Origin of the sequence: Christiangramia crocea (genome assembly GCF_022410465.1) — a bacterium.
Taxonomy (GTDB): Bacteria; Bacteroidota; Bacteroidia; order Flavobacteriales; family Flavobacteriaceae; genus Christiangramia; species Christiangramia crocea.
Genome location: NZ_JAJSON010000027.1, coordinates 57,672 through 115,342 on the forward strand (window position 1 = coordinate 57,672; position 57,671 = coordinate 115,342).

General features: G+C 40.6%; 54 protein-coding genes, 1 tRNA gene and 1 pseudogene (2 of these 56 cut by a window edge). 21 read left to right on the forward strand and 35 right to left on the reverse strand.

What is annotated here, in order from left to right; all coding sequences use genetic code 11:
• Together LU635_RS15755 and LU635_RS17305 are read right to left on the reverse strand one after the other, a co-directional pair.
• Positions 1-742, reverse strand: partial view of an adenosylcobalamin-dependent ribonucleoside-diphosphate reductase gene (locus LU635_RS15755; protein WP_240100469.1) — the 5' portion only. It extends 1,814 nt beyond the left edge of the window; only the first 742 of its 2,556 coding nucleotides appear in the window; its start codon is at positions 740-742; its stop codon lies off the left edge, out of view.
• Positions 743-1,105: 363 nt separating this feature from the next.
• A complete protein-coding gene (locus tag LU635_RS17305) occupies positions 1,106-1,213 on the reverse strand; it encodes an alpha-amylase domain-containing protein (protein WP_423738503.1) in 108 nt (35 codons plus the stop codon).
• Positions 1,214-1,634: 421 nt separating this feature from the next.
• On the opposite strand from LU635_RS17305, the gene LU635_RS15760 reads away from it, so the two are divergent.
• The 4 genes from LU635_RS15760 (at position 1,635) to LU635_RS15775 (ending at position 6,442) form a co-directional block, all read left to right on the forward strand.
• Complete coding sequence (locus tag LU635_RS15760; protein ID WP_240100470.1) at positions 1,635-2,984, forward strand: MFS transporter; 1,350 nt, start codon at positions 1,635-1,637, stop codon at positions 2,982-2,984.
• Entirely contained in the window at positions 2,984-3,652 is a 669-nt protein-coding gene (pgmB, locus tag LU635_RS15765; RefSeq protein WP_423738504.1) for a beta-phosphoglucomutase, read from the forward strand. Before LU635_RS15760 ends, pgmB begins: the two co-directional genes overlap by 1 nt.
• Positions 3,649-5,955 (forward strand): glycoside hydrolase family 65 protein, encoded by a 2,307-nt coding sequence (locus LU635_RS15770; RefSeq protein ID WP_240100472.1) that lies wholly within the window; start codon positions 3,649-3,651, stop codon positions 5,953-5,955. Before pgmB ends, LU635_RS15770 begins: the two co-directional genes overlap by 4 nt.
• Positions 5,956-6,217: 262 nt before the next feature.
• Positions 6,218-6,442, forward strand: a complete 225-nt coding sequence (locus LU635_RS15775) for a hypothetical protein (protein ID WP_240100473.1) — start codon at positions 6,218-6,220, stop codon at positions 6,440-6,442.
• Between the two features lie 247 nt (positions 6,443-6,689).
• Here LU635_RS15775 and LU635_RS15780 read toward each other — a convergent pair whose 3' ends face one another.
• Both LU635_RS15780 and LU635_RS15785 read right to left on the reverse strand, forming a co-directional pair.
• A complete protein-coding gene (locus tag LU635_RS15780) occupies positions 6,690-7,496 on the reverse strand; it encodes an MBL fold metallo-hydrolase (protein WP_240100474.1) in 807 nt (268 codons plus the stop codon).
• Positions 7,497-7,557: 61 nt separating this feature from the next.
• Complete coding sequence (locus LU635_RS15785; protein WP_240100475.1) at positions 7,558-8,016, reverse strand: GNAT family N-acetyltransferase; 459 nt, start codon at positions 8,014-8,016, stop codon at positions 7,558-7,560.
• A 102-nt stretch (positions 8,017-8,118) separates the two neighbouring features.
• Between LU635_RS15785 and treF the strand changes: the two genes are divergently transcribed.
• Complete coding sequence (gene treF / locus LU635_RS15790; protein ID WP_240100476.1) at positions 8,119-9,741, forward strand: alpha,alpha-trehalase TreF; 1,623 nt, start codon at positions 8,119-8,121, stop codon at positions 9,739-9,741.
• A gap of 4 nt (positions 9,742-9,745) precedes the next feature.
• Positions 9,746-10,114 (forward strand): DUF1622 domain-containing protein, encoded by a 369-nt coding sequence (locus LU635_RS15795; RefSeq protein ID WP_240100477.1) that lies wholly within the window; start codon positions 9,746-9,748, stop codon positions 10,112-10,114.
• A 2-nt stretch (positions 10,115-10,116) separates the two neighbouring features.
• Here LU635_RS15795 and LU635_RS15800 read toward each other — a convergent pair whose 3' ends face one another.
• The 4 genes and pseudogenes from LU635_RS15800 to LU635_RS17310 form a co-directional block, all read right to left on the reverse strand.
• On the reverse strand, positions 10,117-11,112 hold the full coding sequence (locus LU635_RS15800; protein ID WP_240100478.1) for a formimidoylglutamase: 996 nt from the start codon (positions 11,110-11,112) through the stop codon (positions 10,117-10,119).
• Position 11,113: 1 nt separating this feature from the next.
• Positions 11,114-12,349, reverse strand: coding sequence for an imidazolonepropionase (gene hutI / locus LU635_RS15805; protein WP_240100479.1), 1,236 nt, complete (start codon positions 12,347-12,349; stop codon positions 11,114-11,116).
• Positions 12,350-12,429: 80 nt separating this feature from the next.
• Positions 12,430-12,807 carry a PH domain-containing protein gene (locus LU635_RS15810; protein ID WP_240100480.1) on the reverse strand — a complete coding sequence of 126 codons (378 nt, stop codon included), beginning with the start codon at positions 12,805-12,807 and terminating at the stop codon, positions 12,430-12,432.
• Between the two features lies 1 nt (position 12,808).
• A pseudogene (locus LU635_RS17310) lies at positions 12,809-12,923 on the reverse strand (NAD(P)-dependent alcohol dehydrogenase); the annotation flags it as partial.
• Positions 12,924-13,109: 186 nt separating this feature from the next.
• On the opposite strand from LU635_RS17310, the gene LU635_RS15815 reads away from it, so the two are divergent.
• The 4 genes from LU635_RS15815 to mazG all read left to right on the forward strand — a co-directional run bounded on the left by LU635_RS15815 (position 13,110) and on the right by mazG (position 16,000).
• The gene (locus LU635_RS15815) at positions 13,110-14,258 is read left to right on the forward strand and encodes a trans-sulfuration enzyme family protein (RefSeq protein WP_240100481.1); all 1,149 of its coding nucleotides are present in this window, start codon (positions 13,110-13,112) and stop codon (positions 14,256-14,258) included.
• Between the two features lie 18 nt (positions 14,259-14,276).
• Positions 14,277-14,993 (forward strand): bacillithiol biosynthesis deacetylase BshB1, encoded by a 717-nt coding sequence (bshB1, locus tag LU635_RS15820; RefSeq protein WP_240100482.1) that lies wholly within the window; start codon positions 14,277-14,279, stop codon positions 14,991-14,993.
• 61 nt (positions 14,994-15,054) lie between these two features.
• A tRNA-His gene (locus tag LU635_RS15825) sits at positions 15,055-15,128 on the forward strand.
• 98 nt (positions 15,129-15,226) lie between these two features.
• A complete protein-coding gene (gene mazG, locus LU635_RS15830) occupies positions 15,227-16,000 on the forward strand; it encodes a nucleoside triphosphate pyrophosphohydrolase (RefSeq protein ID WP_240100483.1) in 774 nt (257 codons plus the stop codon).
• Here the strand turns inward: mazG and LU635_RS15835 are convergent, their stop codons facing one another.
• The 8 genes from LU635_RS15835 to LU635_RS15870 form a co-directional block, all read right to left on the reverse strand.
• Positions 16,001-16,627, reverse strand: a complete 627-nt coding sequence (locus LU635_RS15835; RefSeq protein ID WP_240100484.1) for a class I SAM-dependent methyltransferase — start codon at positions 16,625-16,627, stop codon at positions 16,001-16,003.
• 9 nt (positions 16,628-16,636) lie between these two features.
• Entirely contained in the window at positions 16,637-18,991 is a 2,355-nt protein-coding gene (locus tag LU635_RS15840; RefSeq protein WP_240100486.1) for a DUF349 domain-containing protein, read from the reverse strand.
• Positions 18,992-19,109: 118 nt separating this feature from the next.
• On the reverse strand, positions 19,110-19,838 hold the full coding sequence (locus LU635_RS15845; protein ID WP_240100488.1) for a shikimate dehydrogenase family protein: 729 nt from the start codon (positions 19,836-19,838) through the stop codon (positions 19,110-19,112).
• A complete protein-coding gene (locus LU635_RS15850) occupies positions 19,835-20,851 on the reverse strand; it encodes a DUF368 domain-containing protein (protein WP_240100490.1) in 1,017 nt (338 codons plus the stop codon). The genes LU635_RS15845 and LU635_RS15850 overlap by 4 nt, the downstream gene beginning before the upstream one ends.
• Positions 20,838-21,776, reverse strand: coding sequence for a DUF368 domain-containing protein (locus LU635_RS15855; RefSeq protein WP_240100492.1), 939 nt, complete (start codon positions 21,774-21,776; stop codon positions 20,838-20,840). The genes LU635_RS15850 and LU635_RS15855 overlap by 14 nt, the downstream gene beginning before the upstream one ends.
• A gap of 39 nt (positions 21,777-21,815) precedes the next feature.
• A complete protein-coding gene (locus tag LU635_RS15860) occupies positions 21,816-23,213 on the reverse strand; it encodes a tetratricopeptide repeat protein (RefSeq protein ID WP_240100494.1) in 1,398 nt (465 codons plus the stop codon).
• A gap of 91 nt (positions 23,214-23,304) precedes the next feature.
• On the reverse strand, positions 23,305-24,501 hold the full coding sequence (locus LU635_RS15865) for an aspartate aminotransferase family protein (RefSeq protein ID WP_240100496.1): 1,197 nt from the start codon (positions 24,499-24,501) through the stop codon (positions 23,305-23,307).
• A gap of 4 nt (positions 24,502-24,505) precedes the next feature.
• Positions 24,506-26,275 (reverse strand): OstA-like protein, encoded by a 1,770-nt coding sequence (locus LU635_RS15870; RefSeq protein ID WP_240100497.1) that lies wholly within the window; start codon positions 26,273-26,275, stop codon positions 24,506-24,508.
• 276 nt (positions 26,276-26,551) lie between these two features.
• Here LU635_RS15870 and LU635_RS15875 point away from each other — a divergent pair, with 276 nt between their 5' ends.
• Positions 26,552-27,346: a ferritin-like domain-containing protein gene (locus LU635_RS15875; protein WP_240100498.1), complete on the forward strand. Its 795-nt coding sequence runs from the start codon at positions 26,552-26,554 to the stop codon at positions 27,344-27,346.
• Positions 27,347-27,378: 32 nt separating this feature from the next.
• Positions 27,379-28,230, forward strand: coding sequence for a ferritin-like domain-containing protein (locus LU635_RS15880; protein ID WP_240100500.1), 852 nt, complete (start codon positions 27,379-27,381; stop codon positions 28,228-28,230).
• A gap of 67 nt (positions 28,231-28,297) precedes the next feature.
• On the opposite strand, the gene LU635_RS15885 is transcribed toward LU635_RS15880, so the two are convergent.
• The 8 genes from LU635_RS15885 to LU635_RS15920 all read right to left on the reverse strand — a co-directional run bounded on the left by LU635_RS15885 (position 28,298) and on the right by LU635_RS15920 (position 40,023).
• Positions 28,298-29,569, reverse strand: coding sequence for an adenylosuccinate synthase (locus LU635_RS15885; RefSeq protein WP_240100502.1), 1,272 nt, complete (start codon positions 29,567-29,569; stop codon positions 28,298-28,300).
• 12 nt (positions 29,570-29,581) lie between these two features.
• Complete coding sequence (locus tag LU635_RS15890; protein WP_026934828.1) at positions 29,582-30,037, reverse strand: Fur family transcriptional regulator; 456 nt, start codon at positions 30,035-30,037, stop codon at positions 29,582-29,584.
• 24 nt (positions 30,038-30,061) lie between these two features.
• Complete coding sequence (locus LU635_RS15895) at positions 30,062-32,269, reverse strand: RelA/SpoT family protein (protein ID WP_240100503.1); 2,208 nt, start codon at positions 32,267-32,269, stop codon at positions 30,062-30,064.
• A 35-nt stretch (positions 32,270-32,304) separates the two neighbouring features.
• Complete coding sequence (locus LU635_RS15900) at positions 32,305-33,543, reverse strand: M48 family metallopeptidase (protein ID WP_240100504.1); 1,239 nt, start codon at positions 33,541-33,543, stop codon at positions 32,305-32,307.
• A 12-nt stretch (positions 33,544-33,555) separates the two neighbouring features.
• Positions 33,556-34,371 carry a TrmH family RNA methyltransferase gene (locus LU635_RS15905; protein WP_240100505.1) on the reverse strand — a complete coding sequence of 272 codons (816 nt, stop codon included), beginning with the start codon at positions 34,369-34,371 and terminating at the stop codon, positions 33,556-33,558.
• Between the two features lie 188 nt (positions 34,372-34,559).
• Positions 34,560-35,882, reverse strand: a complete 1,323-nt coding sequence (locus tag LU635_RS15910; RefSeq protein ID WP_240100506.1) for an amidohydrolase family protein — start codon at positions 35,880-35,882, stop codon at positions 34,560-34,562.
• A 14-nt stretch (positions 35,883-35,896) separates the two neighbouring features.
• Positions 35,897-38,863, reverse strand: a complete 2,967-nt coding sequence (locus tag LU635_RS15915) for an amidohydrolase family protein (RefSeq protein ID WP_240100507.1) — start codon at positions 38,861-38,863, stop codon at positions 35,897-35,899.
• An 86-nt stretch (positions 38,864-38,949) separates the two neighbouring features.
• Positions 38,950-40,023 carry a DUF3810 domain-containing protein gene (locus LU635_RS15920; protein WP_240100508.1) on the reverse strand — a complete coding sequence of 358 codons (1,074 nt, stop codon included), beginning with the start codon at positions 40,021-40,023 and terminating at the stop codon, positions 38,950-38,952.
• Between the two features lie 88 nt (positions 40,024-40,111).
• On the opposite strand from LU635_RS15920, the gene LU635_RS15925 reads away from it, so the two are divergent.
• Positions 40,112-41,572, forward strand: coding sequence for an aminoacyl-histidine dipeptidase (locus LU635_RS15925; protein ID WP_240100510.1), 1,461 nt, complete (start codon positions 40,112-40,114; stop codon positions 41,570-41,572).
• Positions 41,573-41,710: 138 nt separating this feature from the next.
• Here the strand turns inward: LU635_RS15925 and LU635_RS15930 are convergent, their stop codons facing one another.
• Genes LU635_RS15930 through LU635_RS15940 form a run of 3 tightly spaced genes read right to left on the reverse strand, consistent with a single transcriptional unit; the run spans position 41,711 to position 44,411 of the window.
• On the reverse strand, positions 41,711-42,832 hold the full coding sequence (locus tag LU635_RS15930) for a peptidylprolyl isomerase (protein WP_240100511.1): 1,122 nt from the start codon (positions 42,830-42,832) through the stop codon (positions 41,711-41,713).
• Positions 42,829-43,398 carry a gliding motility-associated peptidyl-prolyl isomerase GldI gene (gldI, locus tag LU635_RS15935; RefSeq protein WP_240100513.1) on the reverse strand — a complete coding sequence of 190 codons (570 nt, stop codon included), beginning with the start codon at positions 43,396-43,398 and terminating at the stop codon, positions 42,829-42,831. The genes LU635_RS15930 and gldI overlap by 4 nt, the downstream gene beginning before the upstream one ends.
• Positions 43,395-44,411, reverse strand: coding sequence for a DHH family phosphoesterase (locus LU635_RS15940; protein WP_240100515.1), 1,017 nt, complete (start codon positions 44,409-44,411; stop codon positions 43,395-43,397). The genes gldI and LU635_RS15940 overlap by 4 nt, the downstream gene beginning before the upstream one ends.
• A 296-nt stretch (positions 44,412-44,707) precedes the next feature.
• Between LU635_RS15940 and LU635_RS15945 the strand changes: the two genes are divergently transcribed.
• A complete protein-coding gene (locus LU635_RS15945) occupies positions 44,708-45,127 on the forward strand; it encodes a nucleoside-diphosphate kinase (RefSeq protein WP_240100517.1) in 420 nt (139 codons plus the stop codon).
• 49 nt (positions 45,128-45,176) lie between these two features.
• On the opposite strand, the gene LU635_RS15950 is transcribed toward LU635_RS15945, so the two are convergent.
• The 5 genes from LU635_RS15950 to recF all read right to left on the reverse strand — a co-directional run bounded on the left by LU635_RS15950 (position 45,177) and on the right by recF (position 48,892).
• Entirely contained in the window at positions 45,177-46,328 is a 1,152-nt protein-coding gene (locus tag LU635_RS15950; protein ID WP_240100519.1) for a hypothetical protein, read from the reverse strand.
• 10 nt (positions 46,329-46,338) lie between these two features.
• Entirely contained in the window at positions 46,339-46,968 is a 630-nt protein-coding gene (locus LU635_RS15955) for a protein-L-isoaspartate(D-aspartate) O-methyltransferase (RefSeq protein WP_240100520.1), read from the reverse strand.
• 133 nt (positions 46,969-47,101) lie between these two features.
• Positions 47,102-47,398, reverse strand: a complete 297-nt coding sequence (locus LU635_RS15960; protein ID WP_240100521.1) for a DciA family protein — start codon at positions 47,396-47,398, stop codon at positions 47,102-47,104.
• Positions 47,379-47,816 carry a lipocalin family protein gene (locus LU635_RS15965; protein ID WP_240100522.1) on the reverse strand — a complete coding sequence of 146 codons (438 nt, stop codon included), beginning with the start codon at positions 47,814-47,816 and terminating at the stop codon, positions 47,379-47,381. The genes LU635_RS15960 and LU635_RS15965 overlap by 20 nt, the downstream gene beginning before the upstream one ends.
• Positions 47,813-48,892, reverse strand: coding sequence for a DNA replication/repair protein RecF (gene recF, locus LU635_RS15970; RefSeq protein ID WP_240100523.1), 1,080 nt, complete (start codon positions 48,890-48,892; stop codon positions 47,813-47,815). The genes LU635_RS15965 and recF overlap by 4 nt, the downstream gene beginning before the upstream one ends.
• Positions 48,893-49,039: 147 nt before the next feature.
• Here recF and LU635_RS15975 point away from each other — a divergent pair, with 147 nt between their 5' ends.
• From LU635_RS15975 to LU635_RS16005, 7 genes are all read left to right on the forward strand, one after another.
• Positions 49,040-49,813, forward strand: a complete 774-nt coding sequence (locus tag LU635_RS15975) for a tetratricopeptide repeat protein (protein WP_240100524.1) — start codon at positions 49,040-49,042, stop codon at positions 49,811-49,813.
• A 148-nt stretch (positions 49,814-49,961) separates the two neighbouring features.
• Positions 49,962-50,468, forward strand: coding sequence for a 6,7-dimethyl-8-ribityllumazine synthase (gene ribH / locus LU635_RS15980; protein WP_240100525.1), 507 nt, complete (start codon positions 49,962-49,964; stop codon positions 50,466-50,468).
• Between the two features lie 117 nt (positions 50,469-50,585).
• Positions 50,586-50,879: a hypothetical protein gene (locus tag LU635_RS15985; protein ID WP_240100527.1), complete on the forward strand. Its 294-nt coding sequence runs from the start codon at positions 50,586-50,588 to the stop codon at positions 50,877-50,879.
• The gene (gene mutL, locus LU635_RS15990) at positions 50,880-52,733 is read left to right on the forward strand and encodes a DNA mismatch repair endonuclease MutL (RefSeq protein ID WP_240100528.1); all 1,854 of its coding nucleotides are present in this window, start codon (positions 50,880-50,882) and stop codon (positions 52,731-52,733) included. It abuts the gene before it with no gap.
• A complete protein-coding gene (locus LU635_RS15995; RefSeq protein ID WP_240100529.1) occupies positions 52,733-53,482 on the forward strand; it encodes a rhomboid family intramembrane serine protease in 750 nt (249 codons plus the stop codon). The genes mutL and LU635_RS15995 overlap by 1 nt, the downstream gene beginning before the upstream one ends.
• Positions 53,482-54,384, forward strand: coding sequence for a rhomboid family intramembrane serine protease (locus LU635_RS16000; protein ID WP_240100530.1), 903 nt, complete (start codon positions 53,482-53,484; stop codon positions 54,382-54,384). The genes LU635_RS15995 and LU635_RS16000 overlap by 1 nt, the downstream gene beginning before the upstream one ends.
• Complete coding sequence (locus tag LU635_RS16005) at positions 54,385-55,419, forward strand: endonuclease/exonuclease/phosphatase family protein (protein WP_240100531.1); 1,035 nt, start codon at positions 54,385-54,387, stop codon at positions 55,417-55,419.
• Here the strand turns inward: LU635_RS16005 and LU635_RS16010 are convergent.
• The 3 genes in view from LU635_RS16010 to dapB are tightly spaced (at most 50 nt apart) and all read right to left on the reverse strand, a layout consistent with a single transcriptional unit that may run on beyond the window.
• Positions 55,399-56,049, reverse strand: coding sequence for a WbqC family protein (locus LU635_RS16010; RefSeq protein WP_240100532.1), 651 nt, complete (start codon positions 56,047-56,049; stop codon positions 55,399-55,401). The two genes, LU635_RS16005 and LU635_RS16010, sit on opposite strands and share 21 nt — an antisense overlap.
• A gap of 5 nt (positions 56,050-56,054) precedes the next feature.
• Positions 56,055-57,620: a signal peptidase I gene (gene lepB, locus LU635_RS16015; protein ID WP_240100533.1), complete on the reverse strand. Its 1,566-nt coding sequence runs from the start codon at positions 57,618-57,620 to the stop codon at positions 56,055-56,057.
• 50 nt (positions 57,621-57,670) lie between these two features.
• On the reverse strand, position 57,671 holds a 1-nt sliver of the coding sequence (dapB, locus tag LU635_RS16020; RefSeq protein ID WP_240100534.1) for a 4-hydroxy-tetrahydrodipicolinate reductase. The gene runs 719 nt beyond the window's last position; a 1-nt sliver of its 720-nt coding sequence is all that appears in the window; its start codon lies beyond the right edge, outside the window; the stop codon is cut by the window's right edge — 1 of its three bases falls inside, at position 57,671.

Here is a 57,671-nt window from a genome sequence, read left to right on the forward strand (position 1 = left end):
GACTGAAGACCGGGTATTTTTGAGTATAGGTGCTGTTATTTTTAACAGCTTTCATAAAGTTATCGTCTATTCTAACCGAAACATTGGCGCCTGTAACCTTGCCCTGTTCCATTTTTGCATCGATGAAATCCTCTGCATCTGGATGGTTGATTGAAACGGAAAGCATAAGAGCTCCACGACGACCATCCTGTGCCACTTCTCTGGTAGAGTTTGAATAGCGCTCCATAAAAGGAACGATTCCGGTAGAAGTAAGCGCAGAGTTCTTAACCGCTGACCCTTTTGGGCGAATGTGGGAAAGATCGTGACCCACACCACCACGGCGCTTCATCAATTGTACCTGCTCCTGGTCGATCTTCATTATTCCTCCATACGAATCTGAATTACCTTCATTACCAATCACAAAGCAGTTAGAAAGAGAGCCTACCTGGTATGGATTTCCAATTCCAGCCATAGGGCTACCCTGAGGTACTATATATTTAAAGTTTTTGATAAGGTCGAAAACTTCATCCTCGCTCATAGGATTAGGATATTTCTTTTCGATCCTGGCAATTTCTTTCGCGATACGTCGGTGCATATCATCCGGGGTAAGTTCATAAATATTCCCTTTGGAATCTTTAAGGGCATATTTATTTACCCAAACCCTTGCAGCGAGATCATCTCCTTTAAAATATTTAAGTGATGCTTCATAAGCCTGCTCCTGGGTATAAGTTTTTGGAACGACTGGTTTTTCTTGTACAGGCATATAAATGAGATTTTTAGGTTAGAAATTCGTTATTAGAGTAGTGTAAATCTAAACAAAGAAATGAGACGATTAACAATTTCTTCAAAAAAAGTTATCAAGAAAAAATTGTTAATTAATTGATAATCAGATAAATAAAAAATTACTAACAATAAAAAGTTGACAAATAATAAAAACTAATGTATTTAGATTTGATTTGAAGTCTTTGAGATTGTAATGGGAATTTAAAAGTGGAAAAACAAACCTAAACCGTAGAATCTATGAAGAATGTACAGAAAATATGCAGAGATGTATGAAAAAAAGAGGCCCCGCAGTTGGCGGGGCCTTCTTGAATTAACACCTATGAAAATTCAAAATAAAAAGCGCTTATTCTGTTACTGACCATATTACATATCCGGTTGCCGGCATTTTAATGGTCACAGCCCCATTTTCATCGGAGGTAGGGTTATATGTTGAGTTACCACTATAATCCATCAGGGTAACATTATTTCAGTTTGAACTTACAGTCCTTCCTTTGTGGACTGTTTCTGTTGCTAATATATATAATTAATCCGGTATTTGTACTTGTGCCTGATCTTTTCATAACATATTCATCATCATCCACATATTGGATTTCGGTGCCTCCTGGACGTAATATTGTTGTGAATTTTGATCAGTTTTTTTATTTCGTATTGTAAACCAGTGTGTTCCTAGTCTGAATAAAAAATTGTAGGATATTCTGAAAGTGTAAGAATGTAAGGGTCGGCTTTCAATTTATTTGAAGGTTTTATGTGATTATCATCATAGGGAATCTTCTTCAGATTGTAACTTAACATTGAAATAATCTTATATTTTTACTACTCCTTTATTAAGTTTTGATAAGTCATAGTGCTTATTATATTTAAAAATTTACGATATGCGTAAAAGAACCTTAAGTTTCTGGGAGATCTGGAACATGAGCTTTGGATTTCTTGGAATCCAGATGGGATTTGCTCTTCAGAATGCTAATGCAAGCCGAATTTTACAAATTTTTGGTGCCGATGTTCACGAACTTTCCTGGTTCTGGCTTGTTGCTCCATTAACCGGTTTAATAGTTCAACCGATTATTGGATACTACAGTGATCGTACCTGGACGATATTAGGTCGGAGGAGGCCTTTCTTCCTGACTGGTGCTGTTCTTGCTGCTTTAGGTCTTGTCCTTATGCCGAATGCAGATCTATTTACTGCGATTCTCCCATCTTTATGGATTGGCGCGGGAATGTTGTTTGTGATGGATGCTTCCTTTAATATAGCTATGGAGCCTTTTCGTGCGCTGGTAGCCGATAATCTTCCGTCAGACCAGAGGACTCTGGGATTCAGTATTCAAACGGTCCTTATTGGAATTGGTGCTGTAATAGGTTCCTGGCTGCCCTACGTACTTGCAAACTGGTTTGGGGTTGCAAATAAGGCGGCCATAGGAGAGGTGCCATTGAACCTTCTGCTTTCATTCATTATAGGGGCGGTAATTTTGGTGGGGAGTATTCTTATTACTGTATTTACCACGAGGGAATATTCTCCCGAGGAGCTTGATGAAATGGAAGAACCGGAAACCGTGGAGGTTCTGGAAAAAGAGAAATCCAGCTTAATGGATATTTTTTCCGATTTCAGGAAAATGCCGGAAACAATGCGACAGCTTAGCTGGGTACAGTTTTTCTCCTGGTTTGGCCTGTTTGGAATGTGGGTTTTTTCCACCCCGGCTATTGCCCATCATATATACGGCCTTCCCGTAACAGATAGCAGTAGTGAAACTTACCAGAACGCTGGAGACTGGGTTGGGGTCTTATTTGGGATATATAATGGGGTGTCAGCCATTTTCGCTTTTTTTCTTCCGGCAATTGCATTGAAATTTGGCAGAAAGAGAACCCATATGATTTCTTTAATAATAGGGTCAATTGGTTTGTTGTCTATTTATATAATGCCGGATGAGAATTGGTTAATTCTTTCAATGGTAGGTGTTGGTATAGCATGGGCAAGTATACTTGCCATGCCATATGCTATACTCGCCGGTTCTATTCCGCCAAAGAAAATGGGAGTATATATGGGGATTTTCAACTTTTTTATAGTTATACCACAAATTATCAATGCACTGATTGGAGGGCCCATGGTAAAATATTTATATGGGGGAGATCCTATTTATGCACTTATTACCAGCGGAATCTCATTTCTTATCGCGGGAATTCTCGCTTTACGTATACATGATATTGATGAACCTTTAGAAACAACTTAATGGGAATGCAAAAAGCAATAATATTCGATCTTGACGGAGTTATAGTAGATACAGCTAAATTTCACTTTCTGGCCTGGCGTAAACTTGCCAATGACCTCGGATTCGACTTTACTAAAGAACAAAACGAACAGTTAAAAGGAGTAAGTAGGGTGGAATCCTTAAAGAAAATACTGAACTGGGGAAATATGGAGCTTTCTGAAGAGGAATTCAACAGGCAGATGGGGCTTAAAAATGAGAATTATCTCTCTTATGTAAACAAAATGGATAAAAGTGAGATACTTCCTGGAGTGCCCGGAGTCTTAGACTATCTCATAGAGCATGATATTCCCATTGCTGTGGGTTCTGCCAGTAAGAATGCGCGAACCATTCTGAAGAAAATAGATCTGCATGATAAATTTAATGTGATTGTTGATGGTAATGATGTTACCAAAGCAAAACCCAATCCTGAGGTCTTTTTGATTGCCGCTGAAAAATTGAAAACGAGTCCGGAAAACTGCGTGGTCTTTGAGGACTCTGTAGCAGGCATCCAGGCCGCAAATATAGCAGAAATGACAAGTATAGGAATTGGTGAAAAGAACGTTTTGAATGAAGCCGATCATGTTTTTGCTGATTTTACCGAAATAGATATAGATTTTATTGAAAAATTATTGAGAAAAGAAGGAAAATGAATCAAGATTATATAAAACCAGATGAATGGTCTATCATAGAAGAGGGATTTGATCCGGGTAGAGTAAAGTCTTCTGAAAGCCTTTTCAGTATAGGGAATGGAGCGATGGGGCAACGCGCGAATTTCGAGGAGCAGTATTCCGGTCCCAGTTTTCAGGGAAGCTATATAGGAGGCGTTTATTACCCGGATAAGACAAAAGTAGGCTGGTGGAAGAATGGCTATCCGGAATATTTTGCAAAAGTACTGAATGCCCCCAACTGGATAGGAATCAATGTTTTTGTCAACGATGAGGCTCTTGATCTGGCTACCTGTAGGGAGGTAAAAAACTTCCGAAGGGAACTCAATATGAAGGAGGGCTGGCTTGCCCGTAGTTTCGAAGCTGTTTTATCTAATGAAATTGAGGTTGAAGTAAAGGCTCTGCGTTTTCTGTCAATTGAAGATGATGAGCTGGGTGCAATACGATTTGAGGTGTCGCCAATTAATTCGGATGCCAGAATCAGGTTTGATCCATACCTTGATGGAAGTATCACCAATACCGATGCCAACTGGGAAGAACGATTCTGGGAAACGCTTGAGGTAAAAGCCGAAGCCGACAGAGCTTATGTGGTTTCCAGGACTCTTAAGACCGGGTTTCATGTTGGCACCTATATGCAGTCTGAATTTCAGCTTAACGGGCGTGTTATTTCCCAAATACCGGAAGTAAAAACAAGGGAAGACCAGGTTTATTTTTCATATTCTGTGGATACCAGAAAGGGCGAAACGGCCTGCATTATTAAATATGCCGGATACGTTACCGATATGAACCATAAAAGATCTGAACTTATTGAAGCTGCTTCAACAGTACTTGACAAGGCAGTAAATAAAGGATTCGGAAAACTGAAAAAGGAGCAGAAGGAAGCCTGGACGAAAATATGGGAAATGGCCGATATCACAATTAGCGGTGATGTAAAGGCCCAGCAGGGAATCCGTTTTAATATTTTCCAGCTTAACCAGACCTACCTTGGTAAAGATGCCAGGTTAAATATAGGCCCGAAAGGCTTCACCGGTGAAAAATACGGCGGCAGCACTTACTGGGATACAGAAGCCTATTGTATCCCTTTTTATATGGCAACCAAGGATCACCAGGTAGCACGAAACCTGCTTAAATACAGGTATAACCAATTGGAAAAAGCCAAAGAAAATGCCACCAAACTTGGATTTTCAAATGGGGCGGCACTATATCCTATGGTAACGATGAATGGAGAGGAAAGTCATAATGAATGGGAGATCACCTTTGAGGAAATTCACCGTAACGGGGCTATGGTGTTTGCTATTCATAATTATGTTCGGTTTACAGGTGATTTTGATTACATACCTGAAAAAGGTCTTGAAGTGATGATCGCTATTGCAAGGTTCTGGCACCAGCGGGCAAACTTCAGTAAAGAGAAAAACAAGTATGTCATTCTTGGCGTGACCGGCCCGAATGAATATGAGAATAACGTGAATAATAACTGGTACACCAATTATATTGGGAAATGGTGTATTAAGTATTGCCTTGAAATGATAGACAAGGTTAAGGATGGTTACGAAGATGATTATCATAGAATCATGGGGCTTACCCACCTTAATGAAGGGGAACTTGCTAAATGGAAGGAAGTGGCGGAAGAAATGTATTTTCCTTATTCCGAAGAACACGGAGTATTCCTTCAGCAGGATGGCTTCCTGGATAAGGAGCTCATTCCTGTGGTTAACCTTGATAAAACCCAAATGCCTATCAATCAGAAATGGAGCTGGGACCGTATCCTTAGGTCATGTTATATTAAACAGGCCGATGTACTACAGGGTTTTTACTTTTTTGAGGATCAATTCAGTGAGGAAGACCTTGAAAAACATTTTGATTTCTACGAACCTTTAACGGTTCATGAATCATCGCTATCGCCCTGTGTGCATAGTATTCTGGCAGCTTTTCTGGGACGGACGAAACAGGCATATGAGTTCTATTTGAGAACATCAAGACTGGATTTGGACGATTATAATAAAGAAGTAGAACAAGGGTGTCATATAACAAGTATGGCGGGAACCTGGATGAGTATCGTTGAAGGCTTTGGAGGAATGAGAGTGATAGATGATACGCTTTCATTCAAGCCCCGAATTCCTGAAGAATGGAAGGCATATTCCTTTAAGGTGAATTTCAGAGGAAGGATTTTGAAAGTAGAAGTAACCGGGCACAAGACCAGTTTCTCAATGGAAGGTGAGGCTTCGTTGGAGATACTTGTTAATGGTAAGTTAGTTGAGATCCAGCCAAATGTTCCTTTTAGTGTATAAGGATTTGGCGGATCTCAAAACTTAGGAAAAGTCAAAATAACTGAATAAGAAAAGCCATTGAAAATGGCTTTTCTTTATTTCATTTTTTAAAGGTTCTTTGAATAGAATTTTATGGTTGAAATATTTGAAGAATTATTTTCATTGTATGCGGACATATGAGTGATTGATAATCAATATATTAAACTGTAAATGTTAAATTCCGGGAATTACTGTAACTATTAAGAATTAGGATCGTCCTTTAAATAGAACCTGTTATCAAACTATGATGAAAAGAATTCACTTATTCTTATTATGTTTAATTTTCCTTTCCATCGCGGCGAAGGTTTCAGTAGCCCCTGGCGGAATGGAATATCCTGCTTTAACAGCTGATTATAATGACCAAAAAGGAGAACGTTTCTTTAAGTATAAAGTGAATCAGATTCAGGATTATAATAATCCTGAAGTAACCAGGTGTAAGTTGACGTCTTCCCGATGTTGTCAGGCTTAGACATATGTTTGTAGAAAATCTTTCGATTTGAAGAAAAAGTGCCTCAGACTTTACATAAATTCCGATTCTAAATACCGGTTAGTTAATGTGTGGGATTTGATATCTTAAATTGCAAATTATTGAAGACAGCATATTCTGTCTTCGTTCGTAAAGCATTTGCGTCGGAATACTGTTAAATTTGAAATAGCCAACGCGAAATTTTGTTGCTTTTCAGATATCAAATATTTAGGAGACAGCTTTTTTGAAATTAATTTTCAGGATACCAGTCCATCAGTTCTACTTCAATACTCCCGTTACCTTCATTCACCAGTTCTTTAAATTTATCAATATCTTCAAATCCATTCTTTCCTCGGTAGTGGTAAGGAATCACTTTTTTAGGTTTAAAGGCGAGTACTCCCTCAGCAGCCTGCTCTACGGGCATGGTATAAGGAAGGTTCATAGATATCAGAGCGACATCAATATCCTTAAGGTTTCTCATTTCAGGAATATCTTCTGTATCTCCGGAGATGTATAATCTTTTTCCCTCTTTCTCCAAAACATATCCGTTGCCTCGTCCCTTCACATGCATGGCATCTCTGCTTTGAGGTAAATTATACATAGGGACAGCCTTAATATTAAAGCCTAGGTGGTTTATTGATTCTCCATTGTTGATTACAATAAGATTTCCCTGAAGCTCTTCCGGCAATTTTTCCTGAACTGCCTTGGGGACAAATATCTTTTTGTCTCCTATTTCAAGGGCTTTAAGGGTTTCGGCATTCATATGATCTCCGTGAATGTCGGTTATCAAAATAAAGTCGGCTTCAGATTTTTCTTTAAATGCATCTGGGCCTCCTACGGGATCTGTATAGAATACGGCATCTCCCCATTTAAAAACGGCGGTGGCGTGAGAGACAGGCATAATTTCAATTTCATCCGAATTAATTTCAGCGCCCGTATCTTTTTGCAATCCACTCTCAGCAATCTCGGAAGAATTTTTTTTATCTTCAGATTTCTGTCCATTCTTACATGCAGCCAGCAAAATAAGTGTAAGTAATAAGGTAATTATCTTTTTCATATCCAACATTTACCCTAAAAGTAAGAATCATAAAAGGGAAGACCTCTTAATTAATAAACCTTTAAGAAAGCTTTAGTACCATCTTAATATCTCCCCGGGAATATGGGCCATTCTTTTCCATAGGGATTTCCACAAAACCGTATTTCTTATATAGATGAATGGCATTTTCCAGTTTTCGGTTAGAATAAATAATGAGCTGTTTCCAGTTCTTTTCTTTTGCAAAGGCCAGGGTATGCTTCATGAGTTTCTGGCCAATTTTCTTACCGCGTTGGTCCGGTTTGACAGCCATTTTTGTAAGTTCAAAAGTATCCTCTTCAATTCTCATTAGGGCAACGCAACCTATTATTTCATTTTCCTCTTTCACCAGGAAAATATTACCTCCAGGTTTAATAATGTACTTTTGTGGATTTCCAAGCACTTCTTCATCATGGGGTTCAACCCAGAAAAACTCTTCCAGCCACTGGATGTTCATCTTTTTGAATTCTTCAGCATATTCAGGCTGCCAGGATATAATTTCCATTTATTAAATTTTAAGTAAAATTAGAAAATCCGATGAATTAAGCCGCCCATAACCATTAATTCTAAATTCACTTATATTTATGAATCTTTAAACGTTCAATTTATGCAGAAAGAAGTCTTTTATAAATTCGGTCATCTTTTACTAATTCTATTATTCCTTTCCTGTAAAATAGGTCCTGAACCAGATCAGGAGTTAAAGACATTGGAAGAAGATGTGGAGATCCTGCCACCAGACGAATTGTATGGAGACCTGTTTTTTGATGTCCAGACCGGGGAAATCTTTGAAGATAGCAAAACCTTTGTAGATGTAGTGCCTCAACATAATGTAGGGCTTATCAGGCAACGTTATAATATGCTGGATGATACTACCACCGAATCCATTTCTGAATTCATAAAGCAACATTTTGAGATTCCCGGAAACGATTTTGAATTCAAAACCGATTCCTCTTCAATAAAACTTCATATCCGGAAATTATGGGATGTCTTAAAAAGACCAGCAGATGAAAGAGTGTCGGGAACTCTTATTCCTCTTCCAAACCCGTACATTGTTCCCGGAGGTAGATTCAGGGAAATTTATTACTGGGATAGTTATTTTACCATGCTGGGCTTACTTGAAGACGGAGAAATAGAAACTATAAGAAACATGGTAGATAATTTCGCTTATCTCATCAATGAATATGGTTTTATTCCCAATGGTAACCGTACTTATTATTTAGGAAGATCCCAGCCACCCTTTTTTGCCATGATGGTAAGGGTTCTGGCAGAAGCTGAAGGTGAGGAGGTTTTAGCCGAATATTTGCCGGAACTTGAAAAGGAATATAATTTCTGGATGGATGGCGCTGAAGATTTGAATAATAAGCATGCTTTTAGACGAGTTGTAAAAATGGAAGATGGCGGGATCCTTAATCGCTATTGGGACGATAATGCCACTCCAAGACCTGAAAGTTACAGGGAGGATGTAAAAACTGCGGAAAAGGCGGTTTCCAGAAATCCAGAGCTTAGCAAAGAAGAAGTTTACAGGAATCTAAGGGCAGGAGCTGAATCTGGCTGGGACTTTTCAAGTAGGTGGCTGAACAAAAATGAAAATGACGAATTTGATCTTTCAACAATTCACACGACAGATATTGTCCCCGTTGACCTTAATTCCCTGCTGTACAATCTTGAAATGACAATTTCTGAAGCTGCTGAGATAGCGGGTAATGAAGAGAAAGTCGAAGAATTTACAAAGAAAGCTGAAGCCAGAAAAGAAACAATCTTAAAATATCACTGGAATGATAAAGCCGGCTTTTTCATGGACTACAATTTCAGGAAAAATGAAATGACCGATCGTTTTTCGCTTGCCGGAGTTTATCCGCTCTTTTTCGAAATTGCCAGTCAGCTGCAATCCGAAGGGGTAGCTGCTAAAATTGAAGAAGTCTTTCTTAAACCCGGAGGGGTGGTGACAACTCCATATAACACCGGTGAGCAATGGGATGCACCTAATGGCTGGGCTCCTTTGCAATGGATCACTATTAAGGGACTTCAAAACTATGGGCGTGATGACCTGGCTTCCGAAATCAGATCGCGTTGGCTGGAATTGAATAAAGATGTTTATCAACGCACTTTTAAAATGCTTGAAAAATATAACGTGGAAGACCTTTCCAAGGAAAGTGGAGGAGGAGAATACCCAACTCAGGATGGATTTGGATGGACCAATGGTGTCTATCAGAAATTATCTTCAGAATAAAGATATGGAGAGAATAGAATTATATATCGAATATACTGCGAAATTTATCGAAGTAGCAGGAGTACTTACCATTTTACTGGGAACAATTCTGGCCTTAGGTAAATATCTGGCCGCCCGTCAAAAATCTGAAAAACGATCCTATAAATTATTGAGGCAGGAACTGGGAAAAGGAATTTTACTTGGTCTGGAAATTCTGGTAGCAGCAGATATTATAGCTACGGTAGTAACAGAGCCTACGATGGATAAAGTCCTTACACTGGGGGTTATTGTAATTATAAGAACATTTCTTAGTCTTTCCATTGAACTAGAAATTGAAGGTCGTTTTCCCTGGCAGAGGGTTGCTTCAGAGGATAAACTGGATCGGGAATCCTGAAATTATTCAGTAATAAAGTCACTAACGAAATAAGACAGTGTTTTTCCTATCTGTCCGGTATCCCTTTCCTCAGGGGCCGCTTCACAAATGTGGAAATAACAGCAGTTCTTATTTTTTGAAATCATGTTTATAAAATTCCTGATTTGATTAACAGAAAAACCTGCCGGTGATTGGGCACTACTGGGAAAATCTACTATGGCATCACAATCCAGTTCGAATCCGAATTTAGTATCATCTACGGTGTGTATGCATTCCTGAAATCTCCGGTTCAGTTCGTCCGGAAATTTAAGCAGGTCTTCCGCTAAATAATAGTTCATATTCTCAGAAATGTCCATTTGCTTAAAAATATACTCCGGGGTATAGTTCTTATGAAGCCCAAAAACAGAATATCTGCATAGATACTGGCCTTCTATCGCATAACTGAATCCATTTCCGCTATGCCGATGTTCCAGTTGCCTGAGATCGGTATGAGCGTCTATATTGATTACATTGATTGGATTTCCTGTACCCTTTGCAGCTCCTTTGATATTTCCATAGGCATTGTTATGCCCTCCCCCAACGATAATGGGGATCTTGCCATATGAAATGATTTTCTCAATAAGATCTGCAACCAACTGATCGATCTCTTTCACAAGATCTCCCAGTTTTATGAAATAGTTAGGATCTGTATCATCAATATTGGCTGCTTTCTGCATGAATTCCTTACTATTCAGTTCTCCCAGGAGCACCAGGTTCTCAGGATTGTTGAACCTGTTCACCTGAATATTCACCACCGAACTTAACAGGCTATTCCAGGCCTTTGAAGTTCCGGGTTTGCCATAATTGGCTCTTACGCCTATATCCTCAGGAATCCCTATCAGGACATACTTTGCAGAATTGCTATCCAGCTCCTCAAGGCTGCTTACAAATTCAAGTTTCTCTCCAAATTTCATTTCTCCCTTTCGTCTGGAGATCAGATTGGCAATATCAGATGGCTTATAGATCTTGAGAGCTTTCATATTATATCTTTTTACCATTGATGTAAACCGATTCTATTGAATTTGTTCCGAAGGCATAAGGTAAAAATGTATAGGATGGGATCTCTTTCGTAATGATGAAATTAGCCTGTTTTCCTTTTGTGATACTTCCATGGGTCTTACTTAGTTCCATTGCATAGGCTCCGTTGATCGTTGCGGCGTTGATCGCTTCTTCCGGGGTCATTTTCATTTTTATACAGGCCAGTGATACCACCAGGTTCATGTTTCCACTTGGTGTGCTTCCGGGATTGAAATCGGTAGCCAGTGCTAATGGCAGTCCTGCTTCCAGGATCCTTCTCGCTGGCGTATATGGAATACTTAGAAATAAAGAGCAGGAGGGAAGGGCCACCGGCATGGTCTCAGTTCCTTTTAAAACTTCAATATCCTCATCATTCATTACTTCTAGGTGGTCCACGCTTAGCGCGTTATATTCAACGCCGGCCTTTACACCGCCAATCGCATTGAACTGGTTAACATGGATTTTCGGCCTAAGGCCATATTCTTTTGCCGCGCTTAAAAGCTTATGAGTATCCTTCACCGTGAAATATCCCTTCTCGCAAAAGATATCGATATATTCCGCCAATCCCTGTTCCGCCACTTTAGGTAGAATCTCATTAATAACCAGATCCATATATTCTTCCGGTCTTTCTTTATAATCCTTCGGAATTGCATGAGCTCCCAGAAAAGTAGATTTTATAGGTAGCTTGTAATTTTCTTTGAGCTTTTTAATGACTCTCAGCATTTTCAGCTCAGCTTCCTCGGTAAGACCGTAGCCGGACTTTATTTCCACGGCTCCCGTACCCAGCTTCATGACCTCTTCCAGTCTTTTAGCCGATTGTTTGTACACTTCTTCTTCGGGAGTTTCCTGGAGTGTTTTTGCACTGTTCAGGATTCCACCACCCCGGTTCGCGATCTCTTCATAGCTCAGTCCGTTAATGCGATCGGCGAATTCCTGTTCCCTGTTCCCGGCGTAAACGATATGGGTATGAGAATCGCACCAGGTGGGAAGGATTATCTTTCCGGAAGCATCTATATTTTGATCAACTTTAATATCCGGCGGATTATCCATGGAGCCATAGGCTTCGATCTTGTCATCTTCAACCAGTAGCCATGCATTTTTTACCGAAGGCAGTTCCTTCATATCTGTTCCTGAAACCTTATCTATTTTTTCTTCTCTTACCTGTAGTAATTCTTTGATATTGGAAAATAATAATTTCATTTAAGCCTGATATTTTTGATCGGTCTGCTAAGATAGAAAAGTCATTTTTGGACTACTATTTTTCGATAGGAATTTCTGCATTAAAGGGTGAACTGGGCCAGGATCTTCTGAACTTCATAGATATCTACTTTTTTATTGAAGCGTTTGGAGATGGAAGGTGTCTGTTCACCAGAAATCCAGATCTTGAGTTCTGCATCAAGATCAAAACTTCCTGCAGTTTCAACACTAAAGCGGGTGATGCTCTTATACAGAACCGAAAAGTATTCTATCTTGTTTCCGGTAATTCCCTGAACATCCACAAGGATAAGTCGTTTATTGGTAAAGATGAAGGTATCCCGGATTATTTTGAATCCCGCTTCGATCTCTTCCGAAGGTATAAGAAGTTTACTATATTTCTCCTGGAGCGTCTCCTTTTCAATAGCCCCGGCATTTCCTAAAAGTGAAGAAAGTATTCCCATATTAATTTTTAATTGATTTCATAATCTATAACAAACCTGTATTTCACATCAGAATCTACAACTCTTTCATAGGCGTCATTGTTATTCTGAATATCGATCATTTCGATATCTGAAACACTTCATAGCTATTAGATTAATATTTTACAGAAAGTTACTTAAAAAACTGCGGGGGCGCATTGAACAGCTTTAAGGTTTAACTATTATTAACTATTGTCCCAATGAGAGTTCAATGTAACCTGCCCGCGATGAGTTTAACAGAATTCTTAGTACCTTAGGCTCTTATTTTTCCAAATCAGAATTTTATGAGTAGACCCAAAGGAATCAATACCATTTGTACGCATGTTGGAGAACTGGAAGACAGAGAATTCAAGGGGGCGGTTTCCCCTTTATATATGTCTACTTCCTACGCTTTTGAAGATGTAGAGACAAAAAGGTATCCCCGTTATTTCAACACACCTAATCAGGTAGCCCTTGCAAAGAAAATGGCAGCCCTGGAACATGGAGAAGCTTCACTTATTTTCGGAAGCGGAATGGCTGCGGTAAGCACCTCCTTAATGGCTTTTTTGAGATCTGGTGATCACGTGGTGTTCCAGGATTCTTTATATGGTGGAACCAGCAATCTGGTGACCGAGGAATTTGAAAAATTCGGCATAGAATACAGTTTTGCAAAAGATGCAAAGGCTGAATCTCTAAAAGCCGAAATAAAACCTAACACGAAGGTGATCTATATTGAGACACCGTCAAATCCGTTGCTTAGAATAACAGATATGAGGGCTGTTGCTCAGCTGGCTAATGAAAACGCTCTGGTAAGTATGATCGATAATACATTTGCTTCCCCGGTGAATCAGAATCCTATAGATTTTGGGATAGATGTGGTGATACATTCAGCAACCAAATATATGGGCGGACATAGTGATATACTGGCGGGCACTGTGATCTCTTCGGAGGAATATATCAACCGAATCTTCCATATGGCCAAGAATTTTGGCGGCAGTTTGAGTGATTATACTGTCTGGCTGCTGGAAAGGAGCCTGAAGACAATGGGACTCAGGGTGAAAGCTCAGAATGAAAATGCGATGAAGTTAGCTGAGTTTTTAAATTCACATCCTGACGTTGCCAATGTCTATTATCCCGGTTTGAAGGATCATCCGGATCATGAACTTGCAACCGGACAAATGAAAGCTTACGGAGGCATGCTATCCTTTGAATTAAAGGAAAATATAAATGCTTCAGAATTCATGAAGGCTCTGAAACTTATAAAACCCTCAATGAGTCTTGCAGGAGTTGAAAGTACCATTCTTCTGCCCTCAAAAACCTCCCACGGGTTATTGAGTCCAGAAGAAAGGGAAAAGCAGGGAATAAAGGATAATCTCTTAAGGTTTTCGGTTGGCATCGAAGAAACGGAAGATCTTATAGAAGACCTGGAACGGGCTATTAAAAAAAGTAATTAAAAATTAGAATTCAATTGTATGAAATTAGATATACTGGCAGTGGGTTCGCATCCCGATGATGTTGAATTAAGCTGCTCAGGGACCATTGCCAAGGAAGTTGATCGCGGTAAGAAAGTTGGGATCCTGGACCTTACAAGGGGAGAACTTGGCACCAGGGGCACGGCAGAGATTCGGAATAAAGAGGCTGAAGCTGCTGCAGAGATTCTGGGAGTTTCGGTTCGTGAAAACCTGGAATTCAGTGATGCTTTTTTTGAGAATAACACGGCCCATAAGCTGGAAGTAGTGAAAATGATTAGAAAGTACAGACCGGAAATCGTCCTGTGTAATGCGGTTGAAGACCGCCATATAGACCACGGCAGAGGAGCGAAGCTGGTTAGTGAAGCCTGTTTTCTTAGCGGGCTTAGAAAGATCGAAACTGTACTGGACGGGAAGAACCAGGAAGCCTGGAGACCAAAACATGTATTCCATTATATACAATGGAAGAACCTGAAACCCGATTTTGTGGTAGATATTTCGGGATATATTGATAAAAAACTAGAGTCTGTCCTGGCCTATTCGTCGCAATTTTATGATGAGAACAGTAAGGAGCCTGAAACGCCAATTTCCAGCAGTAACTTTCTGGATAGCATTACTTACCGGGCTAGGGATATGGGAAGGCTTATTAATACTGAACATGCCGAAGGCTTTAATGTAGAGCGACATGTAGCGGTAGATTCCATATTTGACCTTATTTAATTGAAATTTTTTCTTTGCGAAATTGTTCAAATAACTTACATTTGCAACCGCTAATCAAATGGTGGTTGTAGCTCAGTTGGTTAGAGCGCTGGATTGTGGTTCCAGAGGTCGCCGGTTCGACCCCGGTCATCCACCCTTACAAAAGCTTCCCTGAAAATGGGAAGCTTTTTTTGTTAGAATTATTCCTGTTTCCATCTGCTAAGTTTTATTTTTACCAAAATCAAAATACCGCTATGAATTCCAGGGAAGACCAGCTGAAAGCTTTTGACAGATTACTTACTATCATGGACGAACTTAGGGAGCAATGTCCCTGGGACCGGAAACAGACCATGGAGTCATTAAGGCATCTTACCATCGAGGAAACCTACGAACTTGGAGATGCTATTCTGGATAGGGATATGGGCGAGATAAAAAAGGAACTGGGGGATGTATTGCTTCATCTTGTTTTTTATGCCAAAATAGGAAGTGAGACCAATGATTTTGATATAGCCGATGTAGCCAATAGTATTTGTGATAAGTTAATAGATCGTCATCCTCATATTTACGGAGATATTGAGGTTGCCAATGAAGAAGAGGTTAAGAAGAACTGGGAAAATCTGAAGCTCAAAGAAGGTAAGGAAAGTGTGCTGGAAGGAGTTCCAAGGTCTCTACCCGCAATGGTTAAAGCTAATCGTATTCAGGATAAGGTAGCCGGGGTTGGATTTGACTGGGAAGAGCCGGAACAGGTCTTTGAAAAACTCAAGGAAGAACTTGAAGAACTGCAACATGAGGTAAGAACCGATAATAAGGATGAGATAGAAGCCGAATTCGGTGATGTGCTTTTCTCAATGATCAATTATGCCAGGTTTCTTAAAGTAAACCCTGAGAATGCCCTGGAACGCACTAATAAGAAATTTATCAAGCGGTTTCAGTATTTAGAAGAAAAAGCAAAAGAAAACAATAAAGCCCTGAAGGATATGACGCTTGCTGAAATGGACATCTTCTGGAATGAAGCAAAGAAATTTTAGTTACCTGGAGAAAACCATCAGGTCTTCATAAATATCAATAGAGGAAAATTGCAGGTTTTCCTTTATCCATAATAGGCTATCACGGTTATAGAATATCACATGGGTAAGATCATTCTTGTAATGCCATTCGTTGAATTTAATAGCTTCATTCCATACTTCAGTCTTACAGTAAAGTTTTCCTCCAGGCTTTAATAGTGATCTCAATAAACGGAACTCCTTAACAGGCTTTTGAAAATGCTCCATCACCTCGCAGCAGATGATGAAGTCATACTTTTTTTTAAGCAATTTCTGATTTGGCTGAAAATAAGGATCATAAAGCCTGATATCGAAACCTGATTTTTCAAGTTCCGAAGCTATAACAGGGCCGGTGCCACATCCAAAGTCTAGGCCGGTAGAATCCCTGGAGAGATCAGATTTGATCTTTTCGATTATCGGGCTTACAAAATTAATGTAACCGGGGTCGTTTATATCGTTGTTATGAAGACGGTACCTGAATTTTTCTTCCTGCGGACTAAGGTAAGATTCGGGGGAAAGTAAAATAGCCTTGCAGTTTACACATTGTAAGTACTCCCGTTCCTTGAAGATTTCAAAGTTCCGGGTAGTGCTATTGCACAAACTGCAAAGCATATTATTGTTTTAGTAAAGTGACCTGATCTTTCTGAGCTTTTCTTCCCAGACCTCAAGATCGGCCTTCTGATTCTCGATATTCTTATGTACTTCCTGAACCAGGGGATTATCATCATCAACATTTGAGAAGAACTGGAGGTTGTTCTCAAGCTGTCTTATTTCTGCTTTGGTTTCCTCTATCTTCTTGGTAAGGAAGTAATGCTCGTTTCTGATCTTATTATCGTCATCTGCATCATCCAGGGCCTGAACTTTGTTCTCATACTTCATCATTTCGGCCTTGGTATTGTCAATATCCATCTTCTTGAATACCTGATCCAGAGCTTTGTTGAATTTACCTTCGATAAAGCGTTTATTATAAGGTACTTTTCCGGTTTCTTTCCAGGCATTGATCTGTTCCTTGATCTTTGCAAGATCCGCCTTCTTCTCACCTGAAAGCTCGATGTTTTTTACTTTGTCAAGGATTTCTTTTTTCTTGTCAAAAGCTTCGATCTCTTCTTTGTTGTCTTCATTGCGTTGTGCATGCAGGCGGTCAAAATAATGGTTACATGCTTTTTTAAACTGTTTCCATACCTTGTCACTGTCTTTTCTTGGAACATGACCTATCTTCTTCCAGTCGGCCTGGATTTTTTTCATCAAAGGAGTGACGGTCTTAAAATCATCACTGTCTTTATTATCCTCAGCGATCTGTATAAGTTCTTTTTTCTTTTCAAGGTTTTCATATTGCTGCTTTTTAAGGTTCTTGTAAAAAGCATTCTTTTTGCGGTTGAAACTTCGCACATTTTCCTTGAAGGCATTCCAGGTTTCCTGGTTCTTATTTCTTGGGACCTTACCTGCACCGAAGAATTCTTCTCTCAATGCCTCTATTTCTCTGATTTTTTGCTGCCATTTATTATGGCTGTCGAAATCCTGATCGGCTATTTCCTTTATTTTCTCAATAATCTCCTGCTTCTTCTCCCAGTTCTTTTCATACTGCTCGTCAAGCTGATCAAAATATTCCTGCCTTTTATCATGTATCCTTTTGGTAGCCGTGCTGAACCTCTCCCAGATATCCTCGCGATATTCCTTGGCTACAGGCCCAAGCTCTTCTTTCCACATCTTATGCAGCATCTGCAGTTCGCGGAAGGCCCGGTTCACGTCGTTTTCCTGCAGTAGCTCTTCTGCACGATCTATCACCTTTAATTTCTGTTCCAGGTTATGTTTGAAATCCATATCCCTGAATTCACGGTTTAAGTGAAGGAAATCATAGAAATTCTCTACATGGTGATGATAGGTGTTCCAGACATTATTGTACTTGTCTCTAGGGATTGGTCCCGCTGTACGCCATTTATCCTGGATCTCCTTGAAGTGATTATAGGTGGTGTTGATGTTTTCTTCAACATCTAGAAGACCTTTTAATTCTTCAATAATCTCAAGTCTTTTATGAAGATTTTCGTTAAGATCCTTTTTAAGCCGCTTGTAGTAGTTACTCCTCTTTTCTTTATAATCGAAATAAAGTGAATTAAAACGCTTTTTTAATGGAGTGGAGTAGTGGAAGTCTATAATGTTCCCGCCATCGGCGAGAAATTCCTCTTTTTTCTCTTCCATTTCCTCGTCGAACTTGGCATTGAATTCAGCGCGAATCTCCGTTACATGCTCTTTAATCGCCTGTATCTTTTCTTTATTCAGGAGTTTTTCCAGCTCATCTGCAAGAGCTTCCTTGCTCATGGAGTGATAATCCTTCTTCTCAATGTCATGACGTTCACCGGCACTTTCATCTTCACTATCTTCGGCCACCGCGCTATCCATGTCTTCTTCATGGCTTCCTGAAGATTTTTTGTTCTCTCCAACTACGGCATCACCAATATCACTATCCAGCTCATCATCTTCATCATCCTCCTCATTTTCTTTCTGACTTTTCTGTCTCGATTCCGACTCAGAAACCATAGCATCTTCATGATCGGTGGAGTGCGAAACCTTTTTTTTCGTCTTTTGCTTTTCTTCCTTTTTCACCTCTTCTGAAACTTCCGGTTTTTTGAAGAAAGGATTTTCCGGATCTTCCTTTTCCTCTATGTCGGAATAGGGATCGGAGTCCGGATCTTTCTTTTCACGGGCTTTCTGATCGGAAGTGGCTTTTCCTGCTGCCGATTCATCCAGCATAGCATCTTCATGATCGGTAGCCTCTTCAGCATTTATATTATTCGTATTATCGGAATTATCTGAAGTATTTTCTGTGGTCTTTTTCGTTTGGTCATCAACAGACTCCGCCGCCATTTTCTCATCACTTTCTTCGGAAGATTTCTCAGCAGTGTTCTTAGCTTCCTCAGCTTTCTTCATTTCTTCGTTTGAAAGTCCTTTTTTCTTATTTTCATTTTCTTGTTGAGACATATCTTTCAATGTTAGGGTTCTTCAAAGTCAATTAAAGTTGAAAGATAACAACTCCCCTAAAATTGGACAAGCGATTGGTTTTATTTGTGGCTTTAAACCAGCTATTTATTGAGGTGGATTATGAATTCCATATCTCCCAGGCCTTTTCTGCCTGAAGCTCCAGCATTCTCAGACCGTTTAAGGTGGTGGCCCCTTTTTCTGCCGCCAGTTGCATAAGCCTGGTTTCTGAAGGATTGTAGACCAGATCGAAAACCAGATGATTTTTAGAGAAATATTCGACAGGGACATCAGGGTAATTATCCGTATTAGGAAAAGTTCCTAAAGGGGTGCAGTTTATTACCAAAGTATGATTTTCAAAAATTTCCTTGTTCAGTTCCTTATAGGAAAAAATATGAGCAGCCTTCTTTCTTGATACAAATTGATAATCTATCTCCAGTAGTTTTAGCGCATATGCAATTGCCTTGGAAGCTCCACCGGTACCCAGTATAATGGCTTTTTTATGATGAGGTTTTAAGAACGGTTTCAGTGATTCCAGGAATCCCCAGTAATCGGTATTATACCCGCAGAGGCTACCGTCCTTTTCAAATTTAACTGTATTTACAGCCTGTATTTCCCGGGAATGTGGATCTAAATGATCTAAAAAAGGAATAATCTCTTCCTTATAGGGAATGGTTACGTTCAGTCCGGAAATGATATTATTCCTGAGAACATACGGGAATTTTTCAATGGAATCCACATCGAAATTTCTGTATTCTGCATCTATATTTTCCTTTTGGAATTTTTCTGAAAAATACTTTCTGGAAAAGGAGTAATCTATATTTCTACCAAGGAGCCCAAATGTTCTCATTTGTGATTGTTTTTATTTTCGTACCAGGCCAGGCCTAAAACTATAAATATTCCAATGAGAATGAAAAAGATTGCCAGCCAGGTTTGTGAAATATCAAATTCAGGCCAGTACCGGTCATAATTGTCAATTATCCTGTTTCCTTCGCGGTCTATAAGGGTTTCGCCGCCTTCATTGGTCTTGAAAATCTTTTCCTTCCATGGCCAGACAACTCCAAGCGAACCGGTAATGAAACCTATTATGGTTGCGAAGGTTTCTTTTTTATATTTTTTCAGCACGTATCCCAGTAGATGGGAAAGGGAAACCAGGCCGGCAAGGGAACCAGCTGCGAAAACGGCCAGAACCTGCAGCATTCTTAACCTGTCTGCATCCCCTGTAAAGCTGAAATCCAAAACGATTATTTCAGCTACGGTGTCATAAAGCGCATTGACGGAATCTACCAGAAGGAGTACATAATTGCCTAAAAGGATGAGTATAAAACTGCCCGAAAGCCCTGGCAATGTCATTCCTGATACGCTAATCATTCCACAGACGAAAACGAACCAGAGATTATCATTCTGCCTTGCTGGCTCCAGAAAACTAATCGCCATTCCACCTATGATACCCAGGATAGCAAAGATTATAGAGTTCCTGTCCCACTCATTGAAATCCTTGCTTATATAGTAAATGGACCCGATGATCATTCCGAAGAAAGCAGACCATACATATAATTCGTAATGTACAATCAGATAATCCAGAATTTTGGAAACACTAAAATAACTTATAAGCATTCCCAGGATAAGGAGACCGAGGAACTTCCCGTTTAAATACTGGTACAGGCTCCCGAACCTGCCGGCTATGAGCAATTTTAAAGCTTTAAAATTAACCTTTTGCAGAGAATATATGAACTCCTCATAAAATCCGGCCACAAAGGCCACCACACCACCGGAAACGCCAGGAACTTTGTTCGCAGCACCCATGGCTAGCCCCTTTAAAACAAGGAGGATTTTATCAGTTATAGTCCTAGTCTGCTGCATTGGCTGAATCAGGTTTATTATTGGCCAGCATTTCCAGAATGATGATCAGGAAAAAACCGGCAAGCATGAGCAGGACTGAATTCATGGTTTGCGGATCGCCATTAAAATTCCAAGGGAGTACCGAAGCTTCCCTTAGAACTACTTCCTTGTCACCATAAACAGCAGATTCAAGCACTTCTTTCCATGGCCATATCTTGTTCAGGGAACCAGCGATAAAACCGGTGAGTACAGCCAGGGTAATACTACTATAATGTACAAACAGCCACTTAAGAACTCTGGAAAATGTAAGGAGACCAAAAATAGCTCCGCAACCAACTATGGCGAGGGTCTGAATATCAAAATCATGGGCAGCCTCCGTTATCGATTTGTAGGCTCCAAGAAGAACAAGGATAAAGGCTCCCGAAATTCCAGGTAATATCATTGCACAAACCGCAATGGCTCCTGCAAGGAACAGGAATAAGTAGCCGGAATTGGTCGAAAGAGGAGGAAGGCTCACTATATAATAAGCTACAACTGCTCCAATGATGAGAGCGAGAATAATTTTAAAGTTCCATTTGGGGATTTGCTTTGCGACAAACCAGATACTTGCCAGTACAAGTCCAAAGAAAAAAGACCATATCAGTACCGGGTGATTCTCCAGCAGGTAATTTGCCAGGCGCATAAGACTGAAAAGACTGATAAGAATACCACAGAAAAGTGCCAGGATGAAATTTCCGTTCAGTTCTTTCCACATTGCCCTGAATCCCTCTTCCTTCCATATAGAAAACAGGGAAAGCTTCACACCACTAATGGTAGAAATAAGTTCTTCGTAAATTCCTGAAATGAAAGCTATAGTCCCTCCCGATACTCCCGGGACTACATCGGCTGCCCCCATGGCCATTCCCTTCAGAGTGACTGTAAGGTAGTCCAAAAAACTTCGCTGCATCTTCTCTTTTTATGATTCCGCCCAAAGGTAGCAAAATTACTAAGAGAGCTTTACGAAGGAATTTATAATTTGTTTGACGCTTTTTCTGTTAAAGATATTTGGAAATAACTCTTCGATAATGATATAATATTCCGAATCAATTTTCAGGGCATTATTGAGATGAAAATATCCTTTTTCCCCTTTATTTGTAGAGAAGAAAAGTCCCGCAAGACGATATTCGATCTCTGCGGAATCCGGATAGAATTCCAGTGCCTGAAGCATGCTGGTGATAGCAGTCTCATATTCGCCAAGCCCTATCAGGATGTCGCAACGTCTTATCCAGGTCTCAAGCTCATAATTTCCTAATTCCAGACTCCTTTTATAGCCGTGCTCGGCTTCTTCGTAAAAATTAAGCCGGTTGTTGATCTTGGCATATCGTTTCCAGTACAATACATTTTCCTCGTCAATATTTATTGCCTTATTGATATAATAAAGAGCCTTCTGGAAGTTCAGTTTTTTGATATAAAAATCGGTGATAGCGATCCAGCCTTTATCCAGCAGCGGATCTTCATGTACCGTTTGCTTGTAATTCTTCAGTGCCAGATCGTCACATCCAAGTTTTTCAAAACACTTGCCTATTCTTAAATACGCGAACGATGTTGGGTCTTCCAGCTCCAGGGTTATATTATAATTTTCGATAGCCTCATTGTAACGCTTCAATTTTTCAAGAACCTTTCCTTTTTCAAGATAAGCACCGATGAACCTGTCATCGCTGATAATAGCAAAATCGAATGCCGCCAGGGCTTTGTTGTATTCTTTCAGGTCAAAATATTGCTTCCCAACCTGGTGCCATGCTACTTCACAATACGGATGCTTGTTAAGATACATGTTCAGGTATTCAATAGCCTCCTGTTTCTGGTCAAGGAAATCGAAGCAGTACATTACATTATAGAGTGCTGAATAATCCTCATCATCGGCCTCCAGGCATTTCATAAAACTGTATTTGGCATTCTCAAAATCTTCAAGGAAAAGATACTCCATTCCTATAAGAGAGAATATTTCGGCATCTTCCAAAGTGATCTCCAGGGCAGCTTCGAGCATTTCGATAGCCTCCTGGTGCATATCCCTCTTTGAATAGATCTGTGCTTTCTGAATATAGATTTCCTCATTCGAGGCTTCCAGATCTTTCAGTTCGTTGAGGATCCCGTCAGCAAGGTCCAGTTTATCTTCAAAAACAAGGATCTCAACTTTGAAGAGCCTTAAATTAACAGAAGTTGGGTGCTGGGCGAGTCCCATTTTCACAGCTTTCTTGGCAAGCGAAATCTTGCCGTTTTCCAAATAATGATGGATTATATTCTCAAATTCATTGGAATCAAAGAATAAAACATCGTTGGTTTTCAGCATAGATTCGAAGCGGGTAAGTGAGAAATTATCTTCTTCGTTATGGCTCAACTGCATAAGAGACTGATTTAGGGATTTCTACTGAACTAAAGTTATAAATGATTGAAAGCGATTTGGGAAAAGTGTTATATTGTTGTTAACAAATTAATTAACACCCGGCCGTCTCCTCTTTTATTATATCCAATATGTCAATAATAATGCCACATCCTTTCCTTATTTCCTCCTTGGAAATCGTTAGCGGGGGAGTGATGCGCACAGCCCTCCTTTCGAATAATAACCAGAAGAGAATTAGCTGATTTTCTTTGGCTTTGAGGACGAGGCGATCGGCAATTTCAGCAGTTTTTAGTATTATGGCCAGCATAAGTCCTTTCCCACGGACTTCCTCTATTAAGGAATGCTGCAATAGCTTTCTGAATAGTTTTTCCTTTTCAACACATTGCGACATCAGGTCTGTCTCAGTAATCTCCCGGAGAGTTGCCAGTGCACCAGCAGCGATAAGGGGATTTCCTCCAAAAGTAGTAATATGTCCTAATTTTGGATTATCCATCAGCAGGTCCATAAGTTCCTCGGATGCAGAAAAGGCCCCTACAGGCAGGCCTCCACCCATTCCTTTTCCCATAGCGACGATATCGGGGACTACATCAAAGTTCTCAAAACCGAACAGTTTACCGGTTCTTCCAAAACCCGGCTGGATCTCATCAAGTACCAGCAGAGCCCCAACTTCTTCACAACGCGCTTTAACTTTCTTCAGATAATTATTTTCAGGTATAATAAATCCTGCTCCTCCCTGAATGGTTTCCAGGATCACTGCGGCCGTCCTGTCAGTAATCTTCGACAGATCATCCTGATTGTTGAATTCAATAAAAGAAATTCCTCCCAGTAGAGGCCTGAATGGTTTAACTCTTTCCTCGCAGTCCATCAGGCTTAAAGATCCCATAGTGTTGCCATGATATGCCTTTTTTGCAGCGATGATCTCGGTTCTTCCGGTTGCCCGGCGGGCAAGTTTCATGGCGCCTTCAATGGCTTCGGTACCAGAATTTACAAGATAGGTTTTACTTAAGGGGGCTGGAAAATTTTCAGCCAGTAACTTTGTCAGGTCTACTGCGGGTTTCTGAGCGTATTCACCATAAACCATTACATGCAGGTATTTTTCAGCCTGTTCCTTGATCGCCGAAACTATCCTGGGATGGGAGTGCCCCAGGCTACAGGCTGAAACGCCAGCAACAAAATCCAAATGTTCCTTGCCATCTGTGGTTACAATATAACAGCCCTGAGCATGAGAAACTTCCAGAGCCAGAGGGTGAGGAGTGGTTTGCGCCTGATATTTAAAAAAATCTTCTTTCAAGTTGTTAATCCTTCTTTCTGCTGACAGCCTTTTCTTTTTCTAACTTCTGAATATCCTTTCTCAGGCTATCCTGTTGCGTCCCTGGTTTGAGACTGTCCATGACTTTTTCGTTCTTGAACCTGAGACTGTCGGCATTACGGTTCTTTAAGATATCTGGTTTAAGCCTGGAGTTCTCATTAAGGAGGAGATCATCTTTCTCTCTTTTATCAAAGAACTCGTCAGGTTCATCAGGCAGAGGTATTCCCTTTATCTTTATTAGCTCTGGTTCCGGCTGGCCTTCAAATAATCCTTCTTTATTTAATATACGTTCTTCACCCCGCCAGTTAAAACCTTTTAGTTCCCGGGCATTCGGAGGGAAATCGGCCTCTGGTGTAAGTTTTCCGTCTATCTGGTTATAATAATATATATCCTGGATCTCACGGTCCCGAAATAATATCCTGATGGAACTGGCCAGGGTTTTATTGATTCCTATAAGTTCACTGTCATTATTTCGCATATAATGAAGTGTTTCAGTATTCTTGTCAATGATCACTTCATTCAATTCATTGTCCTGAAAATATCCAGTGAGCTTTTTTCCTTTTATCTGGTTATAACCTTCGATGCTGTCTTTTTGGATTAGGAAAGCATTGTTAAATACAAGTAATGAGTCAAGTTGTTCGGTTTTGGTATTACTCATCAGGTGAATACTATCCCCGGTCATCTGGTTTTCATTAGACCATAATACCGGATTCCTGTTTCCGCCATCCCGGTTGAGATTGATAAGTTTTGTGAGTCCGGTTTGCTGATCTGAATAAATAGAATCGCTTCTTCCACTCATGGGATTTTCACCGGTCTCATCCTCTTTGAAGATCCTTACATCATAAAATCCCCTTATCACTCTTTTTTCAGGCTTTCCAGTGATCATGATTGTATCACTATGTATAAATAGGGTGTCCCGCTCCTGAAGGCTGGCGGCGACTGCCTTTTTTGTAATGAACACAGAATCTTTATCGCGATACACCTCTGCATAATGACCGGTTACCCGGCTATCATTGATGGTATCTATAACTCTGATATTATTGGTTGCTGAAGCGAAACTGTTCTCCCGGTTGAAGTACAAACTGTCCCCTCTAAGTATCCGGTTGTCGTAATTGATCTGTGAATTTTTGATAAAGTATCCGTTATCTGCCCGGGTATCATAAAAACCGCGTTCACAGTATACCGTACTGGTCTCACTTTTTATGGTGGAGGGACCATAAAGATAGGCATGGCCTGTTTCTGAATAAAAATCCAGCTGTTCAGAGTTGATGGTATATTCAGGATTGGTCACAACCACTTCGTTAATGAAGCTGTATTTATCCTCTTCCATAAAGTAGCGGCCTATTTTGCTGGTAAGAACACTGGCTGTATCGGTTACCTTACCTCCGCTACGATAATAGGCCTGTTGTTTGACCCGGTCGAAGAACAGACTGTCAGTTTCCAATGTAGTTTGGGGGCGTTTCATGGAAACGTTACCACTGGCAAAGGCAAATTCAGTATTTCCGTTATACTCGGCGTAATTACTGGTCATGCTCACGCTATCGCCCTGTTTCATTCTTATGTTTCCGTAGGCCTTAAAAAAATTAGCCTCTTTATAAAAAACCGCATTATCACACCACACCTCAATCCCGTCATGATCAAAGTATACCTGATTGTCCACTTTGCTTAGTATAAGGGCTCCCGGATAGCGTTCCTCATTTTTTAGGGTCCGGTCAGAATCGTAGTTGATCTCCTGGGATCCCTGTGCGGATACCATACAAGGAAAGGTGAAGACGAAAATTAATAAAAAGAGATACTGTCTAAACAAGCTTATTTTTTTTCAAAAGTACATAAAATCCCCAGATCTAATCAGGTGTTTTCGGGGCATTGGACCTAAAGAGTTCAAAAAATACAACTTAAACAAAAACCAATTTTTCATTCTAAAAGGCTAAATGTTTCCAAATATCACGGGCTTTAAGATAAACTTAACTATTGTTAAAAAACCACGACTACTTCTCTCCCGTATGTTTCTATGAAACTAAAACCTTAGATTATGAAAAAACCCTTAGTAAAGGTCGATGTGATTGAAGCATCTTCCAAAGATTCGAAAAAGAATTCGCGAAGGAAGTTCTTAAAACTCGGTGGACTGGGATTAGCCGGTTCGAGTTTTTTACTGTACTCCTGTAGTGAAGATGATATGTTTAATCCTGGTGGAGAAGTAGTGGGTGAAAATCCTATGCCAGAGCCAGATCCCGATCCTGATGGAGAGGTTTTTGACCTGGGCAGCGGGGATGTAGGTATCCTTAATTATGCTTATGCCCTGGAACAACTGGAAGCAGCTTTCTATACACAGGTTCGTGCAGGGGCTTATTATTCAGGAGCTTCAGATGAAGAGAAACAGATATTTGACGATCTGTATAACCATGAAGTGATTCACAGAGACTTCTTTAAGGTTGCAATTACCGAGGCTGCAGGAGAAGAGAACACCTTACCCGATCTTGAATTTGACGTTTCTTCCATAGATTTTGGTGACCGAACATCAGTCCTTGAAACGGCAAAGCTACTGGAAGACACCGGGGTAGGAGCATATAATGGCGCAGGAGACAGAATTGCCAGTGCAACATATCTCACCCTGGCAGGTAAGATAGTTTCTGTTGAGGCCAGACATGCTTCTGCTATAAGATCTCTGATCAACCCTGAATCGGCTGATTTTGCCGGAGATGATGTGATAGATGCAAACGGATTGGATTTAGCTTACGATCCGGGTACGGTACTTGCCGATGCTGGTGGATTTATTGCTACTGAATTTACGGCTAACAACCTACCGGAACCAATGACAGGATCCTAAACAATATCTATAACCCGAAAAAAAAATATATTATGAGTATTATAAAATTATTGGATGATTTTACATCCGAAAAATTAACCACGAAATCCACATCCAGACGGGAGATGTTCAACACTCTTTCCTCTTTTGGTAAGAAGGCTGCCATGGCAGCGGTGCCTTTTGGCCTTGCTTCCAATAAGATGAATGCGGCAACCATGTTCCAGGAAAATTCTGCTGTAGATGCTTTACAGCTTGCACTTACACTGGAGTACCTTGAAGCTGAGTTTTATATAAAGGCTCTTGAGTCTGGCGTACTCGACGGATATTCCAGAGCAGAGACTGCATATATGCAAATTTCGAAACATGAATCTGCTCATGTTGAATTCCTTAAAGCAGGTTTAGAAGGAGCCGGAGCTACTCCGGTCGAAAAACCGACTTTTGATTTCACTGCCGATGGGGCTTTTGATCCGTTCAATGAAAATGGAATCGGGCAGGAGACTGCATACGCACAGCTTCTTGCACTGGCTCAGGCTTTTGAGGACACGGGAGTTCGTGCTTATAAGGGGCAGGCCGGAAATCTCATGAATACACCATTTCTTGAACCGGCGCTTCAGATCCATTCTGTAGAGGCGCGTCATGCTTCCGAGATCAGAAGGATTCGGGGCCTTGACGGCTGGATTACTGGCAGTATGCGAGGTGACGGTATGCCTGAAGCAACTCAGGCTGTATATAACGGGGAAGAGAATGTGACCCAGGGAGGGGTGGACCTTACAGGTTTAACCTATGCCGATGATATTGTTGGTGATCTCAATGCAGCAATTACCCAGGCTTTTGATGAACCTATCACGGCTGAAACAGCTGTTGCTATAGCGAGTCTCTTTATTGTGGACGATAGCAGTATGTAGGAGATTTTTGAAAAAGAGAAGTTATCCTAAAAGAAAATGCCCCGTCTACTGACGGGGCATTTTTACTTTATCTTGAGATCGTTTGTTTTCTGTCCGGTCCTACAGAGACCATCTTAATAGGTACTTCAAGTTCCTTTTCCAGGAAATCAACATAATCATTGAACTCCTTCGGGAGGTCTGAAGGATCTGTAAGTTTCGTCAGGTCTTCTTTCCAGCCTTTTACTTCGGTGTAAATGGGTTCAACATTCTCAGGTTCGATATTATAAGGTAAATGCGTTATTTCCTCACCTTTATATTTGTAAGCTGTACAAACCTTCAGGGTTTCAAATCCACTTAATACATCACCTTTCATCATGATGAGTTGTGTAATTCCGTTCACCTGAACCGCATATTTCAGGGCTACAAGGTCCAGCCAGCCACAACGTCTTTTTCTTCCGGTGGTGGCACCAAATTCATTTCCTACACGGCCCATAGTCTCTCCTACTTCGTCAAAAAGTTCAGTAGGGAAGGGGCCACTACCCACACGGGTGGTATAGGCTTTAAAAATACCAAATGCCTCGCCTATCTGTCTTGGTGCAACTCCAAGTCCGGTGCAAGCTCCGGCCGCAGTGGTATTGGAGGAGGTTACGAAAGGATAGGTTCCGAAATCTATATCAAGTAATGAACCCTGGGCGCCTTCCGCCAGGATTGTCTTCCCGCTTTTAATGGACTGCTGTAGATACTCTTCGCTATCAATAAAAGTAAGCTCCTTTAAGGTTTCAACAGCTTTGCAAAATTCCTTTTCAAGATCCTTCAGGTCATACTGAACATCCACATCATAAAAGGCGATCATTTTTTCATGTTTATCGGCCAGAGCCCGATACCTGTCTTTCCAGTCCTCAAGTTCAAGATCACCAACACGTAGTCCGTTCCTTCCGGTCTTATCCATATAAGTAGGGCCAATTCCTTTTAGAGTAGAACCAATCTTTGCCTTTCCTTTGGCAGCTTCAGAAGCCGCGTCAAGAAGGCGGTGTGTAGGAAGTATAAGATGTGCCTTTCTGGAAATAAGCAACTTGGACTTATAGTCAATATTATGTTTTGCCAGGTTATCCAGTTCCTTCTTGAAGATCACCGGGTCTATTACCACCCCGTTACCTACAAGATTGATGCTGTTATCGTGGAAAATTCCTGATGGAATTGTATGTAGCACATGTTTTTGTCCGTCGAACTCCAAAGTGTGTCCTGCATTGGGACCACCCTGAAAACGTCCAATAATATCGTATTTTGAGGTAAGTACGTCGACTATTTTGCCTTTTCCTTCATCACCCCATTGAAGACCTAGTAGTAAATCTACTGCCATGAAATTTTAAACTTAATTGGTTGATTTTTTGTTGCCGTAAAAGTATAAAGAATGCTTTTTAATCTCAATATCAAAAACCTCTTCTATAGTTTGTTTGATACTTTGGATCCTGGGATCACAAAATTCAATCACTTCTCCGGTATCGGTAAGTATAATATGATCGTGCTGACGGTCAAAATATGATTTCTCATACTGGGCCTGATTTTGCCCGAACTGATGTTTACGCACAAGGCCGCACTCCAGTAATAACTCAATAGTGTTATAAAGTGTAGCCCGGCTCACACGGTATTTTTTATTCTTCATTTTGATATAAAGAGACTCTATATCAAAGTGGTCATCAGAATTATAAATCTCCTGGAGAATAGCAAAACGTTCCGGAGTTTTCCGGTGTCCTTTTTCCTCAAGATATTTAGTGAAAACGTTTTTAACGACCGCCTGATCGTTTTTATTTACGACTTTTTTGCTCATAATTTGCTCTGCAAAGGTAAAAGTTTATTCACGGCTAACCTTGTCTATCCCGTTAATTTTTTTCAGCCGTTGAATGATGGTATTCAGGATATTATTATTCTTTACAACCAGTGTGATCCGGCCACTAAATATCCCGTCTGAACTGTCAAAATTCAGGTTTTTCATATTCACGTGCATATTACTGGATATTTCCTGGGTAACCTCGCTCACTAATCCAATATTGTCTATACCCTGCAGTTTGATAACGGCCACAAAATCCTGTTGTGAACTGTCTATCCATTTTGCCTGAATGATCCTGTAGGCATAGTTGCTCTGAAGTTGTAAGGCATTGGGGCAATCCTTTTTATGAACTTTGATCCCGTCGTTCACCGAAATAAATCCGAATACATTATCACCGGGAATAGGATTACAGCAATTAGCAAGTTTATATTCCAGTTTTTCTTCTTCTTTCCCGAAGACGAGCTGGTCATATTTTGCCGTAATTTCTTCCTTGTTCAGATCGGAAGAAACTGAAGGCTTCTTAATCTTGCTCTTGAAATAGCTCACTAGGGCATTACTTCTTGACGAGGCAAAATCCTTGAGCATCTGGTTGTCTATTTTACCAATTCCTACCCGGTAAAAAAGGTCCAGGCTGGTTTTTAAATTAAAGAATACCGCCAGTTCATTGATGGTTTTCTCGTTGAACTGTATCTTCTGGGCCTTTAGTTTTCTGGCCAGGACGGCTTTTCCCTCTTCGGCGATCTCTTTTTTCTCTTCTTTTAGTGAAGATTTGATCTTGGCTCTTGCTCTGGCCGTATTCGCATAATCAAGCCAGTTGATATTTGGTTTGGCATTGTCTGAAGTAATGATCTCCACCTGATCGCCGCTTTTTAATTCATGGCTTAATGGAACCAGCTTTTGATTCACCCTTGCACCTCTTGTATGCAAACCTATTTCGGTATGTATGCTGAAGGCGAAATCTAATGGCGTAGAACCTTTAGGCAGGGATTTCAGATCTCCCTGTGGGGTAAATACAAAGATCTCCTTTGAATATAGATTTAACTTGAATTGTTCTACGAAATCTACCGCATTGATATCAGGATTTTCAAGGGCTTCCTGTAAACGGGTCACCCATTCTTCAAAACCTCTTTCTTCCTTACTACTTCCCTGTTTGTATTTATAGTGGGCGGCATAACCTTTTTCGGCGATCTCGTTCATGCGCTCACTCCTAATCTGAACTTCTACCCATCGGCCTTTAGGCCCCATCACTGTAATGTGAAGTGCTTCATACCCGGTGGATTTTGGGGATGATATCCAGTCCCTTAATCGGGTTGGGTTAGGGCGGAAGTGGTCTGTAACTATCGAATAGATCTTCCAGGCCAGAAATTTTTCCTGTGCAGGTTCACTTTTATAAATGATCCTGATGGCGAACTTGTCATAAACTTCATCAAAACTGATGTTCTGGGCTTTGATCTTCCGGTTTATGGAATAGATCGATTTTGGCCGGCCTTTGATCTCATATTCAAGGTCCTCCCTATCCAGTGAATCCTGTATCACCTTGCTGAATTCCTTAATATAAGCATCCTGTTCTTCCTTGCTTTCCTTAATCTTGGTAAGAATATCATGATAAACTTCAGGCTCGGTATATTTTAGTCCGAGATCTTCAAGTTCGGTCTTGATATTATAAAGACCTATCCGGTGCGCCAGGGGTGCATAGATATAAAGGGTTTCTGAAGCGATCTTCACTTGTTTGTCTGCCCTCATCACATCCATGGTCTGCATATTATGTAGCCGGTCTGCGATCTTGATAATAATTACCCTGACGTCGTCGTTCAGGGTAAGTAGCATTTTCCTGAAATTCTCTGCCTGAAGGGAAACATCCTTGTCTTTTTTCAGGCTGGAAATTTTGGTAAGTCCGTCTACGATCTTAGCCACCGTCTCTCCGAACATTTTTTTCAGATCTTCAAGAGTGTACTTTGTATCCTCAACAACATCGTGGAGGAGGGCAGCCGCAATGGAGGTGGCATCCAGACCAATTTCTGAAGCTACTATTTTAGCTACTGCTATCGGGTGAAATATATAGGCCTCTCCAGATTTTCGTCGCTGGTCCTTATGTGCATCCACAGCAGTATCAAACGCCTTTCTGATGAGCTTTTTATCTTCATCGCTAAGGGTTTGATAGCTAATGCGAAGCAGTTCTTTATACTGCCTGGCTATTTGCTTGTTTTCTTTTTCTATAGCTGCCTCTGTCATAGGTTAAAAATACAATTAAGATGGAAATGACACAACTAAAAACCAGTCTTCAAATTGCGGTAGCGCTGTAACAGACTGGGATGGGAGTAATGTACGAAAATATAGGCCTTGTGCGGTGTTAAATTGCTCAAAGTGTTTTTAGACAACTTTTTTAAACTGGAAATAAGCGAGTCCCCATTATAGGTGAATTTAGCATAATTATCGGCCTGATATTCAAATTTTCGGGAAATATAGTTCATGATAAGTCCAGTGATCTCAGAGATCGGACTGTAAAGTATTCCGAAGGCGACAAGGCCAATATGAAAACTGGGCTGGGAAACTCCCAGAACTTCTGAAAGCACCGGATTCCCAATAAAAAGGGAGAGAAGCCAAAGAGTAAATCCTGTGGTAAGTATTGATGCTACAAGGTTCACAATAATATGATTCTTTTTATAATGTCCAACTTCATGTGCCAGCACGGCTACGATCTCCTCCTCTTCAAGATCATTGATAAGGGTATCATAAAGCGTGATCCTTTTTTCCCTTCCAAAACCTGAGAAATAGGCATTAGCCTTGGTGCTTCTTTTGGAACCGTCAATCACGAAGATATTATCCAGCTGGAAACCTACGCTTTTGGCGTATTGCTCTATTTTCGTACGTAAGGATCCCTCTTCCAGGGGAGTTTGTTTGTTGAACAAAGGAACTATAAGCTTAGCGTAGAACATATTCATGAATACCGAAAATACAGCTATGAGTATCCAGGCATACCACCAGAAATCATCCCCGGCTATCTGGTAGAACCATACTATGAGGGCAAGAATCCCACCGCCAATTATTGCGGTCATGGCCAGGCCTTTAAGTTTGTCAAGCACGAAAGTGCCCTTGGTGGTTTTATTGAACCCGTATTTCTCTTCAATTACAAAAGTGCTGTACCAGGAAAAGGGGGTCATAAGAATATCACTTCCCAGCATTATTATTCCAAAAAAGATAAGGGCTACGAGAATGGAATTATCGCTGATACCCCTTGCTATCTGATCTACCCAGGAAAAACCATCAAAAATGATAAAACCAAGCGTCAGCAATACTGAAAATGTGGAGGTGATCATTCCAAATTTGAACCTTTCCTTTTTATATCGCTGGGATTTTTCATATTCCTCCTTGTCATAAACATCTGAGAGTTCTTCCGGAATAGGATCGTTGAAATGCTTTGCATTCAGCGCATCAAGGATCTTATCGATCAAAAAGTCAATTACTATTATCGCAATTATGATATAGAAAAGGGTTTCGGGTGTCAAATTCTGCTGTTTTTATTTTAAGTCAACAATTCGTTGTCTTTTCGCCTCAAAAATAAGAATTCCGGCTGCTACAGAAACATTCATGGAATCTATTTCACCATGCATGGGGATAATGATGTTCTGAGTGGCATTTTTCAGCCATTCATCGCTCAGTCCCGTAGCTTCTGTTCCCATTACAATTGCTGATGCTTCTTTAAAATCGATCTCGTGATAGGGTCTTGAAGCCTGCAAAGCGGCAGCGTAAATATTGATATTATGTCGCTTAAGAAAATCAATAATTTCAGTAGTGGAGCCTGTTGCTATCTGGTTGGTAAAAACACAGCCTACACTGCTTCTTATAATATTCGGGTTGTAAAGATCGGTCTTCGGATTTGCGATGATCACGGCATCTACCGCTGCAGCATCTGCTGTCCTCAGGATCGCACCTATATTACCAGGTTTTTCAGGAGCTTCTGCAATAAGGATCAGTGGATTGGAATTATTGAAGGCGATATCCTCAAGATCATGAGCTCTCGACTTAAAAACCGCGATCAATCCTTCCGTGCTGCCCCTGTAAGCCACTTTTTCATAAACCTCTTTGGTGATCTCAATAATCTCAGCAGGTTCGTTGTTGCCTGATCTGGCGATATTCAGCACATCCTGAAACTGTATTAGATCAGGAGTAAAATAAAGCTGAAGGGGCTCATAGTCTCCTTTTACAGCCAGTGCCGTTTCTCTTTGTCCCTCCACAATAAAAACATTTTCCTTCCTGCGATTACGGGATTTTTCCTGTAATTGCAGCAATCGCTTGATTTCCTTATTATGTGGACTGGTGATTTTCTTGAGCATGGCGATAAAAATACGTATATATCAGGCATAAAAAAAGGTTGTCTAAAATTGATGTACTCTTATTCTGAATAGTCTCCCCGAGCGGAGTCGAGAGGTCAGGATAAGAAGCTGAAATCAAAGATTAAAAGGCTTAAAAAATTTCAGCTTTACAAAATAATTTTAGACAACCTTTTGAAAGTTAAAAAACTCTATTCGCTTTCCTTGGTTTCCTGATTTTCATATTTCTCAGAATAACGTTTCCATAATTCTGTTTGGTGAGACTCAAGGCTTATTTCCCTTCCATCGATAAAGGCACGAGTTAGCCTGTTCGTTCTCATATCAAGTGCATCACCTTCAGAAATGAACAAGGTAGCCGATTTTCCTTTTTCAAGACTTCCGTAGTTATCATCGATGCCAAGGATCTTAGCAGTGTTTAGTGTGATAAGCTGAAGCGCCTCTTCCTTGTCCATCCCGAATGCAGCAACCGTACCTGCATAGAAAGGCAGGTTTCTGGTGTTCATCCTTTCCATTTGTCCGCTGCTTTCCAGGCCAACCAAAACACCTTCATCCTGAAGTAGTTTAGCTAATTTGTATGGGTAATCGTAATCTTCATAAGCCATATCGGGTGTACTGTGAGGACGGTTTACAAGAACAGGCACTTCATTTTCTTTAAGCTGTCTGGCAACTCCCGTGGCATGGTAACCACCAACAATCACAAACCCATCCAGGTTCTGATCCTTTTTGAATTGTATCGCGTCAAGTATTTCCTTTTCCCCGTTTACGTGTACAAATACCTTTTTATCTCCACTGAAAACTGCTTCCATGGCTTCATACGGCAGGTTGGTATAATCCTGGTCACCCGCAAGGTAAGCCTTAGCTTCATTGAAGAAATCTGCCAGTTTCTGAATTTCTTCAGTGTACTCCTTATTAGGTTTTAGGTTTGGATCCTCACCTCTCCACCAGCGGCCTCTGCTATAGGCTTCCGGCCAGTTGATATGCAAGCCGTCATCTTCTTTAACAACAGCATCCTCCCAATTCCATGCGTCGAACTGGACTATAGAGGAAGTTCCTGAAACAAGTCCGCCACGAGGCACAATCTGTCCCATTAGTACACCATTAGGCCTCATGGATTCCACGATCTTACTTTCGGCGTTATATGCGATTAAACTTCTTACATTTGGAAGGATCTCACCAATCTCGTCCTGGTCTAATGTTGGTCTTACGGCTGCGATCTCTACCAGTCCCAGAGTTGAATTTGGTGCGATAAAGCCCGGATATACATGCTTGCCTTCTGCCTCAATTATCTGCCCTCTGTACTGCATCTTGGTAGTGGTGGCATCCATCACCTGGGTGAGCTTACCATTCTCAAAGATTATCAGGCTGTTCTCTATCACTTCTCCGTTACCCAGATGAGCGGTAGCGCCAACTATGGTCACTGCTTCACTCTGTTCGGAAGCCGGAGTTTGTTGTGCAAAACTATTTCCTGAAATTATCAGGAATGCTATTAAAATATAATTAAATACTGATTTCATTTTTTGTCAATTTTTTATTGAACCTCTTCAAGAAGATCACAGTGAACTCTTTGTTTTTCCTTTTTTGTCACAGGCTGAGTCTTGACCCCGTTATTCTTAGCCTTTAACATCTGTCCTATAAGCTCATTGCGCTCCTTTTTGATCGCCTCCCTCATTTTCTGGTCACGCTCTATATCAAAATAGAAGATACCTTCTATCATAGTTTTTTCAGGTTTAGCATAAATTGAAAGCGGGTGATCATTCCAAAGAACAAGATCAGCCTGCTTTCCGGTCTTTATACTTCCTACAAGATCATCTACATGCAAAAGTTTGGCCGGATTGATGGTCACCATTTTCCAGGCATCTTCCTCGCTCATTCCACCGTATTTCACACTTTTCGCAGCTTCCTGGTTCAGTCTTCGGCTCATTTCGCTATCATCACTATTGATGGCAACGGTAAGTCCTACTTCGTTCATGATGGCAGCGTTGTAGGGAATGGCATCATTCACTTCATATTTATAGGCCCACCAGTCGGAAAAAGTAGAAGCTCCCACACCATGTTCTTTCATTTTATCGGCAACCTTGTAACCCTCAAGAATGTGTGTGAAAGTATTGATATTGAAATCAAATGCCTCAGCAACTTTCATAAGCATATTGATCTCACTCTGAATATAGGAGTGGGAGGTCACAAACCGCTCTCCGTTAAGGATCTCAACAAGAGTTTCCATCTCTATATCTTTACGGAAATCTTGACCACTTTCTTTCTGACTTTCATAGGCTTTTGCACGACTGAAATAATCGGTAAACACCTGTTCAACTCCCATTCTTGTTTGAGGGAACCTCACAGTGCTACCCCAGTTGGATTGCTTTACATTCTCACCAAGTGCGAATTTGATGAAAGGCGGCGCCTGTTCAAAGATCAAATCTTCTGCAGATTCGCCCCATTTCAGTTTTAATATTGCTGATTGCCCCCCAATAGGATTGGCAGAACCATGTAATAGCTGAATAGTGGTTACTCCCCCGGCAAGATTCCGGTAAATATTGATATCGGTAGGATCTACCACATCTTCCATTTGAACTTCAGCAGAAGAATTATGCCCGGCCTCATTTATATCTGACGCCGCGATATGCGAATGTTCATCTACGATACCAGCGGTAAGATGTTTACCTGTAGCATCTATCACCCTGGCACCGCCAGCGTTAAGGTTCTCACCAATGCGAACGATCTCTCCGTTCTTTACAAGAACATCTGTATTTTCAAGGACTCCGTCTTCTTCACTGGTCCAGACAGTTGCGTTTTTGAAAAGTACATTTTCCTGTTTTGGTTTTTCAGTAAACCCATAAGCAATGTTCGGGTAGGTTACCGGCATTATTTCATGGGTATTATCTTTTTTATCCTTATCCTCTTTTTTCTCTGCATCACCTTTCCTGGTAGCCGTAAAAGAAGACTCCTTTCCATCAGGCAGAATCGCCCTTCCAGAGATCATGTCGGTTTTGGAAGGTACATTCGCTGAGAGTCTTATGAATTCGGTTTTGGTGGTATCAGGAGAAGACAGTAAAAGGTTCATCCAGTTATCTTCAAAGCTGAGTTTGGACCCGATTTTAGTCTCACCCGTTTTTACTTCAGCTTTAGGCTTGGAAGGCTCTCCGGTAATGCTAAGCTCATAATCTTTTCCATTGACTTTCAGATCATATTTACCGGTAATATTGGTAATATTCATATTTTCAATGATCTTCTTTTCTCCCTGTATCCAATTCTCATAAAGGGTGGTCTCCTTATCAAAATAGTCACCTGAGGTGATAATGAAATTAGCCCATGCACCTTCCTTAATTACTCCAATTTTTCCCTGCTGACCTATAGTTTTGGCAGGTACTGTAGTTAATGCGGCAAGCGCGGCTTCTTTGCTCAGTCCGTATTCGATCGCTTTTAGAAGATTGGCCTTGAATTCTTTTTCAGCGTCTATTGAATGGGTAGTAATGGTAAAAGGAACCTTATTTTCTGAAAGCATCTTAAGATTGGCCGGTGCCTGATTCCATTCACGCATTTCTTCCAGGCTTAACTGATTTGCCAGGTATGGATTCTCCACATCATACGCCTCCGGAAATTTTAAAGGCATGATATAGGTAGCGTTCGAAGATTTTATTTTGTCCAGTCTCTGGTATTCCTTTCCGCTTCCAAGTATTACATACTGGATTCCGAATTCGTCTCCAACCTTATCGGCTCTAAGCTCGTTCAATAGGTTATCTGTAGCGAATATCTGTACAAGATCTTTATTTTTAGTAAGGGCTTCCAGGGCAAGATCTTTATTTTTGGCATTACCACCTGCATACCATTCGGCATTCAGATAAGCCTGACGAATCAACGCCATGGTTCCCATAATTGAAGTAGGATAGGACTGTCTTGACTGTACACTCTTATCAAAAGAAAGATATTGAGCTGATCTTTCATTAAGTATCCTGTCGCCTTCACTTACATTAGGAGTTAAGGCTACCAGCATTCCGGTACCTCTTATGATCCCGTCAGGAACATGAGTGTTCACCACTCCGAATCCTGCCTTATGGAATTTTTCCGCTTCCTTTAAATCGAAGCTGAAATTAGCAACCGCTTCGGTATCAGGTCTAATGTGATCGTTCCAGTAGTATCCTTCCCGGCCGGCATCGTACTGCGGCTGACTGCCATTTTCGGCCTTCTTTGGATCCGGGATTCCAAAATCGCTGTAAAGATCAATAAAGGAAGGGTAAACTTCTTTTCCTTTAAGGTCTACCACAGTGCTATTTGCAGGAAGGTTTATAGATTTTCCAACTGCAGTAATCCTGCCCTCCTTTATCGCAAACATTCCATTATCGATAATAGTTTGCGGGTCTACATGTATCCTGGCATTCTTAAAAACAGTGTAGTTGGTGTTTCGGGACTTTACACCATCATTCTTTGGAAAGTATTCCTGTGAATGGACGCTGAAGGCGCTAAGGAATACTCCCAAAATCAGTAATTTTAATCTCATAAAATTGAAGGGTTTTAAATAAAAATAATGTGCTCTGAATTTAGAGGGGCTTAAAGTACTAAATTTTCGATAATCTGAAGTTTTTATTAAAATGCATTTCGGGAATCATCAAAATAATTCACCAGTAAAGCCACTACGTAGCTGTAACTTTTCATTCCTTCAGCTTGGTTATTAACTATAAGATAGCGGTTGTAAGTAGCCTGAAAAACGGGTTCAAAAGGATTGGTGTGCTTAAGCCAGAATTCTTCCACCTCCCTGTAATTCTCAAGTATCCCGGGATTCATTTTGGCAGTCATCTCCTTTACTTTTTCAGGTTCCCGGCGGTAGATCTCGCTGAGACAGTAGCTTAAGGCAAAGGTAAAACCGGAATACCTGAAATAAGGATCAGGATGGTTCATCGTAGCCAGGCAGGCTATGAAATTTGCTTCGTTCTCCTTTGCAAAACCCAGCTGATGCCCAATTTCATGACTTGCGGTAGTGGGGATCTTATAGGGGACGATAATAGTATTTACCTGAGCCTCGTTGGTAAGAGGATTCAGGTAGCCATTGAACCCCATATAAGTAAGTGGAAGGCTGTATATTGATCGTTTTAAAGCTTCACCATTATAGGTGAAATCGGGAAAATCTTTCTGAAGATGATCATAACCCTTCAGGGTAATATCGAAAAGTTCTTTTTTTGTGAAATCATAATGAACCTTAACCGAGTCATTTTCGGCTAATTCAGAATGAAGCTTATTCGATTCAGAGATAAGTGTTTCTGTTAGTGATATCAGCTTTTCAGTGGTATAATCATTTTCGATTCCCAGGCTTTTATGAAGGGGTAAACGGTAATAATTGAAGCCCCAGAAAAGATGAAAACAGAAGTATATTACAGAAAGACTGGCCAGTGCATCGGGGATCCATATTTTCGGGTTTCTGAATTTCTGGCTTATTCTTCGTACGATCCATGCGATAAGCAGAATGATTAGCGATGCATATAAAAAATCACCCAGTGAAAATGGAACGATCCCCAGACTGTATCTCATGATTTTTGAGATCAGAGGATATAATCCATGAGAATAATACTCCTCAATAAAATATGGGTAGCCCTTAAGTATATTGATACCGATGATCTGGACAGGTAAGAATATGGCGAGTAGTAGAACAGATTTTCTCTTCACGGCTTAAAAATACAAATATTTAGCAGGCCTCAAATTTTTGAAATCGGTCAAATAAAATACCTTTGTGAAGATACCAAAAAATACAAGAATGAATGAAGATATAAGGGCGCTGGAGCCCAAAGTTTTATGGAATAAGTTTGCAGACCTAAATGCAGTTCCCAGACCTTCCAAAAAGGAGGAGCGGGTTATAGAATTCATCAAAAAATTCGGTAATGATCTTGGTCTTAAAACGCAGGTGGATGAAGTAGGAAATGTGGTGATTAGCAAACCGGCTACAAAAGGAATGGGGAATCGTAAGAAGATTGTATTACAGGCCCACCTGGATATGGTACATCAAAAGAATAATGATACCGATTTTGATTTTGAAAATCAGGGGATCGAGATGTATGTTGATGGCGACTGGGTTAGAGCCAGAGGAACTACCTTGGGAGCCGATAACGGACTTGGAGTAGCTACCATGATGGCAATTCTGGAAAGCGATTCTATAGAGCATCCGGACCTGGAAGCCCTTTTCACAATTGATGAAGAAACAGGTATGACCGGAGCCAAGGGTCTTAGCCCGGAGATCCTGGAAGGTGAGATCCTGCTTAATCTGGATACCGAAGAGGATGATGAGATAGGCATTGGTTGTGCCGGGGGAGTAGACATTACAGCAACTAAATCTTATGAAGAGGAAAAAATGCCAGATAGTTACCGCTCCTATTCTGTAGAGGTTAAAGGACTTATGGGCGGCCATTCGGGGATGGATATCATCAAGGGTCTTGGTAATGCCAACAAACTTATGAATCGTTTGCTGATCAATACCACCGATGATTTTAAACTAAGGATTTCTGAAATTAATGGTGGCGGACTAAGAAATGCCATTCCACGGGAGAGTGAAGCTGTTATTGCTTTACCGGAAACGGAAGAGGAAAGCTTTAAAAAGGAATTTGAAGATCGGGTTAAAAATATAAAAGCGGAATATGCTTCACCTGAACCCAATCTTTCTATAGAGCTGATCAGGATCGCTTCCCAGTCAAAAGTGATGGATCTCAATTCCCAGCGGGAGCTTGTGCTTGCGATTGCCGGGGCTCATAATGGCGTTTACAGGATGAGTCCGGAAATTGACGGATTGGTTGAAGCCTCGAATAATATAGCTAATGTTACGCTGAAGGACGGTGAGATACATATTAAATGTCTTACCAGGAGTTCGGTTGATTCTACAAAAGATGACCTGGCCAATTCTATAAGATCTGTATTTGAACTGGCAGGATTTAAGGTGGAACTATCGGGAGAATATCCGGGTTGGGCTCCAAACAATGACTCTGCAATTCTTAAGACACTGGACGGTATCTACCAGAGAGTAAATGGTGAAAAAGCACATATTGCCGCATGCCATGCCGGTCTTGAATGCGGTATCATAGGAAGCCATTATCCGGGAATGGATATGATCTCATTTGGTCCTACCATCAAGGGAGCTCATTCACCCGATGAGAGAGCCAGTATAAAATCTGCACAGAAGTACTGGGAATTCTTACTGGAAGTTCTTAAGAATATTCCTGAGAATTAGTAACTCTTAATAGATAGTAGAAATAAAGTATAAAGTGCTTTTAGTAGTTGTTTAGACCCTGAAACTAGTTCAGGATGACGAAAAAATAGGAAGCGCCACGCAGATGCGTGGGGCTTTTTTTATTCAGTTTAGAGTCGATTATTCAGCGATTCCGGTCATTTCCAGTTTGAAGATAAGATCGGTGTTTGGAGGTATAACTCCACCTGCGCCTCTTTCTCCATAGCCAAGATGACTTGGGATCCAGATAACAGCTTTATCGCCCACCTGCATCTGCTGAAGGCCTTCTTTAAATCCAGGAATCATAGGTGCATCTGGGCCATATTGCATTGGCATTGCACCGTAACCTCCCTGGGCTGCTCTTTGCTCATTGAAGATGCCCATTTCTTTAGCTATTTCTTCTTTGTTGGTATCGAAAATAGTTCCATCGGCAAAATAACCTTCATAAAGCACATTTACTTTCTGACCGCTCTGTGGTTTTTCACCATCGCCTTCATTTTCGAAATAGATCTTTAATCCGCTTTCCAGGGAATCAGCTTCACCTTCAAGAGCTGCAAATTCCTGAGATTTTTCAGCTTTCATTTCTCCCATTTTCTGCGCCTGAGCTTCTTTTTCAGCTTCAATTTCTCCTAACTGATTTTCCAAAACCTCCGGTGCCTTGAAGTTTTTTGCGGCACTTCCTTTTCTGATAATATTCACCTCATTCATAACTACGTCTTCTACAGGCCGATCACGAGGGCCAGTTTCAACCTTTCCAATGGCGTCAACCACATCAAGGCCTTTTACGACTTTTCCGAAAACAGTATGTCTGGGATCCAGTTGCTGAACAGGTCCAAGAGTAATAAAGAACTGACTTCCGTTGGTGCCAGGTCCGGCATTGGCCATTGAAAGTGTCCCTTTTTCATCATGACTTAACGAATCTGAAAATTCATCAGGAAACTTGTAACCAGGACCACCACTTCCGGTTCCGGTTGGGTCTCCCCCCTGGATTACAAATCCATCTATGATTCTGTGAAAGATAAGGCCGTCATAATATTTCTTGCCTTTGTAAGTGCTGTCTACCATTTCACTGGTGCCTTCGGCAAGGGAAACGAAATTGGCAACCGTCATTGGGGTTTCCTCAAAATACAGTTCGGCAATTATAGGTCCCATGGAAGTTTTGAATTCTACATACATTCCGTCTTCCAGTTCAGGATATTCCTCATTGCATGAGAACAGCGATAAAGCGATTGTTAACAGTAAAAAAATACTTCTTGTTTTCATTCTTGATTATTGGTTTCGTTATTTGTTTGCTCTTCTTTTATATTATGCAATGTGACTTTGGCTATAATAGGGACATTGCTACCTATTTTTTCTTTATCTCCGTAATATCCAAAGGCTTTATGGGAAGGGAAGAGGAAGGTTACGGTCTCACCTTCTTTCATGAGTTTTAGTCCCTGCCTGAGGCCGGTAAATAATTTTTCTCTGTCTATGGCGTATTCCCGGGTTGGCTTTTCTCCTTCGCCGTAGATAGGTTCTCCTTCAATGGTGGAAATTGAATAGTCAAAGACTACTACATCACCGAATTCCGGAGTTTCAATATTTGTAGTATCGGTGGACTTCTCATTATAATAATACCAGAATCCATCGGCGGAGGTTAGATATTCGGTATCCGGATTTTTACCCATCACCTGTTTGATATAATCTTCTTCTTCGGCTATCATCTCTCTGTTCCTTTCAACAGATTCATCAATATAGGAGCCGCTATTCTGCGAGACGGGATATCTTGCTTCTGGCGACTTGCATGCCGAAAAAAACAAGAATAATACTATTGTTGCTATTATTTTCATTTCGTGAGCTCTTCGGTGTATTGAGGAAGTATCTTGTTAAATTTTACGATGGTGTTGTTTAATGATAGATCACTTTTTCCGCCAGCTGCATTGATGTGTCCGCCGCCATCAAAATGGGCTCTTGCAAACTTATTCACATCAAAATCGCCTTTAGATCTGAAAGATATCTTGACCATATCCTCATTTTCCTTTTCTATAAATATAACCGCGAAAATTATACCTTCTAAAGCGAGTCCGTAATTCACGAATCCCTCGGTGTCTCCTTTTTTGAAATTATGCCGGTCCAGTTCTTCCTGTGACAGGCTGATGTACGCCGTTCTGAGCTCTTTATTTACTTTAAGGTTCTTGAGAGCCGTCCCCAGTAATTGTAATTTGTCTTCTGAGTTTGTATCATAAATATTATTGTGTATCTGGTCATTCTTTGCTCCCTTATCCATAAGATCGGCTATCACCCTGTGAGTATCACTGGAAGTGGAACTGAAGCGGAAAGAACCCGTATCGGTCATTATCCCGGTATAAAGACAGGTAGCAATTTGCGGAGTGATCTTCTTATTGGCCCTTAATTTATCCAGGAATCTGTACACCATCTCACATGTGGAACTCATTTTGGAGTTACTATAAGTATAGTCGGCATAATCTGATGGTTCCTGATGATGATCTATCATCACGAAAACAGCTTCTGAAGCCAGCAGAGATTCCTGCACAAGTCCGCATCTGGACAGATGATTGAAATCCAAGGTAAAGACGATCTCGGCTTTATTTATAAGTTCGTCAGACAGCCCTTTATTTGAATCGTAAATAATGACCTCTTCGCTTCCCGGGAGCCATTTTAAAAACTGCGGATAATCGTTAGGTGCTATTACATGAACCGTATGACCCTTATCCTTTAAAAAGTGATAAAGCCCCAACGATGCACCCATTGCATCTCCATCCGGGCCTTTATGAGGCACTATTACAATATTTTCGGCCGTATCCAGTTCGGCCGTGATTTCAAGTATTCTAGTATCAATCATAAGCGAGGCTAAATATACAATTTAATAATACTTAAGAAATACCCAAGGCTCTAAATTTCAAATGATGTTCAGGTTTTTAAGGCATTTTCAGAAATTTTAGTAGGCGAAAGCAGATAAGGCAAAAGTGTTCTTTACTAAACTTTAGCTTCAATAAGCTCTTCGTAGAAATGTTATGGATGGATAGCAGACTTTAGCGGGATTTCCGACCTTAATCCCGGGAAATCAACATAAACCTCCAAAGGTCTTGTATATGGAATGGAATTAATTATTTTTGCACCAAATTTAAAAACCATAAAATGGCAGGAAACAGAACATTTACCATGATAAAGCCTGATGCAGTTGAAGACGGGCATATAGGTGCAATCTTAGAACAAATAACAGCTTCAGGATTTAGAATTGTGGCGATGAAGCTTACTCAAATGACTCAGAGAGATGCTGAAACTTTTTATGCGATCCATAAAGAGCGTCCGTTTTTTGGGGAACTTGTTGAGTTTATGACCCGCGGACCAATTGTTGCCGCTATCCTTGAAAAGGAGAATGCTGTGGAAGACTTTAGAACCCTTATTGGAGCTACAAATCCTGAGGATGCTGCTGAAGGTACAATTAGAAAGAAATACGCCAAGAACGTGGGAGAGAATGCAGTTCACGGAAGTGACAGCGATGAAAATGCTGAAATTGAAGGCGCTTTTCATTTTTCAGGAAGAGAGATGTTCTAAGTATATTTCAGAAATATATGGAAGCCGGATTTTTATGATCCGGCTTTTTTTATGCTTTTTTCGGAATACCCAGAAAGACTTCTGGCTGGCTAGATGCAAGCAGACTTGCCGCAAGGGTAACAGCATTGATATCCAGGTACTTTGTCCACGTAACCGATTTCTGATTCTCCATATCCAGCCAGAAATTTTCTATTTCATTGGCCAGCAGATCATAGCACTGCATCTGAGCCGTTGAAATACTATGGATATCCAGTTTGTTTTTCATGCCTTTTAAAATTCGTATTCCCAGGGATAGTCCACACTCCCTAAAAGCAAGCCTTTGGCTGGCATCATTACTCAGGTCCTGTCTTTGAAAATTGTTAAGACTTTGTATGCTTTCCTGCAAAAGCTCTTCTGAATTCAGGCTCATCGCGTGGTTGTCTTTTTCCAGGACCACCGCTTTCACACTGTCTATGAGCAGGCCACCTATACCAAGTGCATCACTGGTGATCCAGGTTTGTTGGCGGCACATGCTTTCAAAAGACCTTAGCATATAATCGAATTGTGAAGTCCGGTCTGGAAATTTTCTTAGAATTACTGACGTACAAACGAGTCCCTCCAGCGGATCATGGGCTCCCATACTTGAAACCAAAGGATGAGAGAGTTCGGTGTTCATTTTCCAGTACATTTTCGGGTCCTGGTTTCCGTTCACTATAAAAGCTGAACTGGCTGCCAGCAATTCTGCCGCCCATCTTGAATACTGGTCATTTTCAGATTCATTTCCTGCCTGCATAAGGGCAGTTATCCATTTGGTAAGATAATGAAAATACTGCCCGTCCTTTTCCCATTCGAGGTGTTGGTTATAAGCTTCATTCTTTTTACGTTCCGGCAGCCTTTTACCAATTCTAAGTCCGCCAGCTGTAGGGTGAAATTGAGCTTTTTCACCTGATAATCCGCTGATCCATCCTTTTCTTTTATCTCCGGGATGATATTTGCCCAGGTGTTGATGTACCAGATCAATAAGCTGAAATGCTTTGTTTCTAAAAGCACTCTTCCCGGTATTGTGATAAAGAGCAAACAGGCAGTTTACCGCGAAAGCATCGGTCCATAAATAGCGTCTGTCAGGATCTCCCTTGGCTGAGATCAATCCAGTTCTTTCAGTAAAGCCATTTATCAGCTTTTTCGCCTGGTTAGTTTTTATTTCTATTGTTTCAGTTTTCATCACAGGAGTTCTATTTTTCTGCCTCGCCCTTCATCGGAACAAAACTCACCAGAATGAGATCTTCTTGTCTGAATTCCTTTTCTCCTGTCCTTTCGATGAGGATTAGTCGCTGATTGGACATTCCCACAGGGGCAAGAAGTCTGCCGCCAACTTTAAGCTGTTGTTTAAGCGGAAATGGGATAAAAGGAGGGGCGGCGGTGAGCATGATCGCATCGAATGGTGCCTTTTCAGGCCAGCCTTTGTAACCATCTCCTTGCTTTATGCTTACATTTTCAACACCGGCCTTTTTGAGGTTTTTCTTAGCAGTTTCTACGAGCCATTCAATAATCTCAATACTGTATACTTGCTTTGCCAGTTGGGCCAGAACAGCGGCATTGTATCCGCAACCGGTCCCGATCTCAAGTATATTGTTTTCAGAAGTGATTTTAAGTGTTTTTGCCATGTAAGCCACTATGTATGGCTGACTTATGGTTTGTCCTCCTCCAATTGGCAGGGGGCCATCATCGTAGGTGTGTGGCTTAACATCATCAGGAATAAACAGAGACCGGTCTACCTTCCGCATTGCATCTAAAACCCTGGGGTCTTTTATACCCCTTGCTTTTAGTTGGTTTTCGATCATTTCTTCTATGGTGGTATACATCTTCCTGAAATTTAAAGAAGTGTAGCTTAAATTTAAGAAATGTTTATTCCAATAAGAAGATTATCAGATTTTTATGATTTTTTTAGGTGGAAAATCAATTGATCAGAAGTGAAGGTGTTCTGTTTGGTAAAAGCTATCGCAGTACAAGTTTTGAGATTATTTCCTCTCCCATTTCCTCATTTAGTATCCTTATTATCTTTTCTTTTCCATAGCTGAGTTCTTCACGCAGAACAGAGGAACTTAATTGTACATATAGCACACCGCTCTTTAATTTCATTCCGGTAGTATATTTCTCTATAGCAGGTCCCATCTGGCTGTTCCATACATCTCGTATCTTCACTTGGTTGAGGCCTTTTTCTAATTTATTTTCATCTACGAAACTCTTGAGCAAATCGCTGAGTTTCATTTCTTCATTCTTTCTCCTTTTCATCATTTTCGGTTAATAGGGGTGTATATTTCTGGTAGTAGTAGATTTTATCGTCACTATTTATTACAACAAGCTCTTCTCCGTTTGCTTTCAGTACTTCTTCTTTCCAGTTATCGAAAGGAGTGGAATAATACAGAATGAGCTTATTGTCTTCTATTCTGGCAGTTACTTTTTCGGCATCATTGGTGGCGATATATCCACCGCCAAATTTTGGCTGGAGTTTTTTTCGGAATCCCGTCGAGTCTGCGATCTCTATATAATCGATATACTGACTCAGGCCGTATTCCATAACCGAGTCTTTTTCCAGCTCCACTTTTTTGATTTCCCAGTAGCCATTTATGTTTTCCAGTTGTGTGGCAGGATCATTTTTACCGCAGGAAATGAAGGCTACTATGGAGATTATTGTAAGGATTCTTTTCAAAGCTTGAATATTTTATAAGACTGGTTACTGTTTTTGACTACTTTTTCGGTTCGGTCGGCATGAGTATCGCTAAGGAATATCTGCCCCAGTTCATTGGTCGCTACCAGGGCAACGATATGCGCCACACGGCTCTCGTCCAGTTTATCGAAAATATCATCCAGCAATAAGATAGGGTTTACTTTGCTTATTTGTTTAATAAAATCGAACTGTGCAAGTTTGAGTGCAATCAAAAAGGACTTTTGCTGTCCCTGGGAACCAAATTTCTTGATAGGATGTCCTTCTATTTCGAAACTAAGATCATCCTTATGTGTTCCAACCGAAGTATACTGTAAAGCCATATCTTTCTGAAGGTTTTCTTCGAGTAAGGAAGAAAGCGAATTATCATAAAGCTGACTTTTGTAATTAATATGTACCTCCTCTTTGTTATTGGTAATATCAGCATATCTTTTATTGAAAATAGGAATGAATTCCTTCAGGAACGCTTTTCTCTTTTCAAAAAGTTCCTGCCCCAGGCTGCTCATTTGGAGGTTATATACTTCGAGGGTATCCCTGTCAAAAGTATTATTCGCGGCGAAATATTTTAAAAGTGAATTGCGCTGGGAAACCAGTTTGGTATACTGAAGCAGTTTATCAAGGTATGCATGGTCACTTTGTGAAATAACCCCATCCATGAACTTTCGGCGGGTTTCCGATCCTTCAATTATCAGGTCCCTGTCTGCTGGTGAAATAATAACCGTAGGAATAAAACCTATATGATCGCTTACTTTATCGTATGCCTTATTATTTCTTTTTATGATCTTCTTCTGACCTTTTTTTGCACTCACCAGGATCTTTTCTGACTTATCGTTCTTGATGAATTCACCATCAACCACAAAAAAGTCGGAGTCATGATTTATATTTTGTGAGGTAACGGGATTGAAATAGCTTTTTCCAAAAGAGAGGTGATAAATACTGTCCAGAACATTCGTTTTACCTACCCCGTTATTCCCTACCAGGCAATTGATTTTTTCATCAAAATCAAATTCAGCTGTCTTAAGGTTCTTATAGTTAAGCAGGCTAAGATTCTTTAAATGCATAAATCGCTGTGTTTCAGCTGAAAATTAGTATTCCGGATTAATAAGGAATGAGTTTCAAAAGGACCCGAAATTATTGAAAAAATACAAATAATTTCCCTTTTAATTTTCACAAAAAATTATATTTTTGCCACGCATTAACAATTTTTTATGGCAACGTATAAGAAAAGAGGATATAAGCCTTCTAATCAGGAGGAGAAAAAGAAATCGGCAGAAGAAGAGTCTACAACTGCAGAGGTTTTCAATACTTTAGACGAGAGTGCAAGTAGGACCGAAACCTGGGTAGCCGATAATCAGAAGTATATCTATATTATAGTGGGAGTCGCTATTGTTGCTGTATTGGGTTATTTAGGGTATAACCGTTTTATTCTTGAGCCTAAACAAACTGAAGCTGCCAATGAAATGGCGCAGGCTCAGGATTATATGTCTTCTGCTTTAAGAGCTAGCGGAGCACAAAGTGATTCTTTATACAATCTTGCCCTTAATGGGGGAGAGGGGAAATACGGGTTTTTAGATATCATTGAGAACTACGGTGGGACAGATGCTGCCAATCTTGCACATTATAATGCCGGATTCGCTTTTCTAAGAACTGGAAAATATCAGGAGGCCATCGAGCAGCTTGAAGACTTTAGCAGTGATGATGAGGTTTTAGCAGCTCTTGCTACAGGAGGAATTGGTGATGCTTTCATGCAGTTGGATCAACCGAATGAGGCTCTGGGTTACTATGAAAAAGCTGCCGAAATGAGATCTAACTCATTCACTACTCCAAGATTTTTATTAAAAGCGGCCATTACGGCTATCAAGTTAGGGGATGCAGATACTGCTGAAGAATACTTACTTCAGATTGAGGATGAATATCCGGATGCTCCTGAAGCTGAAAAGGTCCCGATCTACCTTGGTCAGGCTCGTGCTATGATAAACTAAAAATGACTGTCCGGAAAGGCACCTGAATTCCTGAAACTGAATTCATATGTCACATCGAGCTCAGTCGAGTTGTTTTTTATCCTTCGGCTTTGCTCAGGAAGACAAAAGCATGAAGGAAATGTGCAAACGGACAAACATTAAATAAATTATGGCTACAGAAGGTAAGAACCTTTCACAATACGATAAAGATAAGATCCCAAACGCGAAAGACTTTCGGTTTGGGATTGTTGTTTCAGAATGGAACGATGAGATCACAGAAGGACTTTTTCAGGGGGCTTTTGATGCCTTTATTGAAAATAGTGTTCAGAAAGAAAATATTGTACGCTGGAATGTGCCCGGAAGTTTCGAGCTTATCTATGGCTGTAAGAAGATGCAGGAAAGCTTCGAGATGCTTGATGCTATCATAGCTGTTGGGAGTGTGATCCAGGGGGAAACCAAGCATTTCGATTTTGTTTGTGAAGGAGTGACCCAGGGTATCAAAGACCTGAATGTTAAGCACGATATTCCAGTGATCTTTTGTGTGCTTACTGATGATAATATTGAGCAGTCCAGAGCCCGGAGTGGTGGAAAACACGGTAACAAAGGAACCGAAGCGGCTATTGCCGCAATTAAGATGGCTCAGCTTAGAAAGGATGCGAAATTCTATAAGGGTTAAACTTCAATTTTTCTTCTTCTCAAAACGGCATTGTTATTGCTTTCTTTATTAACACTCCATTACTTCGGAATTTTGAAGCATTTTGAGTAAATTTGGAACAGCAAACAATCTACAGTTTTGAAAATCAGTTTTAACAAAATCAGGAAGAATACCAGGTATAACTATACCCCGCGTTATTATAAGGGTAAGGATACCGGGAATATCTATGATTTTGATTCTAAATTCAATAAATATAAAGAAGCCACTAATGCGATAGATTTTGGTTCCCAGTGGGCAGAGGCACGAAAAGACAGCCGTACCAGGGGAAACAGAAGTATTAACAGGCGCGTGATTTATATCATTATAATCTTACTTTTCATTTGTCTGTGGATATTAGATTTTGATTTGTCCATTTTCTCGAATCCCCGTTAAATGAGTAACGTAATTCAATTGTTGCCCGATCATGTTGCCAACCAGATCGCTGCGGGTGAAGTGGTGCAACGTCCGGCCTCGGTAATAAAAGAACTTCTCGAAAATTCAATAGATGCTAAAGCTAGCCGTATCCAGGTGGTTATTAAGGATGCAGGTAAAACCCTTATTCAGGTTGTTGATGATGGAGAAGGAATGAGCCTTACCGATGCCCGGATGAGTTTTGAACGGCATGCCACCTCCAAGATCAAGCTGGCAGATGATCTTTTTAGTTTGAAAACCAAAGGTTTCCGCGGGGAAGCCCTGGCTTCGATAGCTGCGATTGCCCATGTGGAACTCAAGACGAAGACCGAAGAAGATGAGGTGGGAACCTGCATAAAAGTAGAAGGTAGCAAGGTGGTTTCCCAGGACCCCTGCGTGACTCCCAAAGGGACCAGCATTTGCGTAAAAAACCTTTTTTACAATATTCCCGCACGCCGGAATTTTCTGAAATCTGATAATGTTGAAACCAGGCATATCATTGATGAATTTCAACGTGTGGCTCTTGCTCATCCTGATATCAGTTTCTCCCTTACTCACAATGGGAATGAACTTTTTCAGTTACCTCCCACTAATTTCCGTCAGCGTATCACCAATATTCTTGGTGGAAAGACCAATGAAAAACTGGTTCCTGTAGAAGAAGATACCGAAATAGTCAAAATTTCCGGTTTTGTAGGGAAACCAGAGTTTGCCAAAAAGAGCAGGGGAGAGCAGTTCTTTTTTGTAAACAACAGGTTCATAAAAAGCCCATATCTGAACCATGCGGTGGTAGCTTCCTTTGAAGGCCTGCTTAAAGAAAAAAGTTATCCAACCTATTTTCTTTATCTGGAAGTAGACCCCAAATCTATAGATATAAACATACATCCAACGAAGACCGAGATCAAGTTCGATGATGAACATGCTTTGTATGCTATCCTGAAAAGTGCAATCAAACACAGTCTTGGTCAGTTCAACGTGGCACCTATGCTCGATTTTGAAAGGGATTCTGAACTGGATACTCCATACGATTACAAGAACAAAGAGGTTAATACCCCACATATAGAGGTAGACAGGGATTTTAACCCTTTCCAGAATGAAGGAAACAGGGGAACTTCGTTTTCGGGCGGAGGAAATTTCAGAAGGGAGAAGCCGGCTGAGTGGGAAAGCCTGTATTCCGGTATGCAACAGGAAACCGAGACAGATGTTGATATCAAACAGATCGAATTTGAGAGCGAGGAGGTCACTGGTGATCTTTTTGGCACAAGAGAAGAAGCACCCGAAAAATCAACTTTTCAGCTTCATAAAAAGTATATCGTTTCTACTTTAAAAAGCGGAATTCTCGTTATAGACCAGCACCGGGCTCATACCCGTGTACTTTATGAAGAATTACTGAAAAATATAACAGTTTCAGCGGCTGTGAGTCAGCAACTTTTATTTCCTTTGAAACTTCAGTTCAATTATAATGAAGTTGAAATGCTGAAGGAGTTAATGGAATCACTGGAGCAGACAGGCTTTATTTTCTCTGAGATCAATAAGGAAGAGCTGGAGATTACGGGAATTCCAACCCTTATTTCCGAAAGTGAAGTGCAGATTTTACTGGAACAGTTGCTTGCCGATTTTGAAAAGGATGTGCCACATGATGGCTTTTCGCAAACCGATTTGCTTGCGAAGTCACTGGCCAAATCCATGGCGGTAAGATCTGGAACCTTGCTAAACTCTGCCGAGCAGCAACATATTGTAAACCGGTTATTTGCCTGTAAGGAACCGGCACTTAACCCTTTTAATAAAACCGTGTTCATAACCTTATCGGTTGATGAACTGGATAAAAAATTTGCCTGATGGGAAGAATGACAGAGACCGTAAAGGTTCTATTGATCATAAATGTAATTTTCTTTATTGGTAGTCAGCTAATCGGCGATGCAGCATACGAGTATTTCGCGCTCTGGTTTGTAAAGAACCCGAACTTCCAGGTTTGGCAGATAATAACCCATATGTTTATGCATGGCGGTTTCATGCATATTCTCTTTAATATGTATGCGCTATGGGCCTTTGGAAGTCCTATTGAACAGATGCTTGGGCAGAAAAAATTCTTGTTCTTTTATTTTTCAGCCGGTATAGGTGCGGCGCTGCTGCATACCCTGGTGAATTTTTATGCTTATCAGAAAGGATTTAACGGTTTGCTGGAACTTGGCTGGACTCCGCCCGAGATCATGAACTTTATTCAGGAGGCCTATGCCTCTAACAGATTCAGGATTCCTGAAGGAATGAACGAGGGAACCCTAAGGTCTATGTTGCAGGCTTTTTCGAATCCTGCTGTGGGAGCTTCGGGAGCAATATACGGGATACTTGTGGCGTTTGGTATGATGTTCCCTAATGTGCAATTATTTCTATTGTTTGTTCCCGTGCCAATTAAGGCCAAATATTTTATTCCCGGATTAATTGCATTAGATTTGTTTTCAGGCTTCACCGGTTACTCAATATTTGGTGGATCCATTGCACACTTTGCCCACGTAGGAGGAGCCTTATTTGGCTTCTTAATGATGTACTACTGGAAAAAGAATCAGTTTAACGACAATCGCTGGTACTGATGAGGTCTTCAGATAAGATCAGATATAAGATACAGACCGCTACGGTCACAGAAAAGCTCATTGGCATCAATGTGCTGGTCTTTATATTGTTCTTTCTTCTAAGGACACTGGCCTTTCTATTTCAACTGCCTTCAGATTTTCTGCTGGAATGGTTTGTTTTTCCAAAGGAACCCCTGGAATTCATTTTAAAGCCATGGTCTATAATTACTTATTCCTTCCTGCATAGCGGGATATGGCATATTCTTTCTAATATGCTTATCCTGTACTTTTCAGGAATCTATTTTCTGAATTACTTTTCTCCCAAGCGACTATTGAATTATTACTTTCTGGGGGTGATCATCGGTGCTTTGGTTTATATGCTTAGCTACAATCTTTTTCCTGCTTTTCAGGGAACCGGGCGTTCCTATTTGATGGGAGCTTCGGCCGGCGTAATGGCGGTGCTTATTGGTATTGCTTCTCATATTCCGAATATGAGAGTAAGACTTTTGCTTATTGGCAGTATAAAATTCTGGTGGATCGCCGCATTTCTGGTGGTGATAGATATCATTCAGATCCCTATGGGGAATGCCGGAGGACATTTAGCACATCTTGGAGGAGCCGCGCTTGGTTATTTCTATACGAACCAGCTTAAAAAAGGCAATGATATTGGCAAATGGTTTGAAAATTTGATGGATGGGATCGCTGCCCTGTTCAAACCTCGCGAGAAAAAGGCAAAAATGAAAACTGTTCATCGTTCAGGGAAGACTGCCAAATCCAGCGGGACACGTCAAACAAAGAGCATGGATGGGCATGATAAGCAGAAAAAAGTGGATGCCATTCTTGATAAGATCAGTAAAAGCGGCTATGATAGTCTAAGTAAAGCAGAAAAAGACTTTTTGTTCCAGGCTGGAAAAGAAGATTAGATGAAGAAACTGAGCATCTTTGATAAATTCATTTTTATATTGAATTCGCTGGCGGCAACAGCACTTTTATTTTCCTATTTACTGCCTCATATTCCACCAAAATCTTTTCCGTTACTTTCGGTATTGAGCCTTGGTGTTCCGGTGCTTATTATACTCAATACTTTCTTTTTGCTTTACTGGGTGCTCCGGCTAAAGAGGCAATTATTGCTTTCTCTCATTGTACTCTTGCTTGGATATAATTACGTTACCAGTTTTGTGAAATTCTCGAGGCCAGAGATCGATGATGAAAAAACGGCTGATATTTCAGTAATGAGTTACAATGTGAGGATGTTCAATGCCTATAAATGGTCTGAGAGAAAAGATATTCCGGAAAAAATCACGGAATTCGTAAAAGAAAAGGATCCGGATATTCTGTGCGTTCAGGAGCACTATGTTGGGGCGGTCCAACTTTCAGATCATTATCCATATGAGTATGTTAAACTAAAGGACAAGAACTCGGAATTTGGTTCGGCTATCTTTTCCAAATTTCCTATACTAAAAAAGCATTCTGTAGACTTTCCTCATGATGGTAATAATAATGCAATTTTTGTGGATGTCCTGATCAATAAGAAAGACACCGTAAGGATCTTCAATGTTCACTTTCAATCCCTTAATATCAAACCGGGAATCGATGATCTCCAGAAAGAGGATTCAAAAAAATTACTCGGGCGTATAGGCTACGGATTTTCACTTCAGCAGGAGCAGGCAGAAATGATGATGAAAGAGGTGAATAAGTCACCATATCAAACCATTATAGCAGGTGATTTCAATAATACAAGCTTTTCGTATATATATGACCTGGTAAACAAGGAGGAGAGGTTTAAAGATGCTTTTCTGGAAGCTGGCAGCGGATTTGGGAAAAGTTTTAAGCTTAACTATTTCCCTTTAAGAATTGACTTTCTTCTGATAGAAGAAGAAATGGAAATTGCCGAGTTTCAGAAGTTTGAAGTTGATTATTCCGATCATTATCCCATCTTAACCAGGATAGGACTCTAGATCCTGGGACTCCAGGTATTCCAGGGCAGCATTTCCTTCATTAAAGATAAGATCAAGAATACAAAGATCTGTTAGAAAACCTTTTTTTGAATTAAAGACCTGAGTATAAGGTGTATTTTGAAATCGTGGTTTTGATTTAGCATTTATCAGATTCCTTAGGTTAATAAGCTCGGCAGGTTTCAAAATGAATTCATCGGTCTTCTCAAACTGCCAGTCTATCTGGAGGCAATCGGCTACGAACTCCATACATTGATAATTGAAATCCATTAGATATTTGAATTCCTTCTGATAAAGCGGATAAAGCTCGTCTTCATAGAACTCAAAGAAAGGAGAGGTTTGATAAGAGGCTTTAAAGGCTCTCCAGTGCTGGGTCTGCCAATCAAAACTATTTTCTATTTGGACATCTTTGTACTTCTGTCTCCCGTTGGTATTAAGGCCAAGAGCTGAGCTGTGTTTTATTGGGATGTTAAGGTTTAGCCTGCCATTGGCATCATATATATACATTCTGTTGCGGTAAGTCTGTTTCTGATAATTGTCTTCATTCTCAAGAATGACCTTTTCAGCCTTTACATAGGCAACCCATTGGCTTATTGGGCCAAAATAGGCAGGATGTAACAGTACCGCTTTCATGTGTCTTATGCTTCTCTACGTTTTTTGAAATACCTCCAGCCAAAGAAGATCACCAGAACTATAAGGAAATATGGAAGAAAGGAGGTAGGTTCACCGTCACCTTTAACGGTGGTGAAGACCCTGTCCCATCTTATCTTATCAAATCCGCTTGCGTTGGAATCCCAGCTCATCCAGATGAATACGGGTTTTCCCACGATATGATTTTCGGGAACGTATCCCCAGGTACGGCTGTCTTCCGAATTATTACGGTTGTCACCCATCATCCAGTAGTAGTTCTGTTTGAAGGTATAAGAATCTATGGGTTGCCCGTTAAGGAGTACCTGAGTACCATTCACACTTAGTTTATTATTCATGCCCATTTCTTCACCTTCGTAGGTCTCGATAATTTCCTTGTAAAAAGGCATGCTCCCCGGAGTGATTTCAACCGTTTTACCTGCTTCGGGGATATAGATAGGCCCAAAATTGTCGTTATTCCAGTTTCGCTTGCCGTCATTAGGGAAAAGCGATGGATTTTTCACCCCGGCCGAATCAACATATCTTCTTATGGAAGCTACATTAGGATGATTTTTGAAACGTTCAAAATTCTCTTCAGACAGTGCCCGGATAACAAAGAAATTGTTATTTGGATTATATGAATAGCCATCGGTTATATCATATAACTTGTAAAGGCTTTGCGGGTTAAAGGGCTGACCTTTTGTTTGACCCACATAGGAAAACTGTGGTTTAGCCCTGTCAGGTAGCTCCAGTTGCTCCCCGTTAATATGAACATAACCATTCACTACAGAAAGCGAATCACCGGGTACCCCAACGGCTCTCTTAACGTAATTGGATTTTTTATCGACAGGTTTTTTATAATGCTTCCCCGAACGATCAAAGAACTTGCGAACGGTGTCTACCGGCCAGTTAAAAACAACAATATCGTTGCGCTCTACATTCTCAAAACCAGGAAACCTGAAATAAGGGATCTGCGGCTTATTCAAATAAGATTTCACTCCCAGTCCCGGAATGGTATCGTGGACCATAGGAAAAGCGACGGCTGTTTGAGGAACTCGTGCGCCGTAATGGAATTTGCTCACAAAAAGGAAATCACCAACCAGTAAAGTCTTTTCCAGTGAGGAAGTAGGTATGGTGAAAGGCTGCATTAAATAAGTATGCACTATGGTTGCCGCGATCACCGCGAAAAGTATGGAGCTTATCCATTCACCTGCCTCTGTTCTGGGTTTAAGATCACGGTCAACGATATAGGCATCTTTGGTGGCATAATTCACATAGTAGATATAGAAACCTAGAGTGAGTACGACCAAAAATGTCTCGGTGGTAGAATGTCTCCCGAAACTTCTAATGGTTTCCACCCAGACTACCGGGAAGATGATAAGGTTTACTATTGGGATGAACATAAGAAAAACCCACCATTTAGGCCGGTTGATTATCTTCATCAATATTATTGCATTATAAACGGGTACAGCTGCTTCCCAGGCTTTTCTACCTGCTCTCTGATAAAGTTTCCAGGTTCCGAGAAAATGAATTACCTGAACAAACAGGAAGAATAGAAACCATTCGGTAAATGTCATATTTTATAATCTTTACAGTATAAGGCCAGTTTTAGCGCTAAATGTTACAAT

Coding starts and splice junctions, on each gene's coding strand:
- LU635_RS17305 (WP_423738503.1), bottom strand. CDS start 1,213: ATGGATTATAGTGGTAACTCAACATATAACCCTACCTCCGATGAAAAT.
- LU635_RS15760 (WP_240100470.1), top strand. CDS start 1,635: ATGCGTAAAAGAACCTTAAGTTTCTGGGAGATCTGGAACATGAGCTTT.
- pgmB (WP_423738504.1), top strand. CDS start 2,984: ATGGGAATGCAAAAAGCAATAATATTCGATCTTGACGGAGTTATAGTA.
- LU635_RS15770 (WP_240100472.1), top strand. CDS start 3,649: ATGAATCAAGATTATATAAAACCAGATGAATGGTCTATCATAGAAGAG.
- LU635_RS15775 (WP_240100473.1), top strand. CDS start 6,218: ATGATGAAAAGAATTCACTTATTCTTATTATGTTTAATTTTCCTTTCC.
- LU635_RS15780 (WP_240100474.1), bottom strand. CDS start 7,496: ATGAAAAAGATAATTACCTTATTACTTACACTTATTTTGCTGGCTGCA.
- LU635_RS15785 (WP_240100475.1), bottom strand. CDS start 8,016: ATGGAAATTATATCCTGGCAGCCTGAATATGCTGAAGAATTCAAAAAG.
- treF (WP_240100476.1), top strand. CDS start 8,119: ATGCAGAAAGAAGTCTTTTATAAATTCGGTCATCTTTTACTAATTCTA.
- LU635_RS15795 (WP_240100477.1), top strand. CDS start 9,746: ATGGAGAGAATAGAATTATATATCGAATATACTGCGAAATTTATCGAA.
- LU635_RS15800 (WP_240100478.1), bottom strand. CDS start 11,112: ATGAAAGCTCTCAAGATCTATAAGCCATCTGATATTGCCAATCTGATC.
- hutI (WP_240100479.1), bottom strand. CDS start 12,349: ATGAAATTATTATTTTCCAATATCAAAGAATTACTACAGGTAAGAGAA.
- LU635_RS15810 (WP_240100480.1), bottom strand. CDS start 12,807: ATGGGAATACTTTCTTCACTTTTAGGAAATGCCGGGGCTATTGAAAAG.
- LU635_RS15815 (WP_240100481.1), top strand. CDS start 13,110: ATGAGTAGACCCAAAGGAATCAATACCATTTGTACGCATGTTGGAGAA.
- bshB1 (WP_240100482.1), top strand. CDS start 14,277: ATGAAATTAGATATACTGGCAGTGGGTTCGCATCCCGATGATGTTGAA.
- mazG (WP_240100483.1), top strand. CDS start 15,227: ATGAATTCCAGGGAAGACCAGCTGAAAGCTTTTGACAGATTACTTACT.
- LU635_RS15835 (WP_240100484.1), bottom strand. CDS start 16,627: ATGCTTTGCAGTTTGTGCAATAGCACTACCCGGAACTTTGAAATCTTC.
- LU635_RS15840 (WP_240100486.1), bottom strand. CDS start 18,991: ATGTCTCAACAAGAAAATGAAAATAAGAAAAAAGGACTTTCAAACGAA.
- LU635_RS15845 (WP_240100488.1), bottom strand. CDS start 19,838: ATGAGAACATTTGGGCTCCTTGGTAGAAATATAGATTACTCCTTTTCC.
- LU635_RS15850 (WP_240100490.1), bottom strand. CDS start 20,851: ATGCAGCAGACTAGGACTATAACTGATAAAATCCTCCTTGTTTTAAAG.
- LU635_RS15855 (WP_240100492.1), bottom strand. CDS start 21,776: ATGCAGCGAAGTTTTTTGGACTACCTTACAGTCACTCTGAAGGGAATG.
- LU635_RS15860 (WP_240100494.1), bottom strand. CDS start 23,213: ATGCAGTTGAGCCATAACGAAGAAGATAATTTCTCACTTACCCGCTTC.
- LU635_RS15870 (WP_240100497.1), bottom strand. CDS start 26,275: ATGGTATCCGCACAGGGATCCCAGGAGATCAACTACGATTCTGACCGG.
- LU635_RS15875 (WP_240100498.1), top strand. CDS start 26,552: ATGAAAAAACCCTTAGTAAAGGTCGATGTGATTGAAGCATCTTCCAAA.
- LU635_RS15880 (WP_240100500.1), top strand. CDS start 27,379: ATGAGTATTATAAAATTATTGGATGATTTTACATCCGAAAAATTAACC.
- LU635_RS15885 (WP_240100502.1), bottom strand. CDS start 29,569: ATGGCAGTAGATTTACTACTAGGTCTTCAATGGGGTGATGAAGGAAAA.
- LU635_RS15890 (WP_026934828.1), bottom strand. CDS start 30,037: ATGAGCAAAAAAGTCGTAAATAAAAACGATCAGGCGGTCGTTAAAAAC.
- LU635_RS15895 (WP_240100503.1), bottom strand. CDS start 32,269: ATGACAGAGGCAGCTATAGAAAAAGAAAACAAGCAAATAGCCAGGCAG.
- LU635_RS15905 (WP_240100505.1), bottom strand. CDS start 34,371: ATGCTCAAGAAAATCACCAGTCCACATAATAAGGAAATCAAGCGATTG.
- LU635_RS15910 (WP_240100506.1), bottom strand. CDS start 35,882: ATGAAATCAGTATTTAATTATATTTTAATAGCATTCCTGATAATTTCA.
- LU635_RS15915 (WP_240100507.1), bottom strand. CDS start 38,863: ATGAGATTAAAATTACTGATTTTGGGAGTATTCCTTAGCGCCTTCAGC.
- LU635_RS15925 (WP_240100510.1), top strand. CDS start 40,112: ATGAATGAAGATATAAGGGCGCTGGAGCCCAAAGTTTTATGGAATAAG.
- LU635_RS15930 (WP_240100511.1), bottom strand. CDS start 42,832: ATGAAAACAAGAAGTATTTTTTTACTGTTAACAATCGCTTTATCGCTG.
- gldI (WP_240100513.1), bottom strand. CDS start 43,398: ATGAAAATAATAGCAACAATAGTATTATTCTTGTTTTTTTCGGCATGC.
- LU635_RS15940 (WP_240100515.1), bottom strand. CDS start 44,411: ATGATTGATACTAGAATACTTGAAATCACGGCCGAACTGGATACGGCC.
- LU635_RS15945 (WP_240100517.1), top strand. CDS start 44,708: ATGGCAGGAAACAGAACATTTACCATGATAAAGCCTGATGCAGTTGAA.
- LU635_RS15950 (WP_240100519.1), bottom strand. CDS start 46,328: ATGAAAACTGAAACAATAGAAATAAAAACTAACCAGGCGAAAAAGCTG.
- LU635_RS15955 (WP_240100520.1), bottom strand. CDS start 46,968: ATGTATACCACCATAGAAGAAATGATCGAAAACCAACTAAAAGCAAGG.
- LU635_RS15960 (WP_240100521.1), bottom strand. CDS start 47,398: ATGAAAAGGAGAAAGAATGAAGAAATGAAACTCAGCGATTTGCTCAAG.
- recF (WP_240100523.1), bottom strand. CDS start 48,892: ATGCATTTAAAGAATCTTAGCCTGCTTAACTATAAGAACCTTAAGACA.
- LU635_RS15975 (WP_240100524.1), top strand. CDS start 49,040: ATGGCAACGTATAAGAAAAGAGGATATAAGCCTTCTAATCAGGAGGAG.
- ribH (WP_240100525.1), top strand. CDS start 49,962: ATGGCTACAGAAGGTAAGAACCTTTCACAATACGATAAAGATAAGATC.
- mutL (WP_240100528.1), top strand. CDS start 50,880: ATGAGTAACGTAATTCAATTGTTGCCCGATCATGTTGCCAACCAGATC.
- LU635_RS15995 (WP_240100529.1), top strand. CDS start 52,733: ATGGGAAGAATGACAGAGACCGTAAAGGTTCTATTGATCATAAATGTA.
- LU635_RS16000 (WP_240100530.1), top strand. CDS start 53,482: ATGAGGTCTTCAGATAAGATCAGATATAAGATACAGACCGCTACGGTC.
- LU635_RS16005 (WP_240100531.1), top strand. CDS start 54,385: ATGAAGAAACTGAGCATCTTTGATAAATTCATTTTTATATTGAATTCG.
- LU635_RS16010 (WP_240100532.1), bottom strand. CDS start 56,049: ATGAAAGCGGTACTGTTACATCCTGCCTATTTTGGCCCAATAAGCCAA.
- lepB (WP_240100533.1), bottom strand. CDS start 57,620: ATGACATTTACCGAATGGTTTCTATTCTTCCTGTTTGTTCAGGTAATT.